Origin of the sequence: Aeromonas sp. 30P (genome assembly GCF_051919805.1) — a bacterium.
Lineage (GTDB): Bacteria > Pseudomonadota > Gammaproteobacteria > Enterobacterales > Aeromonadaceae > Aeromonas > Aeromonas veronii.
The window spans coordinates 4763638-4820875 of the sequence record NZ_JBQBEA010000001.1 but is presented as its reverse complement, the minus strand read 5'-3'; the positions used below and the strand labels follow the sequence as shown (position 1 = coordinate 4820875).

Here is a 57238-nt window from a genome sequence, read left to right as displayed (position 1 = left end):
AGCACGCCGTGTTGCAGCTGGATGAAGCGATTCGCTACCGTTCCGGCGTATTGACCGGCCTCTATGGCTCAGACAACAACACCGACTGGTTCAAGGTGCGTGGCTTCGATGCCGCCTCTTATCTGGATGGCAACCGCTTGTTTGGCACCGGCTACTACGTCTGGACGCCGGAACCGTTCGGTCTGGAGAGTGTGGAAGTGCTGAAGGGGCCAGCCTCGATCCTTTACGGTGAGGCGCCTCCGGGCGGGGTGATCAATGCCATCAGCAAGCGACCGACCGCCACGCCGCAAGGGCAGGTAGATCTGCAGCTTGGCAGCCGGGATCACCGTCAGGTCGGGGTGGATGTCTCTGATGCGCTCTCCGACAACAGCCGCTACCGCATGGTTGCTCTTTATAAAGAGCGTGATGGCGTGCTCACTGGCACCTATAACGATCGGGTTTATCTGGCGCCCAGCGTCACCTTCGATCTTTCGGATCGTACCAGCCTGACCCTGCTGGCCAGTTTCCTGCACGACGAAGGGGTCCCGACCAACGGCTTCTTCCCGGTCTATGGCACCCTGAATACGTCAGGTGGCCAGATTGATCCCTCCACCAACCTGAGCCAACCGGATTACGATCGCAACCGCAATACCCAGATCTCCACCGGTTATGAGCTGGCCCACCAGCTCAACCAGACCTGGGAGTTCAAGCAGAACGTCCGCTTCAACTACAACGATCTGCTGCTGCGCCAGACCTATATCTTCCCGACCTATGAAGGCACAACCGCCAGTCGTGGCCTGGTTTACCGTGATGGCAATACCAAGAGTGCCACCATGGATAACCAGATGGTGGGCTACTGGAACACCGACAGCACCGAGCAGACCTTGTTGCTGGGGGTTGATCTGCAGCGTCATGTCAATGAAGGGGTCGAGGCCGACAACTACGGTATGGGCACCATCAATACCATGAACCCGGATTACAGCGGCTTCCCCGGTTTTGATGAGTCGACCGCCACTCACCAGAAGAGCAGCAAGGGCCAGAGCGGCCTCTATGCCCAGCACCAGATCCGCTGGGACGATCGCTGGTTGCTGACTGCCGGTGGCCGTTTCGACTATGTGGAGACCCACAACACCAATACCAGCAAGGACGAGCGCCAGTACGATCACGAGCTCTCCCTCTCGGGCAGCCTGATGTATCTGGCTGACAACGGCCTCTCTCCCTACTTTGCCTATGCCGAGTCGTTCGAGGTGCTGCCGGGGATCGATCCTAACACCCGAAACTCCTACAAGCCGCTCAAGGGCAAGCTCTACGAGACTGGCGTGAAGTATGCGCCAGCCTTCCTCGACGGTTACATCAATCTGGCGCTGTTCGATCTGGCCCAGACCAACTCGCTGGTCTCTACCGGTTCCGGCCAGCAGACCCAGGCGGGTGAAGTGACCTCTCAGGGGATTGAGCTGGAAGGGAGCGTGCAGGTGACCGATGCGCTGCGTCTGACCGCTGCTTATACCTACACAGATGCCAAAACCAACGACACCGGCAGTGGCGATCGCCGTGCCAGCCTGATCCCGCGCCACCAGGCCTCCTTCTGGGGTAACTACAAGGTGCAGCAAGGGGTGGCTTCGGGTCTGGAGCTGGGGACCGGTGTGCGTTATATCGGTTCCAGCGTGGGTATTGGCGCCGTGAATGCGGACTACACCCCCATCTACGGCTCTGCCGAGGTGCCGGCCCATACTGTGTGGGATGCGATGATCGGGTATGACTTTGCCAAGAACTGGCGTGCCCAGCTCAACGTCAACAACCTGCTGGGTGAAACCTACGTGGCCAGTTGTGACTACTACTGCTACTACGGCGAGCCGCGCAGCGTAGTGGGCAGCATCAACTACCGCTGGTAATCGAAGTCGGGCGGGAACCGGGTTCCCGCCCTTCTTTTCACCCGCAGTTGTTCTGATCTCTCTGGAATACCGGTCCTCTATGGAACTCTTGTCTCTGGTTTATCGCCAATATCGTTGGCCTTTTATCGCCATCACCCTGCTCAGTCTGCTCAGTGCCGTCAGCGGGATTGGCGTCATTGCTTTTATCAATCACTCTCTTATCGAATCTATAGGTGATCCGCTGCCGATCCTCGGTCAGCTGGTCGGCCTCATTGTGTTGCTGCTGGTGATCACTCTCGGATCTCAGCTGGCCCTGACCACTCTCGGTCACCATTTTGTCTACCGGTTGCGCGGCCGTCTGCTCAAGCAACTGCTGGATACCGATGTCGCCCGCATTCGCCAGATAGGTCAGGGGCCGCTGCTGGCCTCCCTCTCCAGCGATATCGGCCAGATCACCATTGCCTTCGTGCGCCTGCCTGAGCTGGTGCAGGGGCTGGTACTCACGCTGGGCTCTGCCCTCTATCTTGGCTGTCTCTCTCCGGCCCTGCTCGGGGTGACCGCCCTCTGGGTCACCTTCACCATGGTGGTGGGCTGGTTGCTGGTGAACCGTGTTTATCGCCATCTCTCCCACATGCGTCAGGCCGAAGATCGGCTCTATCAGAACTATCAGGCCATCATCGCCGGCAGCAAGGAGCTGGCGCTAAACCGCGAGCGGGCTCACTTCGTTTACCACCAGCTCTATGAGCAAAATGCCCGTGACTACCGCCAGCAGATCATTCGCGCCGACACCTATCACCTGAGCGCGGTGAACTGGTCGAATATCATGATGCTGGGGGCCATCGGTCTGGTCTTCTTTCTGGCCAACGGCCTTGGCTGGGCCAACACCAATGTGGCCGCCACCTTCGCCCTGACCCTGCTGTTCCTGCGCACCCCGCTGTTGCAGGGGATTGGCGCCCTGCCGACCCTGCTTGCCGCTCAGGTGGCGTTCGACAAGATCGCCGCCCTCAATCTGGCCGAGCCGGATGCGGACTTCCCGCTGCCGCCCGCCATCCGCCCCTGGCAGCGTATCGAGCTGGAGCAGGTGAGCTTTCACTATCAGGGGGAGGGCGGTTTTACCGTTGGCCCCATCGATCTGGTCATCGAAAAGGGGGAGCAGATCTTCATCATCGGTGGCAATGGATCCGGCAAGTCGACGCTGGCCATGCTGTTGACCGGCCTCTACCAGCCGGTATCGGGCCGGATCCTGCTGGATGGTGAGCCGATCACCGATCGCAATGGCTATCTGGCGCTCTTCTCCGCCATCTTTACCGACTATCACCTGTTCCAGCACCTGCTGGGGCCGGAACCCAAGGATGAGCTGGTGGCCGAGTGGTTGGAGCGGTTGCAGATGGGCAGCAAGCTCACCATCGAGGATGGCTTTATCGCCGATATCGATCTCTCCCAAGGGCAGCGCAAGCGGGTCGCCCTGCTGCTGGCGCTGGCCGAGCAGCGCGAAGTGATGCTGTTTGACGAGTGGGCCGCGGATCAGGATCCCCAGTTCCGCCGCATCTTCTATCAGGTACTGCTGCCGCGCCTCAGGGAGATGGGCAAGACGGTGATCGCCATCAGCCACGACGATCACTACTTCCCGCTGGCCGATCGCCTGCTGGAGATGCGCCAGGGCCAGCTCACTGAGCTGACCGGGGCGCGCCGCGCCGAAGTGAGCCGCGATGCGATCGCCCATCTGGATTGCGAGGTGCCGGCTTGATACCGGCACCGATGAGACTGGCGGCAAGCCAGCACAGGAATTGCTTATGTTCGAGATGAAATCAGCCAGCTTCACGGTCAGTGACCGCACGCTGCTGCACCCCACCGACCTGCGTTTCGAGCAGGGACAGGTCTATGGCCTCATCGGCCACAATGGTTCGGGTAAATCGACCCTGCTCAAGCTGCTGGCACGCCAGCAACCCCTCAGCGACGGCGAGATCCTGTTCGATGGCAAGCCGCTGCCTGACTGGGGCAACCGGGAGTTTGCCCGTCAGGTGGCCTATCTGCCCCAGCATCTGCCGAGCGCCGAGAATCTGCTCGGGCGGGAGCTGGTGGAGATGGGCCGCTACCCCTGGCGTGGCCTGCTGGGCCGGATGGGGGCGGAGGATCACCGTCAGGTCGATCGGGCCATCGCCCTTACCCATACCGAACGCTTTGCCGATCGGCTGGTGGATACCCTCTCCGGCGGCGAGCGGGGGCGGGTCTGGCTGGCGATGCTGCTGGCCCAGGAGAGCCGCTTTATCCTGCTGGACGAGCCGCTGGCCGCGCTGGATGTGGCCCATCAGGTGGAGGTGCTGACGCTCGTCAAGCAGTTGAGCCGTCAGCTCAACCTTGGGGTCATCATCGTCATTCACGACATCAATATGGCCTCCCGCTTCTGTGATCGGCTGGTGGCGCTCCACTCCGGCCGCCTGCTCACCCACGGTGAACCTGAGGGGCTCATGACCAGCGAGACCCTGAACGCCATCTATGGCATCCCGATGGAGGTCATTCGCCACCCGGCTCATGCTCATCCCATCGCCATCGTCTGACCGGGGGCATCCTTGAACCGTTTATTGAAGAAGATGGCACCCTGCCTTATCAGCCTGCTGCTGCCACTTGCGGCGCAGGCCGAAACATCTCCGAGCGCCTCTGCGCCGCTACCCCGTATCGCCACCGTCGACTGGACCATAGCCGAGACCCTGCTGGCACTCGGGGTGACGCCGCTGGCCGTTGGGGATGCAGGCCCCTATCAGGCATGGGTCGGCGAGCCACGGCTACCTGCCGGAGTGGTGGATATCGGCCTGCGCACCCAGCCCAACCGTGAGCTGCTGGCGGAGCTCAAACCCGATCGCATCCTCATCTCGCCGCTGGCGGCCCCGCTGGCGCCAACTCTTTCCCGCATCGCGCCGGTGAGCAACATCGCCCTCTATGATGGGCAAACCGATCTGTGGCAGAGACTACACGAGGTGACCCTGACCCTCGCCCGCATGGTGGGCAAAACCGCCGAGGGCGAACGGCTGCTGGCCGGGCTGGATCGGGATCTCGCCAGAATACAGGCCAGATTGCCTGCGGATCTGCCGCCTCTGCTGGTGGTGCAGTTTATCGATGAGCGCCATGTGCGGGTGTTTGGTCGCCACAGCCTGTTCGATGCGGTGATGACGCGGCTTGGGCTGCGTAATGGTTGGCAGGAGCAGACCAATGACTGGGGTTTCTCGGTGGTCAGCATCGAGCAGTTTATGACGTTGCCAACCGCGCGGCTGGTGGTGGTCGATCCCATCCCGGTAGGGGTGAGCGAACGGCTGCAGGAGCCTGGGCTGTGGCAGCATATGCCGCTGGTACGCCAAGCCCCCGTGCTGCATCTGCCTGCGGTCTGGAGTTTTGGTGGCGTATTGGCCGCCCGCCGTTTCGCCGGTCTGCTCAGCGATGCATTGCTGCAAGATGCCGAGCGTATGGAGGCTAGCCGATGAAGCGACTGCTCACATCGCCGCTGCTGCGGCCGGTCTCGATCCTGCTGGGATTGACCCTCTTGCTCGCGTATTGGGAGCTGGCTCGCCAGCTGCCCGGTGCGCTCTGGTGGCAGAGCCTCTTCGCCCCCAATCTGAATGACGTCAGCCAAGCAGTGGTGCATTTCAGCTGGCTGCCCCGCTTGGCGGTCACCCTGCTGGCCGGGGCGGCGCTCGGGCTGGCGGGCACCCTGATGCAGCAGGTGCTGCGCAACCCGCTCGCGTCACCGACCACCTTGGGGGTGGCCTCCGGTGCCCAACTGGCGTTGATGATGGTGACCCTGTGTTTGCCCCCTCCTGGTTGCTGTTGGGGCGGGAGTGGATCGCCATGGCCGGTGGCAGCCTAGCGATGGCACTGGTGTTTGCCCTGGCCTGGCGTCGCCAGCTCAATCCGGTGGTCATCGTCTTTGCCGGGCTGGTGATCAACCTCTATCTGGCGGCCATCAGCATGGGACTCTTGCTGTTCTTTCAGGAGGAGCTGAAAGGTTTGTTGGTGTGGGGCAGTGGCTCGCTAGTGCAGAACAGCTGGAGCGGGGTGAGTTACCTGTTGCCCCGCCTGCTGGCAGCCGCTTTGCTGGCCGCAGTACTGGTGCGCCCGCTGGCGGTGCTGGAGCTGGATGATGCCAGCGCCCGCAGTCTGGGGGTCTCCCTGCAGCATCTGCGTTTTGCCGGACTGGGGCTGGCGGTGTTTGTCACCGCTTGCGTGGTGAGCGTGGTGGGGCTGATCGGCTTTATCGGGCTGGCCGCACCCGCCATGGTGCGGCTGCTCGGGATCCGCCAGCTCGGCCAGCGGCTGTTGTGGGCACCGATCCTCGGCGCCCTGCTGCTGGCGGCGACCGATCTGCTACTGCAGAGCCTGAGCCGCTTCTGGCCAGTTTTGATCCCCACCGGCGCCATGACCGCCCTGCTGGGGGCGCCGCTGCTGCTCTGGCTGATCCCGCGCCTTGGCATCAAGTCGGGTACGCCAAAGGCAAACGCCGGCCTGCTGGTGGCCCGCCATCCGGCACCGGCTCGCCTTATTGGCCTGTTGTTGGTCGGGCTGTTGCTGGCCATGGTCGCCTCCCTGCTGTTGGGTCAGGGAATGACGGGCTGGAGCTGGCCAAGCTGGCTGCGCTGGCAGGCTCAACTGGAGTGGCGGTTGCCGCGCACTCTGGCGGCGGGGGCGGCTGGTGTGTTGCTGGCGCTGGCGGGCACCCTGTTGCAGCGGGTCAGCCACAACCCGATGGCGAGCCCGGAGCTGCTGGGGGTGAGCGGCGGCACCTTTATGGGGGTGATAGCGACGGCGTTGTTGCTGCCTGCATTGCCCCTGCCGCTGATGCTGTCCGGTGGCCTGCTCGGTGCCTTCGGCTGCCTGTTGCTGCTGGTGGTGGTTAATCGCAAGCACGGCTTCCAGCCGGAGCGGATCCTGCTTTCAGGTATTGCCATCACGGCACTGTTTGAGCCGCTGCAGGCCATCGCGCTGGCCAATGGTGACCTGCGGGTGCAGCAACTGCTCTCCTGGATGTCCGGCTCCACCTACTACGTCACCCTGCCGGTGGCCTATGGGCTAGTGGGGCTGGCGCTGTTGATGCTGGCCGCCTGCCTGCTTGTCAGCCGCTGGCTCGATCTGCTGCCGATGGGTAGTGCTGTAGCGACCGCACTCGGCATTCGCCTCAACCGTGCCCAGCTTGCCATCCTGCTGCTGGTGGCCGTGCTCACCGCCAGTGCCACCCTGGTGGTGGGGCCGCTCTCCTTCGTCGGTCTGTTGGCGCCACATATGGCCAAGCTGATGGGTCTGGTGCGGGCTCGCTGGCACCTGCTTGGGGCCGCCGCTTCCGGTGCCCTGTTGATGGTGTCGGCTGACTGGGTCGGCCAGCAGATCCTCTTCCCGCAGGAGGTGCCGGTCGGTCTGGTCTCCACCCTGTTAGGGGGCGCTTACTTCATGTGGTGCCTGCGCCGCCTCTAGGTTTGCGGATAAAAAACATACAAAAAGCCCGGGATGAACCCGGGCTTTTTATTGTTTGCCGAACCGGCTTACTTGCCGATGCAGAATGTAAATAATCTATTATCTTCAATATGTTAGTGACTTTTCGGGGGCCACTTGGGGTAAAAGTAACTAAAACAGCATATTGAGAGGCCGCTCACAGGTTTCTGCTATCGTGCTGCGTTCCCACATAGTCCATTCTCGATCGTGCAGCCTTCCCATCGGTGGTTTGGCTAACCGTGCAATCACCCCACATACCGCCAATTTAATCCCAGCCTTTTATCAGCCTGGCAGAGCGGGCTTTTAGGCCCTCTAGAATGGAGCTGCTGATGGCATCGGGGAAGCCTGCCGGCAATTGCTGGGTAACGCGTTCAATAACATCATCAACGGAGTTGGCCAGTTCTGTCAGGATCTCTTCCATAGCAGAACGCTCAAATCCCACAGCTTTCGCCGTTTGGAAGAAATGGCGCGGGAATATCTGCTCAATGGCGTACTTCTTTCCCTTGCTGCTTGCTAGGCCCATAGCGAGCTTGGCGTCCCTTCGGTTGAGGCCTCGGCCGCCAAACACTGGATAGACAGATAGGATGTCGTAAAAAGGGGTCAGGCGAAAACGCCCTTCCGGTTCAATAAAGACCGAGAAGTTCTTTGCATGGCCATCGGTGGCCGCCAGCAGCCAGAACAGGACCTGAGATTTCATGAACAGGTAGCGATCCTGTTCTGGTGTCGCAGAGCCCAGCAAGGTTTTCATGATGTCAGTGATCCCCGGTCCTCCATGGCTCTCGTATTTCCGTGCTGACGGAACATTCAATACCTGACAGAAATCTTCTTGGGGAAGGCGCATGATCCAACTGCGATCTGTAGCGTAACGTCTGTCGAAGCGTTCCACCGCAAGTGCTTTGACCTGGCCAACCTGCATCATGAAGCAGTGAGGTACGGGTAGACCAAACTCCTTGGCAATCAGAGTGCAGATGTATTCGTTTTCTACGCTCTGGGAGAGGTCTATCGAGTAGGAGTGGCTTTCAATCTTGCCGATAGGGAGTTTAATAATGTGGGTTGTCGGCGTTGCGTTGAGTGGCAAGTACCAGCGGCCATCGAGATAGAGCAGCGCAGTCTTTTCTTGCGCCCCGGCGATAGAGATCCGGAACTCCTCTTGCTCCCTGACCATCCCCAAAGGGATTCCTGATTTGTAGCTGGTCAGGATCTGCTCGAGCTCGTCATCGGAAAGTGCCTTGTAGTCGATTCGCCTGACATCTGGAACATCGTGCCCTTCGGTAACCAGCTGTAATGCCCCTACGCTATCCTGGCCAATGCAACTGAGCAGATCGAAGGGCTGGGTTGATACCGCTTGATAGCGTGCTACAACCCTGTTCCTCACCTCCGTATTATCTGGCAGCAGGTTGTCGAAGAAGTTATAGGCTTCATCGCCCCGGTAGGCCTGATGGCGCAATGGCATGGAGAGTGAGATGGGACGGCTGCCCGGTTGTGCTAGCCATGACCCATGGTACTGAAACTGATGGGCGCCGCTGGTAGTTTTGGTGAATGTGCCCACCCGATAGCCGTTCATGTAGACAGCCAGATTGGCCATTACCACTCCTCCTTCCAGCCCGATGCCGGACTATCGGATGACTCATTGCGGGGTTTGATATCCACTGACAATTCGAGTGCTGCGAGGATCTTGAACAGGGTTTCCAGCTTGGTGGACTCAGGGTTGAGCTCGAAGCTGGAGACAGTGTCTTGCCTAATCCCCACTTTCTCGGCCACTTTGCCTTGAGAGAGCTTTTGAGAAAGTCTGGCATCCTTGATACAGGCGCTCAGTTGCTTGGCTTGGCGCTGGTTACTTTCATGATTCAACAACCTGGTAGCGTGCCTTCTTCCAATTTACACGCTATGGCAGGTATATCAATATTTATCTGTTATAGAGGGTAAGTATCATTTACACGCCATAGGCGGTATTTAACATTTATCCCCTATAGCGGGTAAGAGAACAGCAGACGGGGAGATTACCCAACCAGTTGAGACCTTGCTCTGCAAACGTCAATAGTTGGTTACTTTAGCTCTGAGCGATCAGGCCGCAGATTATCTTGAGTCCGATAATAAGGTCATCGTGCACTAACGCGTTGCGCAGGCCAATGAGCTTGCGCAGAGTGTCAGAGGGGATAGCCTTGCGGCCCGAGAAGGTGGACCTATTAAAAAATTGAATCGGCCTTGGAGCGTGGGGCCAAAAGAACCTAGCGTCATCACCAGTAAGGTGGCTGGGAGAGGACATAAACTAGGGCTACGCGTTGATTATTGCAGTTCAAGTCAGAACGGAAAAGGTACATATCCGAGCATATGTACTAATTTTGGGCTGAAAAATCATACATCTTACTCACTCAAACCATGGGGTAAAGAACTGCCGCGCTACGCTTGGCTGCTGGCTTGTTCGGCGAGTCGAAAAGATGACTCACCTCAAAGCCCAGCTTCTGTAGATTTCCTCCTTTGGCAGCCCATTCAGCAGATCAGGAATCGTGAGCAACGTCGCTTAAATACTCAAATACAACTCAAAAGCGACTTTGTGATGACGGATCACACTTAAAGTTTGTGCTGTCAGATCAAAAGGCTATCGAAAGGTCGTGTTTTGATCGTCATGCGGTGGTTTTAAAAAGGTATACCCCATAAAAACCACTTAATACCCTCTCGAAAATCATATTGAAACCACTTATATTGAACCAATAATTCGGAACCAGTTTAAACAGACTGATGGGAGTTTCAATGTTCATACGGGCGTATTTACGTGCATCGACTGTGGAACAGGATGCTGAGCGGGCACGAGAGCTGCTGATTGGTTTTGCTGCTGAGCATGGCCATCAGATTGCCAGTTTCTATGTAGAGAATGAGTCGGGGGCGACGCTGGACAGGCCTGAGCTTATGAGGCTGATCCGCGACGCTGCAGATCGTGACATTGTGCTGGTAGAGCAGATTGATCGTCTGGCCCGTCTCAATCAGACGGATTGGCAAACATTGAAGCAGTTGCTAGCTCAGAAACAGCTCTCCATCGTTTCTCCGGAGCTTCCGACTTCCTGGGTGGCGTTACAGGGGGACAGCCGCTCCGAGTTCACCAGCGCCATCTTGCAGGCTGTAAATGGCATGCTGCTGGATATGCTGGCAGCCGTCGCTCGCAAAGACTACGAAGATCGCCGACGCAGGCAACAGCAGGGTATTGCCAAGGCCAGGGATGAGGGGAAATATCGCGGTCGCCAGAAAGATGAAAAGAAGCGTCAGCACATCGCACAGTTGTTGAGCACCGGACACAGCTACTCGGTGATCCAGGAAATGTTGGGCTGCTCCCGCCATCTGATTTCGTGCGTGGCAAAAGAGGTTCGTTCAGCAAAATAGCGGGTCATTTATCCGAGGCATCCATGTGACTCTTCTCGATATACAGCCACGCAGCAAAGGCGCCAAACCCTATCAGGAATGAAAACAGGAGGATCAGGATGACGATGCTGTTCATGGTGATGGCCTCAGGTGTAGCGGATAAAGGATGCAATCAGGTGATCGTGTGACCAAACTCCATATCACCATGGACTCTGCTCAGGAAAAAATCAACAACGCGCTGAAAGTATTGAAGTTTGTTCGCTCGCGACAAACATGATTGCGTGGAATCACGCAGGATGTGGGGCCATGAAATGAGCCTTGTCATCCCCAGCCAATTCCCGTCCAGTTTCTTTCCACATAACTATCTATCTGGAAAAATGGTGCGAATTTTCCACATAGTGGAATGCTTGTTCAGAACCAGTTATGTGGAATCCTGATCGAAGAATTCCTATCTATCTGGAAATTTCGTGCCGTTTTTCTCTCTGGAATATTGGTCATCTTGTTTGGAGGGATGATGGACTCTGGTGTGCTGAAATATGGGGGACGGATTCCTATCTATCTGGAATCTTGGCCTGTGCATTCAGAGGGAGCCAAGCCGGCTAACTGGCTATGGGACTAACTCAAGCGATGCCCTTCAACAAGCATTCACTACGACCTAGTTATGCCATTGCCAGACGTATCCTTGACCCGAAGGCATGCCATCAAGAGCTGCACCCCATGTTGCTTTATGAGTCTGAAATCAATAAAACCCGGCTGATTTTATGAGAGAATCTTGAGCAATATTGTCCCCCGACCGGAAGAGTTCTCATGGCCGAGATCAACAAAGCAACCCTCACCGAAGCCGACATCATCTCCAAATACTTACTGCCTGCTATCAAGGCTGCTGGATGGGATGACCTGACCCAGGTCCGTCAGGAGGTGAAGCTGCGGGATGGCAAGGTGGTGGTGCGCGGCCAGTTGGCGGCCCGCAAAAAGGTCAAATCGGCCGATATCGTGCTCTATCACAAGCTGGGCTTGCCACTGGCGGTGATCGAGGCCAAAGCCAACAAGCATGAGATTGGCAAGGGGATGCAACAGGGGCTCGATTATGCCCGCCTGCTGGATGTGCCCTTCGTATTTGCCAGCAACGGAGATGGCTTCGTATTTCATGACAAGACCAATCCGGCCAAGTTGGAATCCGAGATTGCGCTGGAGGACTTCCCCAGCCCGGGCCAGCTTTGGGACAAGCTCTGCACCTGGAAGGGCTTCACCCAGGCCCAACTGCCTGTCATCAGTCAGGACTATTACTCGGATGGCAGCGGCAAATCTCCCCGCTATTACCAGCTGCAGGCCATCAACAAGACCGTAGAAGCCATATCGAAAGGTGAGGATCGGGTATTGCTGGTGATGGCCACCGGCACCGGCAAGACCTACACCGCATTTCAGATCATCTGGCGTTTGTGGAAGGCGCGCGCCAAGAAGCGCATCCTGTTTCTGGCCGATCGCAACATTCTGGTGGATCAGACCAAGATCAATGACTTTCAGCCCTTTGGCTCGGCCATGACTAAGGTCACCGGGCGCACGATCGACCCCGCCTATGAGATCCACCTTGCCCTATATCAGGCGCTCACCGGGCCGGAAGAGTCGCAGAAAGCCTTCAAGCAGGTCTCAGCCGACTTCTTCGACCTGATCGTGGTGGATGAGTGCCATCGGGGCAGCGCCGCCGAAGACAGCGCCTGGCGCGAGATCCTCGAATACTTCTCATCGGCCACCCAGATTGGTCTCACCGCCACGCCCAAAGAGACCGAAACCGTCTCCAGCACCGATTACTTCGGTGACCCTGTTTATACCTACTCCCTCAAAGAGGGGATCGAAGATGGCTTTCTTGCCCCCTACAAGGTGGTGCGGGTCGATATCGATGTCGATCTGCAGGGGTGGCGTCCCACCAAAGGGCAGATGGACAAACAGGGCAACCTGATTGAAGACCGTATCTATAACCAGAAGGATTTTGACCGCACTCTGGTGATCGACGAGCGTACCCAGCTGGTGGCCGAGACCATCACCAACTACCTCAAGAAAACCGACCCGATGGCCAAGACCATCGTGTTCTGCAACGACATCGATCATGCCGACCGGATGCGACGGGCGCTGGTCAACCTCAACCCGGAACAGATGGCCAAGGATGAGCGCTATGTGATGAAAATCACTGGCGATGATGACCTTGGCAAAGCCCAGCTCGACAACTTCATCAACCCGAAAAAGCCCTATCCGGTCATCGCTACTACCTCCGAGCTGATGACCACTGGCGTCGATGCCAAAACCTGCAAGCTGGTGGTGCTGGACCAAAACATCCAGTCCATGACCAAGTTCAAGCAGATCATCGGCCGTGGTACCCGTATCGACGACAAGTACGGCAAGCTCTGGTTTACCATTCTTGACTTCAAGAAGGCTACCGAGCTGTTTGCCGATCCCCGTTTCGACGGCGAACCGGAGCGCGTCATGGTGGTCAAGCCGGCAGACATCAACAATCCGGATGATGGCTTGGGCGATATCATCGATGGCGCCGATCCGCTGCCAACCGATGAACCCGGCGACCATGGCGATCCGTTTGCCCCCGGAGTAGATGAACAACCCGGCAGCTACACAACCGGTAGTGATGGTGGCCAGAGTGGCGCAGGGGGTCAGGGCACAGGCCCGCTGGGTGGCCCCGAGCCCGGGGTCAGCAAGTATTATGTCAACGGCGTGGCGGTCAGCGTCATCGCCGAGCGGGTGCAGTATTACGATGTCGATGGCAAGTTGGTGACCGAATCCTTCAAGGACTACACCAAGAAGACCCTGCTCAAAGAGTTTGCCACCCTGGATGCCTTCACCAAACGTTGGCAAGCCGCCGAACGCAAGCAAGCCATCATGGATGAATTGGCTCAGGCGGGCGTGCTGTGGGAGGTGTTGGAGCAGGAAGTGGGTAAGGAGCTCGACCCGTTCGACCTTATCTGCCACGTGGTATACGATCAGCCGCCACTGACCCGCCGCGAGCGGGCCAACAACGTCAAAAAGCGCAACTACTTCACCAAGTACAACGACACCGCCCAGCAGGTATTAACCCGCCTGCTCGACAAGTATGCCGATCAGGGGGTGACCGAGATTGAGACCAAGGATGCGCTAAAAGTCGCTCCCTTTACCGAGTTGGGTCGCCCGCTGGAGTTGGCCAAGAAGGGTTTTGGTGGCCCCAAACAGTTCGAGCAGGCCATCACCGAACTGGAGCAAGAAATTTACCGTGAGCAGCAGAGCGCCTGACGACCTGACTGCTTCTGAACTACCATGCGGCCATTCCAATGATGGCCGCTTGTTTTATCGATACTCCTGACGCATTCGCCCCTGTATTCGTCACCATTTTTGTAAAAAGCAGAGAATCCCATGTCATCCATCAGCTCAGTCATCAAATCCATTCAGGACATCATGCGCAAGGACGCCGGTATCGACGGCGATGCCCAGCGCCTCGGCCAGCTCTCCTGGCTGCTGTTTTTGAAAGTGTTCGACGCCCAGGAAGAGGAGCTGGAGTTTGAGCAGGATAACTACCGCTGCCCCATCCCCGAGCGCTTCCTGTGGCGCAACTGGGCGGCCGATAGTGAAGGGCTGACCGGCGATGCCCTGCTCGATTTCGTCAACAATGACCTGTTCGATAGCCTGAAAAACCAGCCTGCCAATATCGATCTCAACCCCCGTGGCTATGTGGTGAAAGAGGCGTTCTCTGATGCCTTCAACTACATGAAAAACGGCACCCTGCTTAAGCAGGTGATCAACAAGCTAAACGAGATCGACTTTACTGACAGCAGCGAGCGCCACCTGTTTGGCGACATCTACGAGCAGATCCTGCGCGACCTGCAAAGTGCCGGTAACGCGGGTGAGTTCTACACCCCCCGCGCCGTCACCCGCTTTATGGTCAACCGCATAGACCCCAAGCTTGGCGAGCGGATCATGGACCCGGCCTGCGGTACCGGCGGCTTTCTCGCCTGCGCCTTCGACCATGTCAAAGAGCACTATGTCGAGACCTCAGCCGACCACCAGACCCTCCAACAGCAGATCCTGGGGGTTGAGAAGAAGCAACTGCCACACCTCCTTTGCACCACCAATATGCTGCTGCACGGTATCGAGGTGCCGGTGCAGATCCGCCACGGCAACACCCTCGACAAGCCGCTGTCGAGCTGGGACAGCGATATCGACGTGATCCTCACCAACCCGCCCTTTGGCGGCACCGAAGAGGATGGTATCGAGCAGAACTTCCCGGCCGATCTGCGCACCCGCGAGACCGCCGACCTGTTCCTGCAGCTGATCATCGAAGTCCTGAAAAAGGGCGGTCGCGCCGCCGTGGTGCTGCCCGATGGCACCCTGTTTGGCGAAGGGGTCAAAACCAAGATCAAGCAACTGCTCACCAGCGAGTGCAACCTGCACACCATAGTGCGGCTGCCCAACGGCGTGTTTGCCCCCTATACCGGCATCAAGACCAATATCCTCTTCTTCACCAAGGGCCAGCCCACCAAGGATGTCTGGTTCTACGAGCACCCCTATCCGGCTGGGGTGAAGAGCTACAGCAAGACCAAGCCGATGAAGTTCGAGGAGTTCGAAGCCGAGATTGCCTGGTGGGGGGATGAGGCGGGCGGCTTTGCGGCTCGGGTTGAGAACGAGCAGGCCTGGAAGGTCGGCATCGACGAGATCATTGCGCGCAACTTTAACCTCGATATCAAAAACCCCCATGTCGGCGAGCAGATAAGCCACGATCCTGACGAGCTGCTGGCGCGCTATGCCACAGAACAGGCCGAGATCCAGACCCTGCGTGACCAACTTAAAACCATTCTCGGTGATGCCTTAGGCAAGGGCACGGCCAAGCAGGAGGGACAGGCATAATGGCGGCTCTGAAAATAGAAAATCTGATTACCGACCATCTGGATCTCTGGAGTGCCGCGGTGCGCCCGAAAAGCAGTGCCGGACGCGGCAGCAATAGCAAGCTGGAACTCACCGGTATCAAAAAGCTGCGCGAGCTGATCCTGGAGCTGGCCGTGCGTGGCAAACTGGTGCCGCAAGATCCTAACGATGAACCCGCCTCTGTGTTGTTGGAGCGTATTGCTGTCGAAAAGGCGCGGCTGGTGAAAGAGAAGAAGATTAAAAAAGAGAAACCGCTGTCTGCGATTAGCGAAGACGAAAAGCCGTTTGAATTGCCGAAGGGATGGGAGTGGTGCCGCTTTGAAGATATTGTTGATATTCAAAGTGGGATAACAAAAGGCCGGAAATTAACAAATAGGGTATTAACTACAGTACCTTATTTAAGTGTTGCCAACGTTCAACGTGGGTATGTTGATGTGACAGGTATTAAGTCAGTTGAGCTTCCTGTTGATGAGGTCGAAAAATATCAGGTTTTGACAGGTGATCTTCTGATTACTGAAGGAGGTGACTGGGATAAGGTTGGTCGCACAGCAATTTGGGCTGATGAGATGCCATATGTCGCACACCAGAACCATGTATTTAAGGCTAGAAAGTTTCTTCAAGAACAGGATGAGTCTTGGCTAGAAATGTTCCTGAATGGGCCTTCAGCTAGAGATTATTTTGCTGGTTCAAGCAAGCAAACGACTAATTTAGCATCGATCAATAAAACACAATTACGTGGTTGTCTAATTGCCATCCCACCCAAAAATGAAAAAAGTTGTATTGTCGCCAAAGTCGATGAGTTAATGACCCTCTGCGACCAGTTGGAGCTGCGCAGCGAGTCGCAGCTGGCGGCGCACCAGACGCTGGTGGAGACCCTGCTCGCCACGCTGACAGACTCCAGCGATGCCGACGAGTTGGCGCAAAACTGGGCGCGGCTAAGCACTCACTTCGATACCCTCTTTACCACCGAGGCCAGCATCGACGCCTTGAGATATACCATCCTGCAACTGGCGGTAATGGGCAAGCTGGTGCCGCAAGACCCTAGCGATGAACCCGCCTCCGCCCTGCTGGAGCGAATAGCCTCCGAAAAGGCACGGCTTGTCAAAAACAAAACGATTAAACAAGAAAAGTCTCTTCCTGAGATAAGTGAGGAAGAAAAATTATATCGAGTTCCTAGTTCATGGTGTTTCTGCCGATTAGGTGAAATATGTTATGGGATCACATCTGGTTCTACACCACCAAAGGACAAATTTTTAGAATCTGGTGGTGTTCCATATCTTAAAGTGTATAACATTAGAGATCAGAAGATTGACTTTGATTATCAACCGCAATTCGTTGTGAAAGATTATAATGAATCAAAGTTGAAACGGTCTATGCTATATCCAGGTGATGTAGTAATGAATATTGTAGGCCCTCCTCTTGGCAAGGTCGCAATTATCCCTAACACTTATCCAGTTTGGAATTGCAACCAAGCTATAGTGTTTTTTCGGCCGATAGACAGTCAAATTAACACTTACATATATACCTATTTAGTCACGGGGCTTTTTCTACGTTCAATCGAGCTTATCGGTACTGCAGGGCAAGATAATATATCTGTTACAAAGAGTCGTCTAATTGTATTGCCTGTACCGCCATTAGCTGAACAGCATCGCATCGTCGCCAAAGTGGATGAACTAATGGCCCTCTGCGATCAACTAAAATCCCGCCTGCAAACCAGCCAGCAGACCCAGCTTGCCCTGGCCGAGTCGTTGGTGGAAGGAGCCCTTGCCTGATGAGCCGCATATTTAATGTCTATTGCGATGAGTCCTGCCATCTGGAGAACGATGGTCAATCGGCCATGGTGCTCGGGGCTGTGTGGTGTCCGCTGGATAAGCGCCACGAGATTGTGCGTCGCTTGCGCGAGATCAAGCAAAAGCACGGGCTGGCGCCGGATTTCGAGGTGAAGTGGACCAAGGTTAGTCAGTCGAAACTCACCTTTTATCGTGATCTGCTGGATTACTTTTTCGATGATGATGACCTTCACTTTCGTGGTCTGGTTATCCCGGATAAGTCACAGCTAAATCATGAAGCGTTTGGGCAGAGTCATGACGACTGGTACTACAAAATGTATTTCGTCATGTTGAAGACGATCTTTGAACCGCAGAATGGCTATCGAGTCTATATCGATATCAAGGATACCTTGGGGCATGAGAAGATCAGTAAGTTGCATGATGTGTTGTGCAACAACACGTATGACTATTCGAAGAAAATCATTCATCGGGTGCAGCGGATCCACTCTCATGAAGCCGAGTTGCTGCAAGTTGCGGATCTTTTGATCGGAGCCCTGAGCTATCTGCATCGAGGGTTGACCAGCAGCCAAGCCAAGCTGGCGTTGATTGAAAGAATACGGCAACGAAGTGGTTACAAGCTGACGCACAATACCCTTCTGCGAGAGAGCAAGTTCAATCTGATGGTCTGGTGCAGCAGGGGTGGATGGTGATGCAACCTGTATGGCTACCTGACCTCATTCTGATGACTGCCTCTGGCGGTGATTGGGGGCGTTTTTTCTCTGCTGTTTGGGGGCACCTCAGAAACGGAAAATAAAGCACGCTAAGGCATAGCTGACCTTGCCAGGCCTGCTTCGCCCTGTAGTGACGCGATCAACGGGCAGGAAACATTCCCCTTTCGTGCATGGCAGGCGCACACGAGTTCAGACAGCACGGTTTCCATGCGCGCCAAGTCGGCCATCTTCTCGCGCACGTCCTTGAGCTTGTGTTCGGCCAGGCTGCTGGCCTCCTCGCAGTGGGTGCCATCGTCGAGCCGCAACAGCTCGGCAATCTCGTCCAGACTGAACCCCAGCCGCTGTGCCGATTTCACGAATTTCACCCGAACCACGTCCGCCTCCCCATAGCGGCGGATGCTGCCGTAAGGCTTGTCCGGTTCCCGCAACAGGCCCTTGCGCTGATAGAAGCGGATTGTCTCCACGTTGACCCCGGCCGCCTTGGCAAAAACGCCAATGGTCAGGTTTTCCAAATTATTTTCCATATCGCTTGACTCCGTACATGAGTACGGAAGTAAGGTTACGCTATCCAATCCAAATTCAAAAGGGCCAACGTATGTCTGAACCACAAAACGGGCGCGGTGCGCTCTTCGCCGGCGGGCTGGCCGCCATTCTTGCATCGACCTGCTGCCTGGGGCCGCTAGTACTGGTCGCCCTGGGCTTCTCCGGTGCTTGGATCGGCAACCTGACGGTGCTGGAACCCTATCGACCGTTGTTCATCGGCGCGGCGCTAGTGGCGCTGTTCTTCGCCTGGAAGCGGATTTACCGGCCCGTGCAGGCATGCAAGCCAGGTGAGGTCTGCGCGATTCCGCAGGTGCGCGCCACCTACAAGCTGATTTTCTGGATCGTGGCCGTGCTGGTCCTGGTCGCGCTTGGATTTCCCTATGTCGTTCCATTTTTCTATTAACCAGGAGTTCATCATGAAGAAACTGTTTGCCTCCCTTGCCCTCGCCGCCGCTGTTGCCCCGGTGTGGGCCGCTACCCAGACCGTCACGCTAGCGGTTCCCGGCATGACTTGCGCCGCCTGCCCGATCACAGTCAAGAAAGCGCTCTCCAAGGTCGAAGGCGTGAGCAAGGTCGATGTGGGCTTCGAGAAGCGCGAGGCCGTCGTCACTTTTGACGACACCAAGGCCAGCGTACAGAAGCTGACCAAGGCCACCGCAGACGCCGGCTATCCGTCCAGCGTCAAGCAGTGAGCCAGCAAGCCAACGACAACAGCGAGAGCCGCTTCATGGGACTGATGACACGCATTGCCGATAAAACCGGCGCGCTCGGCAGCGTCGTTTCCGCGATGGGCTGCGCCGCCTGCTTTCCAGCCCTCGCCAGCTTCGGCGCGGCCATCGGGCTGGGCTTCTTGAGCCAGTACGAGGGACTGTTCATCAGCCGCCTGCTGCCGCTGTTTGCCGCGCTGGCCTTCCTGGCGAACGCGCTGGGTTGGTTCAGTCATCGGCAATGGCTGCGCAGTCTGCTCGGCATGATCGGCCCGGCCATCGTGTTTGCGGCCACGGTCTGGCTGCTCGGCAACTGGTGGACGGCGAACCTGATGTACGTCGGCCTGGCCTTGATGATTGGGGTGTCGATCTGGGACTTCGTGTCGCCGGCGCATCGCCGTTGCGGACCGGACGGCTGCGAACTCCCCGCCAAGCGCTTGTGAAAGACGGCTGACCGTGCGACACGGCGGCCCACACGAATAAGGAACGATGGTATGAGCACTCTCAAAATCACCGGCATGACTTGCGACTCGTGCGCAGTGCATGTCAAGGACGCCCTGGAGAAAGTGCCCGGCGTGCAATCAGCGGATGTCTCCTACGCCAAGGGCAGCGCCAAGCTCGCCATTGAGGTCGGCACGTCACCCGACGCGCTGACGGCCGCTGTAGCTGGACTCGGTTATCGGGCCACGCTGGCCGATGCCCCCTCAGTTTCGACGCCGGGCGGATTGCTCGACAAGATGCGCGATCTGCTGGGCAGAAACGACAAGACGGGTAGCAGCGGCGCATTGCATATCGCCGTCATCGGCAGCGGCGGGGCCGCGATGGCAGCGGCGCTGAAGGCCGTCGAGCAAGGCGCACGTGTCACGCTGATCGAGCGCGGCACCATCGGCGGCACCTGCGTCAATGTCGGTTGTGTGCCGTCCAAGATCATGATCCGCGCCGCCCATATCGCCCATCTGCGCCGGGAAAGCCCGTTCGATGGCGGCATCGCCGCTACCACGCCGACCATCCAGCGCACGGCGCTGCTGGCCCAGCAGCAGGCCCGCGTCGATGAACTGCGCCACGCCAAGTACGAAGGCATCTTGGAGGGCAATCCGGCGATCACTGTGCTGCACGGCTCCGCCCGCTTTAAGGACAATCGCAACCTGATCGTGCAACTCAACGACGGCGGCGAGCGCGTGGTGGCATTCGACCGCTGCCTGATCGCCACCGGCGCGAGCCCGGCCGTGCCGCCGATTCCCGGCCTGAAAGACACTCCGTACTGGACTTCCACTGAAGCGCTGGTCAGCGAGACGATTCCTAAGCGCCTGGCCGTGATTGGCTCATCAGTGGTGGCGCTGGAGCTGGCGCAGGCGTTCGCCCGACTCGGAGCGAAGGTGACGATCCTGGCTCGCAGCACGCTGTTCTTCCGCGAAGACCCAGCTATAGGCGAAGCCGTCACGGCCGCATTCCGCATGGAGGGCATCGAGGTGAGGGAACACACCCAGGCCAGCCAGGTCGCGTATATCAATGGTGAAGGGGACGGCGAATTCGTGCTCACCACGGCGCACGGCGAACTGCGCGCCGACAAGCTGCTGGTCGCCACCGGCCGCGCGCCCAACACACGCAAGCTGGCACTGGATGCGACGGGCGTCACGCTCACCCCGCAAGGCGCTATCGTCATCGACCCCGGCATGCGTACAAGCGTGGAACACATCTACGCCGCAGGCGACTGCACCGACCAGCCGCAGTTCGTCTATGTGGCGGCAGCGGCCGGCACTCGCGCCGCGATCAACATGACCGGCGGTGACGCGGCCCTGAACCTGACCGCGATGCCGGCCGTGGTGTTCACCGACCCGCAAGTGGCGACCGTAGGCTACAGCGAGGCGGAAGCGCACCATGACGGCATCAAAACTGATAGTCGCACGCTAACGCTGGACAACGTGCCGCGCGCGCTCGCCAACTTCGACACGCGCGGCTTCATCAAACTGGTGGTTGAAGAAGGCAGCGGACGACTGATCGGCGTGCAGGCAGTGGCCCCGGAAGCGGGCGAACTGATCCAGACGGCCGCACTGGCGATTCGCAACCGGATGACGGTGCAGGAACTGGCCGACCAGTTGTTCCCCTACCTGACGATGGTCGAAGGGTTGAAGCTCGCGGCGCAGACCTTCAACAAGGATGTGAAGCAGCTTTCCTGCTGCGCCGGGTGAGGACAAGGAGGTGTGCGATGAGCGCCTACACGGTATCGCAACTGGCCCATAACGCTGGGGTGAGCGTACATATCGTGCGCGACTACCTGGTGCGCGGCTTGTTACGGCCGGTGGCCTGCACCACGGGCGGCTACGGCGTGTTCGACGATGCGGCCTTGCAACGGCTGTGCTTCGTGCGCGCGGCCTTCGAGGCGGGTATCGGCCTGGATGCCCTGGCGCGGCTGTGCCGTGCGCTCGACGCAGCGGACGGCGCACAAGCCGCAGCGCAGCTTGCCGTGCTGCGCCAGTTGGTCGAGCGGCGGCGCGCGGCGTTGGCCCATCTGGACGCGCAACTGGCCTCCATGCCAGCCGAGCGGGCGCACGAGGAGGCATTGCCGTGAACGCCCCTGACAAACTGCCGCCCGAGACGCGCCAACCCGTTTCCGGCTACCTGTGGGGTGCGCTGGCCGTGTTGACCTGCCCCTGCCATCTGCCGATTCTCGCCGCCGTGCTGGCCGGGACGACCGCCGGTGCCTTCCTTGGCGAGCATTGGGGTGTTGCCGCGCTCGCGCTGACCGGCTTGTTCGTTCTGGCCGTAACGCGGCTGCTGCGCGCCTTCCGGGGCGGATCATGACGAGTTCGCAGCCCGCCGGATGGACGGCGGCCGAGTTGGCGCAGGCGGCGGCGCGCGGACAGCTTGACCTGCATTACCAGCCGCTGGTCGATCTGCGCGATCACCGGATCGCTGGCGCGGAAGCGTTGATGCGCTGGCGGCATCCGAGGCTTGGCCTGTTGCCGCCCGGCCAGTTCCTGCCGCTGGCCGAGTCGTTCGGCCTGATGCCGGAAATAGGCGCGTGGGTGCTGGGCGAGGCCTGTCGCCAGATGCACAAGTGGCAAGGACCGGCATGGCAACCGTTCCGTCTTGCCATCAATGTGTCCGCCAGCCAGGTTGGGCCAACGTTCGACGACGAGGTAAAGCGGGTGCTGGCCGATATGGCCCTGCCCGCCGAGCTTCTGGAGATCGAACTGACCGAATCGGTCGCATTCGGCAATCCAGCCCTGTTCGCCAGTTTCGACGCCTTGCGCGCCATCGGCGTGCGCTTCGCCGCCGACGACTTCGGCACCGGCTATTCCTGCCTGCAACATCTGAAATGCTGCCCCATCACCACATTGAAAATCGACCAATCCTTTGTCGCCAGGCTCCCGGATGATGCCCGTGACCAAACTATCGTGCGGGCGGTGATCCAGCTCGCGCACGGGCTGGGCATGGATGTCATTTTCAGAAGACGACTGCACCAGTTGATTGGGCGTAATGGCTGTTGTGCAGCCAGCTCCTGACAGTTCAATATCAGAAGTGATCTGCACCAATCTCGACTATGCTCAATACTCGTGTGCACCAAAGCGAGGTGAGCATGGCGACGGACACCCCACGGATTCCAGAACAAGGCGTGGCCACTCTGCCTGATGAGGCTTGGGAGCGTGCGCGCCGTCGTGCGGAGATCATCAGTCCGTTGGCGCAGTCGGAGACGGTCGGGCACGAAGCGGCCGATATGGCGGCTCAGGCGCTGGGCTTGTCTCGGCGCCAGGTATACGTTCTGATCCGGCGTGCCCGGCAAGGCAGCGGCCTCGTGACGGATCTGGTGCCCGGCCAGTCCGGTGGAGGTAAAGGTAAGGGGCGCTTGCCGGAACCGGTCGAGCGCGTCATCCACGAGCTACTGCAAAAGCGGTTCCTGACCAAGCAGAAGCGCAGCCTAGCGGCCTTTCACCGCGAAGTCACTCAGGTGTGCAAGGCTCAAAAACTGCGAGTGCCGGCGCGCAATACCGTGGCCTTACGGATCGCTAGCCTTGACCCGCGCAAGGTCATCCGCCGGCGGGAAGGCCAGGATGCCGCTCGTGACCTACAAGGTGTGGGCGGCGAGCCTCCTGCCGTGACCGCGCCGCTGGAGCAGGTGCAGATAGACCATACGGTCATCGACCTGATCGTGGTCGATGACCGCGACCGGCAACCTATTGGCCGCCCGTACCTGACCCTCGCCATCGACGTGTTCACCCGCTGCGTGCTCGGCATGGTCGTCACGCTGGAAGCGCCGTCTGCCGTTTCGGTTGGCCTGTGCCTCGTGCATGTCGCCTGCGACAAGCGCCCTTGGCTGGAAGGACTGAACGTGGAAATGGATTGGCAGATGAGCGGCAAGCCCTTGCTGCTCTACCTAGACAACGCGGCCGAGTTCAAGAGCGAGGCCCTGCGCCGGGGTTGCGAGCAGCATGGCATCCGGCTGGACTATCGCCCGCTGGGACAGCCGCACTATGGCGGCATCGTGGAACGGATCATCGGCACGGCGATGCAGATGATTCACGACGAACTGCCGGGAACGACCTTCTCCAACCCTGACCAGCGCGGCGACTACGATTCCGAAAACAAGGCCGCCCTGACGCTGCGCGAGCTAGAGCGCTGGCTCACATTGGCGGTCGGCACCTACCACGGTTCGGTGCACAACGGCCTGCTCCAACCGCCGGCCGCGCGCTGGGCCGAGGCCGTGGCGCGTGTCGGCGTACCGGCCGTCGTCACACGCGCTACTTCGTTCCTGGTCGATTTTCTGCCGATCCTCCGGCGCACGCTGACCCGCACCGGCTTTGTCATCGACCACATCCACTACTACGCCGATGGGCACTGTTGCAAATAGTCGGTGGTGATAAACTTATCATCCCCTTTTGCTGATGGAGCTGCACATGAACCCATTCAAAGGCCGGCATTTTCAGCGTGACATCATTCTGTGGGCCGTACGCTGGTACTGCAAATACGGCATCAGTTACCGTGAGCTGCAGGAGATGCTGGCTGAACGCGGAGTGAATGTCGATCACTCCACGATTTACCGCTGGGTTCAGCGTTATGCGCCTGAAATGGAAAAACGGCTGCGCTGGTACTGGCGTAACCCTTCCGATCTTTGCCCGTGGCACATGGATGAAACCTACGTGAAGGTCAATGGCCGCTGGGCGTATCTGTACCGGGCCGTCGACAGCCGGGGCCGCACTGTCGATTTTTATATCTCCTCCCGTCGTAACAGCAAAGCTGCATACCGGTTTCTGGGTAAAATCCTCAACAACGTGAAGAAGTGGCAGATCCCGCGATTCATCAACACGGATAAAGCGCCCGCCTATGGTCGCGCGCTTGCTCTGCTCAAACGCGAAGGCCGGTGCCCGTCTGACGTTGAACACCGACAGATTAAGTACCGGAACAACGTGATTGAATGCGATCATGGCAAACTGAAACGGATAATCGGCGCCACGCTGGGATTTAAATCCATGAAGACGGCTTACGCCACCATCAAAGGTATTGAGGTGATGCGTGCACTACGCAAAGGCCAGGCCTCAGCATTTTATTATGGTGATCCCCTGGGCGAAATGCGCCTGGTAAGCAGAGTTTTTGAAATGTAAGGCCTTTGAATAAGACAAAAGGCTGCCTCATCGCTAACTTTGCAACAGTGCCGGATTGAATATAACCGACGTGACTGTTATATTTAGGTGGCTAAACCCGTCAAGCCCTCAGGAGTGAATCATGACCGTAGTCACGACCGCCGATACCTTCCAACTGTACGCACTTGCAGCCCGACATGGGCTCAAGCTCCATGGCCCGCTGACTGTCAATGAGCTTGGGCTCGACTATAGGATCGTGATCGCCACCGTCGACGATGGACGTCGGTGGGTGCTGCGCATCCCGCGCCGAGCCGAGGTAAGCGCGAAGGTCGAACCAGAGGCGCGGGTGCTGGCAATGCTCAAGAATCGCCTGCCGTTCGCGGTGCCGGACTGGCGCGTGGCCAACGCCGAGCTCGTTGCCTATCCCATGCTCGAAGACTCGACTGCGATGGTCATCCAGCCTGGTTCGTCCACGCCCGACTGGGTCGTGCCGCAGGACTCGGAGGTCTTCGCGGAGAGCTTCGCGACCGCGCTCGCCGCCCTGCATGCCGTCCCCATTTCCGCCGCCGTGGATGCGGGGATGCTCATCCGTACACCGACGCAGGCCCGTCAGAAGGTGGCCGACGACGTTGACCGCGTCCGACGCGAGTTCGTGGTGAACGACAAGCGCCTCCACCGGTGGCAGCGCTGGCTCGACGACGATTCGTCGTGGCCAGATTTCTCCGTGGTGGTGCATGGCGATCTCTACGTGGGCCATGTGCTCATCGACAACACGGAGCGCGTCAGCGGGATGATCGACTGGAGCGAGGCCCGCGTTGATGACCCTGCCATCGACATGGCCGCGCACCTTATGGTCTTTGGTGAAGAGGGGCTCGCGAAGCTCCTCCTCACGTATGAAGCGGCCGGTGGCCGGGTGTGGCCGCGGCTCGCCCACCACATCGCGGAGCGCCTTGCGTTCGGGGCGGTCACCTACGCACTCTTCGCCCTCGACTCGGGTAACGAAGAGTACCTCGCTGCGGCGAAGGCGCAGCTCGCCGCAGCGGAATGAGCGAACGTCGATATAGCCCGCTCGCGACGCTGTTCGCGGCGACCTTTCTCTTCCGGATCGGCAACGCGGTGGCGGCCCTCGCGCTTCCATGGTTCGTCCTGTCTCATACAAAGAGCGCGGCCTGGGCGGGCGCCACGGCCGCTAGCAGCGTCATCGCGACCATCATCGGCGCGTGGGTTGGTGGTGGCCTCGTCGATCGGTTCGGGCGCGCGCCCGTCGCATTGATCTCGGGTGTGGTGGGCGGCGTGGCCATGGCGAGCATCCCACTGCTCGATGCCGTTGGCGCCCTCTCGAACACTGGGCTGATCGCTTGCGTGGTGCTCGGTGCCGCGTTCGACGCACCCGGTATGGCCGCGCAGGACAGTGAGCTGCCCAAACTCGGCCACGTCGCCGGGCTCTCCGTTGAGCGCGTCTCGTCACTGAAAGCGGTGATCGGGAACGTCGCGATTCTAGGTGGCCCGGCCCTTGGGGGGGCCGCAATCGGCCTGCTTGGCGCTGCGCCAACGCTCGGGCTGACGGCGTTCTGCTCCGTCCTTGCAGGTCTGCTCGGCGCGTGGGTGCTTCCCGCGCGTGCCGCTCGGACGATGACCACGACGGCGACTCTCTCCATGCGCGCCGGCGTCGCTTTTCTCTGGAGCGAACCCCTGCTGCGCCCTCTCTTTGGTATAGTGATGATCTTCGTGGGCATCGTTGGCGCCAACGGCAGCGTCATCATGCCTGCGCTGTTTGTAGATGCAGGACGCCAAGTAGCAGAGCTCGGGCTGTTCTCCTCAATGATGGGGGCTGGTGGTCTCCTTGGCATTGCCATTCATGCGTCGGTCGGCGCCCGGATATCAGCGCAGAACTGGCTGGCGGTGGCATTTTGTGGCTCTGCGGTGGGCTCGCTTCTGCTTTCACAGTTGCCAGGCGTGCCGGTGCTGATGTTGTTGGGCGCGCTCGTGGGACTGCTGACCGGCTCAGTCTCTCCCATTCTCAACGCTGCCATCTACAACCGCACGCCGCCAGAACTTCTCGGCCGGGTACTCGGCACGGTCTCGGCGGTGATGCTGTCAGCCTCGCCCATGGTTATGCTTGCGGCCGGCGCGTTTGTCGACCTTGCTGGTCCGCTCCCTGGCCTCGTTGTATCGGCCGTGTTTGCGGGGCTCGTGGCTCTACTCTCGCTCCGTCTTCAATTTGCTACAATGGCGGCGGCAGCCACAGCCTCCGCCCCAACCCATACAGAAGGTGAACACTGATGCCCCGCCCCAAGCTCAAGTCCGATGACGAGGTACTCGAGGCCGCCACCGTAGTGCTGAAGCGTTGCGGTCCCATAGAGTTCACGCTCAGCGGAGTAGCAAAGGAGGTGGGGCTCTCCCGCGCAGCGTTAATCCAGCGCTTCACCAACCGCGATACGCTGCTGGTGAGGATGATGGAGCGCGGCGTCGAGCAGGTGCGGCATTACCTGAATGCGATACCGATAGGCGCAGGGCCGCAAGGGCTCTGGGAATTTTTGCAGGTGCTCGTTCGGAGCATGAACACTCGCAACGACTTCTCGGTGAACTATCTCATCTCCTGGTACGAGCTCCAGGTGCCGGAGCTACGCACGCTTGCGATCCAGCGGAACCGCGCGGTGGTGGAGGGGATCCGCAAGCGACTGCCCCCAGGTGCTCCTGCGGCAGCTGAGTTGCTCCTGCACTCGGTCATCGCTGGCGCGACGATGCAGTGGGCCGTCGATCCGGATGGTGAGCTAGCTGATCATGTGCTGGCTCAGATCGCTGCCATCCTGTGTTTAATGTTTCCCGAACACGACGATTTCCAACTCCTCCAGGCACATGCGTAAACGGAGGTGTGCAGAGTCCCTGCGGCAGGCGACGAACACGACCGTCGTCGATTAGTACCGGTACGGTCGGTGGTATCGAAGTCTTGATCACCACTCAGGTCTACGGCTTACAAATGGTGACCATCCCGATACTTGCGTCAGAGCACCGGGCCGATTCTTTGACAGTGAATCACTCCCGTAAGGTTGTGCCGGTGTGGGTGTCCCGGGTCGAGACGATACTCCGCCAATGCGCCCAGCAAACAACCTGGCCATCGCAGGTGGTGGGGAGCGGTGTGGCGGATGAGTTGGACAAGTTGGTGTAGCAGCACGAGCACGGCGAGATAACATCGCAGGAGTTCGACATGCTCAAGAGACAGCTGATTGCGAATCGCGATGCAGATTCATAACCCGATTGCGGGTTGGCTTCACTCCACCATCACCGAGCAGACTAGCACGGCGGGCTCTGTTGCAAAGATTGGCGGCAGTCAGAGGTAGGCTGTCGCTCTGCGCCGATCAGGCGGCTGCTGCGAAATGGTGGTTGAGCATGCCCATGGCCTCCGTCAGCGCCGAGGGCCCAATGCCAAAAGCTCTCTCCACAAGGCGCACCTCGCCCCTGATGCCGGGCTGCAGGCACCAGGGGCGAGCCTGTCCTTTGCGCAGGGCTCGCATGACTTCGAATCCCTTGATCGTGGCATAGGCCGTGGGGATCGATTTGAAACCGCGCACCGGCTTGATCAGTATCTTGAGCTTTCCGTGATCGGCCTCGATCACGTTATTGAGATACTTCACCTGCCGGTGGGCCGTCTCCCGGTCCAGCTTTCCTTCGCGCTTCAATTCGGTGATCGCTGCACCATAGCTCGGCGCTTTGTCGGTATTGAGCGTGGCAGGCTTTTCCCAGTGCTTCAGGCCTCGCAGGGCCTTGCCCAGGAACCGCTTCGCTGCCTTGGCGCTGCGGGTCGGCGACAGGTAGAAATCGATCGTGTCGCCCCGCTTGTCGACTGCCCGGTACAGGTAGGTCCACTTGCCCCGCACCTTGACGTAGGTTTCATCCAGGCGCCAGCTCGGATCAAAGCCACGCCGCCAGAACCAGCGCAGCCGCTTCTCCATCTCCGGGGCGTAGCACTGGACCCAGCGATAGATCGTCGTATGGTCGACCGAAATGCCGCGTTCCGCCAGCATTTCCTCAAGGTCGCGATAGCTGATCGGATAGCGACAATACCAGCGCACCGCCCACAGGATCACATCACCCTGGAAATGGCGCCACTTGAAATCCGTCATCGTTCCGTCCGTCCAATCTCCGCCAAGCATGCTCAAGCTTCACGATTTTTGCAACAGAGCCCACACGAGTATTGAGCATAGTCGAGATTGGTGCAGATCACTTCTGATATTGAACTGTCAGGAGCTGGCTGCACAACAGCCATTACGCCCAATCAACTGGTGCAGTCGTCTTCTGAAAATGACAATCCAGTTAGGGTATAGCTCAACCTGACATAGAAGCAAAAACTCAACCACCTTCTACCAACTCTCCGAACAGCTCCTTGACCTTTGTTTTCGCATCAGCAAGTGCAGTTCTGCCTTGTTCAGTGATGTCATAAACACGCCGTTCACGTCGCCCGGTGCGTTCGTGGCGTGAGGTCAGATAGCCTTTTTTTTCCAGGCCGTGCAGCATCGGGTACACGGTGCCAGCGCTCATCTCGTAGCCGTGTCGGCGTAGCTCTTCGATGATCCCCAGCCCAAAGACAGGTTCCTCGGCTGCATGGTGAAGGATGTGCAGGCGGATCAAACCGCCGTAGAGGTCTTTGTCAGTCATTTTTTGTGCCTCACAGAGCGACGCTCAACAGCCACCCAGCTGCACCGCTACCGAGGACAACCAGCCACGGCGGGAGCTTCCAGAACATAAGTGCGACAAGGGCAACTAATGCCAAGCCGAAGTCTTGCGGCTGAAAGATGGCGCTAGTCCATACAGGCTGATACAGCGCGGCCAGCAGCAAGCCGACTACAGCGGCATTGATCCCGGCCAGCGCAGCTTGGATGCCTGTATTGCGGCGCAAACGCTCCCAAAATGGCATTGATCCGACGACCAGCAAGAACGAGGGCGCGAAGATAGCCAGCAGACACACAATGCCGCCGATCCAGCCCGACGGGGCGGTGTTCATCGAGGCACCAAGAAACGCGGCGAACGTGAACAAAGGGCCGGGCACCGCTTGAGCTGCCCCGTACCCCGCGAGAAAGGATTCATTGTTGACCCAGCCGGAGGGCACCACTTCGGCTTGCAGTAATGGCAGCACAACGTGACCACCGCCGAACACCAGTGATCCGACACGATAGAAGGAATCCACCATTGCCATGGTTTGACTTGGCATCAGTTCGGCCAACACCGGCAGGCCAATCAGCAAGACAAAGAACAGCGAGAGCCAAAGCACGCCGGCCCGGTGACTGACCGTGATAGGTAGGGGGTCATGCTCAACAACTTTCGCTGGCTTGAACAATAACCGGCCTGCGATGCCTGCGATAGCAATCACGCCAACCTGTCCCCACGCGGACGGCACAAGTAAAACGACGCAGGTAGCAATTGCCATGATGGTGACTCGCAGCCCATCCGTGCATAGGTTACGCGCCATGCCCCATACTGCTTGAGCGACCACGGCCACAGCCACCACTTTTAAGCCATGCAACGCGCCCTGCGAGACGTAATCGCCATAGCTGGAGATGCCGAGCGCAAAAAGGATCAAGGCTATGGCAGACGGCAGCGTGAAGCCAGCCCAAGCAGCCAGCGCCCCGCTGTATCCAGCCCGAGACAGTCCTACCGCTATGCCGACCTGGCTGCTTGCAGGCCCTGGCAAGAACTGACAAAGCGCGACCAAGTCAGCATAGCTCCGTTCGGAGAGCCAGCGCCGCCGTGTGACAAATTCGGCGCGGAAGTAGCCCAAGTGCGCAATGGGGCCGCCAAAAGATGTCAATCCAAGCCGCAGAAAAATAAGAAAGACCGACCATGGTCTGCTGTCATCGGTAGGGTTATTCGTCATACTTTCGCCTTCATGATCTGCAACGAGTTGATCAATAATAAGCGAAATTCGATAACGAAATTCGATATAAATCTAGAAAAAAATACCTCTATGTGTACTACGCAGTTTTAGCTGTGGCTTTCACAGGAGCACGCTTACTTACGGCTTAGCGTGCTTTATTTTCCGTTTTCTGAGGCGATCCCTAGGAGCTCGGATCTCAGGACGAAGGTCTCCGCGAATGTCCGGTCGATCCGCGCGACGTCCCAGGCGGGCGTTCCCTTGGCGGACATCCACGCCGCAGCGTCGTGCATCAGCCGCACAACCTCGTCGATATCACCCGAGCAGGCGACCCGAACGTTCGGAGGCTCCTCGCTGTCCATTCGCTCCCCTGGCGCGGTATGAACCGCCGCCTCATAGTGCAGTTTGATCCTGACGAGCCCAGCATGTCTGCGCCCACCTTCGCGGAACCTGACCAGGGTCCGCTAGCGGGCGGCCGGAAGGTGAATGCTAGGCATGATCTAACCCTCGGTCTCTGGCGTCGCGACTGCGAAATTTCGCGAGGGTTTCCGAGAAGGTGATTGCGCTTCGCAGATCTCCAGGCGCGTGGGTGCGGACGTAGTCAGCGCCATTGCCGATCGCGTGAAGTTCCGCCGCAAGGCTCGCTGGACCCAGATCCTTTACAGGAAGGCCAACGGTGGCGCCCAAGAAGGATTTCCGCGACACCGAGACCAATAGCGGAAGCCCCAACGCCGACTTCAGCTTTTGAAGGTTCGACAGCACGTGCAGCGATGTTTCCGGTGCGGGGCTCAAGAAAAATCCCATCCCCGGATCGAGGATGAGCCGGTCGGCAGCGACCCCGCTCCGTCGCAAGGCGGAAACCCGCGCCTCGAAGAACCGCACAATCTCGTCGAGCGCGTCTTCGGGTCGAAGGTGACCGGTGCGGGTGGCGATGCCATCCCGCTGCGCTGAGTGCATAACCACCAGCCTGCAGTCCGCCTCAGCAATATCGGGATAGAGCGCAGGGTCAGGAAATCCTTGGATATCGTTCAGGTAGCCCACGCCGCGCTTGAGCGCATAGCGCTGGGTTTCCGGTTGGAAGCTGTCGATTGAAACACGGTGCATCTGATCGGACAGGGCGTCTAAGAGCGGCGCAATACGTCTGATCTCATCGGCCGGCGATACAGGCCTCGCGTCCGGATGGCTGGCGGCCGGTCCGACATCCACGACGTCTGATCCGACTCGCAGCATTTCGATCGCCGCGGTGACAGCGCCGGCGGGGTCTAGCCGCCGGCTCTCATCGAAGAAGGAGTCCTCGGTGAGATTCAGAATGCCGAACACCGTCACCATGGCGTCGGCCTCCGCAGCGACTTCCACGATGGGGATCGGGCGAGCAAAAAGGCAGCAATTATGAGCCCCATACCTACAAAGCCCCACGCATCAAGCTTTTGCCCATGAAGCAACCAGGCAATGGCTGTAATTATGACGACGCCGAGTCCCGACCAGACTGCATAAGCAACACCGACAGGGATGGATTTCAGAACCAGAGAAAGAAAATAAAATGCGATGCCATAACCGATTATGACAACGGCGGAAGGGGCAAGCTTAGTAAAGCCCTCGCTAGATTTTAATGCGGATGTTGCGATTACTTCGCCAACTATTGCGATAACAAGAAAAAGCCAGCCTTTCATGATATATCTCCCAATTTGTGTAGGGCTTATTATGCACGCTTAAAAATAATAAAAGCAGACTTGACCTGATAGTTTGGCTGTGAGCAATTATGTGCTTAGTGCATCTAACGTTTGACGTGAGGGGCCGCCGTAGCGGCGAAGCCGCGAAGGGAACCCGCAAGCGCAGCTTGTGGGCGGTCCCTCTCGACGGAATGGTTAGATGCGACCGTTTTAGTGAACACTTGCCTTAGATAGCAAGTTGAGCACAGCAACGCCGCTGATAATGAAGCCGACACCAACAAATCCCCACATATCTAGTTTTTGACCATGCAAAACCCATGCAATCGCAGTGACCAAGACGATCCCGAGGCCCGACCAAACTGCGTAGGCGATTGCAACAGGAATCGATTTGAGTGTCAGCGACAGGAAATAAAAAGCAGCAGCGTATCCCGCTACGACGATAAAAGACGGTACTAACCTAGTAAAGCCCTCACTAGACTTGAGCGCAGAGGTTGCAATGACCTCAGAAATAATGGCCGTAGCCAGAAATAACCAATTTTTCAAAATATTTCTCCATGGAGTTCCGCGAAGAAATTTTAGGTTCGATTTAAGAAAAAAAACAGTCTTGTTGCTGGCCGAAATTTGTGCGCACAGCAAAGCATCTAACTTTGTTTTAGGGCGACTGCCCTGCTGCGTAACATCGTTGCTGCTCCATAACATCAAACATCGACCCACGGCGTAACGCGCTTGCTGCTTGGATGCCCGAGGCATAGACTGTACAAAAAAACAGTCATAACAAGCCATGAAAACCGCCACTGCGCCGTTACCACCGCTGCGTTCGGTCAAGGTTCTGGACCAGTTGCGTGAGCGCATACGCTACTTGCATTACAGCTTACGAACCGAACAGGCTTATGTCCACTGGGTTCGTGCCTTCATCCGTTTCCACGGTGTGCGTCACCCGGCAACCTTGGGCAGCAGCGAAGTCGAGGCATTTCTGTCCTGGCTGGCGAACGAGCGCAAGGTTTCGGTCTCCACGCATCGTCAGGCATTGGCGGCCTTGCTGTTCTTCTACGGCAAGGTGCTGTGCACGGATCTGCCCTGGCTTCAGGAGATCGGAAGACCTCGGCCGTCGCGGCGCTTGCCGGTGGTGCTGACCCCGGATGAAGTGGTTCGCATCCTCGGTTTTCTGGAAGGCGAGCATCGTTTGTTCGCCCAGCTTCTGTATGGAACGGGCATGCGGATCAGTGAGGGTTTGCAACTGCGGGTCAAGGATCTGGATTTCGATCACGGCACGATCATCGTGCGGGAGGGCAAGGGCTCCAAGGATCGGGCCTTGATGTTACCCGAGAGCTTGGCACCCAGCCTGCGCGAGCAGCTGTCGCGTGCACGGGCATGGTGGCTGAAGGACCAGGCCGAGGGCCGCAGCGGCGTTGCGCTTCCCGACGCCCTTGAGCGGAAGTATCCGCGCGCCGGGCATTCCTGGCCGTGGTTCTGGGTTTTTGCGCAGCACACGCATTCGACCGATCCACGGAGCGGTGTCGTGCGTCGCCATCACATGTATGACCAGACCTTTCAGCGCGCCTTCAAACGTGCCGTAGAACAAGCAGGCATCACGAAGCCCGCCACACCGCACACCCTCCGCCACTCGTTCGCGACGGCCTTGCTCCGCAGCGGTTACGACATTCGAACCGTGCAGGATCTGCTCGGCCATTCCGACGTCTCTACGACGATGATTTACACGCATGTGCTGAAAGTTGGCGGTGCCGGAGTGCGCTCACCGCTTGATGCGCTGCCGCCCCTCACTAGTGAGAGGTAGGGCAGCGCAAGTCAATCCTGGCGGATTCACTACCCCTGCGCGAAGGCCATCGGTGCCGCATCGAACGGCCGGTTGCGGAAAGTCCTCCCTGCGTCCGCTGATGGCCGGCAGCAGCCCGTCGTTGCCTGATGGATCCAACCCCTCCGCTGCTATAGTGCAGTCGGCTTCTGACGTTCAGTGCAGCCGTCTTCTGAAAACGACAATGGAGGTGGTAGCCGAGGGTGTGGAAACACCCGACTGCCTTGCGTGGTTGCGGCAGGCGGGTTGCGACACGGTGCAGGGTTTCCTGTTCGCCAGGCCGATGCCGGCGGCGGCCTTCGTCGGCTTCGTCAACCAATGGAGGAACACCACCATGAACGCCAATGAACCGAGCACCAGTTGCTGCGTGTGCTGCAAGGAAATCCCGCGATGCCGCCTTCACGCCGGAAGGGGCCGAGTACGTGGAGCATTTCTGCGGGCTGGAGTGCTATCAGCGCTTCCAGGCGCGGGCCAGCACTGCGACCGAAACCAGCGTCAAACCGGACGCTTGTGATTCGCCGCCGTCAGGTTGAGGCATACCCTAACCTGATGTCAGATGCCATGTGTAAATTGCGTCAGGATAGGATTGAATTTTGAATTTATTGACATATCTCGTTGAAGGTCATAGAGTCTTCCCTGACATTTTGCAGGGAATTCCATGACTGGACAGCGCATTGGGTATATCAGGGTCAGCACCTTCGACCAGAACCCGGAACGGCAACTGGAAGGCGTCAAGGTTGATCGCGCTTTTAGCGACAAGGCATCCGGCAAGGATGTCAAGCGTCCGCAACTGGAAGCGCTGATAAGCTTCGCCCGCACCGGCGACACCGTGGTGGTGCATAGCATGGATCGCCTGGCGCGCAATCTCGATGATTTGCGCCGGATCGTGCAAACGCTGACACAACGCGGCGTGCATATCGAATTCGTCAAGGAACACCTCAGTTTTACTGGCGAAGACTCTCCGATGGCGAACCTGATGCTCTCGGTGATGGGCGCGTTCGCCGAGTTCGAGCGCGCCCTGATCCGCGAGCGTCAGCGCGAGGGTATTGCGCTCGCCAAGCAACGCGGGGCTTACCGTGGCAGGAAGAAATCCCTGTCGTCTGAGCGTATTGCCGAACTGCGCCAACGTGTCGAGGCTGGCGAGCAAAAGACCAAGCTTGCTCGTGAATTCGGAATCAGTCGCGAAACCCTGTATCAATACTTGAGAACGGATCAGTAAATATGCCACGTCGTTCCATCCTGTCCGCCGCCGAGCGGGAAAGCCTGCTGGCGTTGCCGGACTCCAAGGACGACCTGATCCGACATTACACATTCAACGATACCGACCTCTCGATCATCCGACAGCGGCGCGGGCCAGCCAATCGGCTGGGCTTCGCGGTGCAGCTCTGTTACCTGCGCTTTCCCGGCGTCATCCTGGGCGTCGATGAACTACCGTTCCCGCCCTTGTTGAAGCTGGTCGCCGACCAGCTCAAGGTCGGCGTCGAAAGCTGGAACGAGTACGGCCAGCGGGAGCAGACCCGGCGCGAGCACCTGAGCGAGCTGCAAACCGTGTTCGGTTTCCGGCCCTTCACCATGAGCCATTACCGGCAGGCCGTCCAGATGCTGACCGAGCTGGCGATGCAAACCGACAAAGGCATCGTGCTGGCCAGCGCCTTGATCGGGCACCTGCGGCGGCAGTCGGTCATTCTGCCCGCCCTCAACGCCGTCGAGCGGGCGAGTGCCGAGGCGATCACCCGTGCTAACCGGCGCATCTACGACGCCTTGGCCGAACCACTGGCGGACGCGCATCGCCGCCGCCTCGACGATCTGCTCAAGCGCCGGGACAACGGCAAGACGACCTGGTTGGCTTGGTTGCGCCAGTCTCCGGCCAAGCCAAATTCGCGGCATATGCTGGAACACATCGAACGCCTCAAGGCATGGCAGGCACTCGATCTGCCTACCGGCATCGAGCGGCTGGTTCACCAGAACCGCCTGCTCAAGATTGCCCGCGAGGGCGGCCAGATGACACCCGCCGACCTGGCCAAATTCGAGCCGCAACGGCGCTACGCCACTCTCGTGGCGCTGGCCACCGAGGGCATGGCCACCGTCACCGACGAAATCATCGACCTGCACGACCGCATCCTGGGTAAGCTGTTTAACGCTGCCAAGAATAAGCATCAGCAGCAGTTCCAGGCGTCAGGCAAGGCCATCAACGCCAAGGTACGTCTGTACGGGCGCATCGGTCAGGCGCTGATCGACGCCAAGCAATCAGGCCGCGATGCGTTTGCCGCCATCGAGGCCGTCATGTCCTGGGATTCCTTTGCCGAGAGCGTCACCGAGGCGCAGAAGCTCGCGCAACCCGATGACTTCGATTTCCTGCATCGCATCGGCGAGAGCTACGCCACCCTGCGCCGCTATGCACCGGAATTCCTTGCCGTGCTCAAGCTGCGGGCCGCGCCCGCCGCCAAAAACGTGCTTGATGCCATTGAGGTGCTGCGCGGCATGAACACCGACAACGCCCGCAAGCTGCCAGCCGATGCACCGACCGGCTTCATCAAGCCGCGCTGGCAGAAACTGGTGATGACCGACGCCGGCATCGACCGGCGCTACTACGAACTGTGCGCGCTGTCCGAGTTGAAGAACTCCCTGCGCTCGGGCGACATCTGGGTGCAGGGTTCACGCCAGTTCAAGGACTTCGAGGACTACCTGGTACCGCCCGAGAAGTTCACCAGCCTCAAGCAGTCCAGCGAATTGCCGCTGGCCGTGGCCACCGACTGCGAACAATATCTGCATGAGCGGCTGACGCTGCTGGAAGCACAACTTGCCACCGTCAACCGCATGGCGGCAGCCAACGACCTGCCGGATGCCATCATCACCGAGTCGGGCTTGAAGATCACGCCGCTGGATGCGGCGGTGCCCGACACCGCGCAGGCGCTGATAGACCAGACAGCCATGGTCCTGCCGCACGTCAAGATCACCGAACTGCTGCTCGAAGTCGATGAGTGGACGGGCTTCACCCGGCACTTCACGCACTTGAAATCGGGCGATCTGGCCAAGGACAAGAACCTGTTGTTGACCACGATCCTGGCCGACGCGATCAACCTGGGCCTGACCAAGATGGCCGAGTCCTGCCCCGGCACGACCTACGCGAAGCTCGCTTGGCTGCAAGCCTGGCATACCCGCGACGAAACGTACTCGACAGCGTTGGCTGAACTGGTCAACGCTCAGTTTCGGCATCCCTTTGCCGGGCACTGGGGCGATGGCACCACATCATCATCGGACGGACAGAATTTCCGAACCGCTAGCAAGGCAAAGAGCACGGGGCACATCAACCCAAAATATGGCAGCAGCCCAGGACGGACTTTCTACACCCACATCTCCGACCAATACGCGCCATTCCACACCAAGGTGGTCAATGTCGGCCTGCGCGACTCAACCTACGTGCTCGACGGCCTGCTGTACCACGAATCCGACCTGCGGATCGAGGAGCACTACACCGACACGGCGGGCTTCACCGATCACGTCTTCGCCCTGATGCACCTCTTGGGCTTCCGCTTCGCGCCGCGCATCCGCGACCTGGGCGACACCAAGCTCTACATCCCGAAGGGCGATGCCGCCTATGACGCGCTCAAGCCGATGATCGGCGGCACGCTCAACATCAAGCACGTCCGCGCCCATTGGGACGAAATCCTGCGGCTGGCCACCTCGATCAAGCAGGGCACGGTGACGGCCTCGCTGATGCTCAGGAAACTCGGCAGCTACCCGCGCCAGAACGGCTTGGCCGTCGCGCTGCGCGAGTTGGGCCGCATCGAGCGCACGCTGTTCATCCTCGACTGGCTGCAAAGCGTCGAGCTACGCCGCCGCGTGCATGCCGGGCTGAACAAGGGCGAGGCGCGCAATGCGCTGGCCCGTGCCGTGTTCTTCAACCGCCTTGGTGAAATCCGTGACCGCAGTTTCGAGCAGCAGCGCTACCGGGCCAGCGGCCTCAACCTGGTGACGGCGGCCATCGTGCTGTGGAACACGGTCTACCTGGAGCGTGCGGCGCATGCGTTGCGCGGCAATGGTCATGCCGTCGATGACTCGCTATTGCAGTACCTGTCGCCACTCGGCTGGGAGCACATCAACCTGACCGGTGATTACCTATGGCGCAGCAGCGCCAAGATCGGCGCGGGGAAGTTCAGGCCGCTACGGCCTCTGCAACCGGCTTAGCGTGCTTTATTTTCCGTTTTCTGAGACGACCCCTGTTTATGCGGCCTTCGAACAAGACTTTGTACTCAACAAACCCGAGTTCAGAGGCAAGCGTCTTGGTCTGAAACGTCATCCTGAATATGCCGGGAAATCAGCGACCTTCTGGCACATGATTTCAACTGGAGAAGTTGAAGCAGAGCGAGAACCCGATTTACGTCGATGCGAACGCATCCGCTGGCCCAAACCCATCATCGAGAATGATAGCGATCCTGAGCTCAAGGTGTGGGCTGAGCCTCGTGGCAAGCTGCAACGCATCCATATCTGGTTTGAAGCGGAAGGCTACCTTGTCGTGCTGGATGATCGCGGAGAATATATCCTGCCGTGGACGGCATTTTTCATCGAACATGAACACGAACGGCGCAAGTACAACAAGCGCTGGAAACGGTATGGGAGTTATTGACTGCTAGGGGAGGGAATTAAGCTGGCCGCGCCCTCCGAAGAGGACGGGGCCGTAACTCCTTCTACGCTGACGCCAAAGGCTGGTAGATGAGATGCGCAAAGTGTAACGGTTACCCCGATGATTAGCAACCGACCGGCTGTATGGCGAAGTAATAAGGCGTGTATGCCGACACAAAGACAGATTCAAAAAAACAACCCCGGCGTAAGTTGCAAAGCAACCAAGAGGCCGGGGTCATGTTGCGGGCAACCTTAAAGAGACGCCCTCTTTCAGTCAAACATTCTTACCCCATTTTGTGACGGATCTGGTGGAGCCTGATGACTTTACTGGCAGCAGTTTCTCACCAAAATTTCACATGTGAAAATTTTCCTGAAAACGCTGTAAGTGCCCATTTTGGGCACTTACAGCGCTCTGTATTTCGTTAGGTCCCCGGTACGCTTTGCATGTTGATGTTTGTTACAGGGAGATCATCTGCATGCGTGAGCAAAATCCGTCAGTTTACAGCGATCCAAACGGGATAATTCTGAAAGAGCTGTATGAGCTGAAACGGTTGGTGATCCAGCAAGGGCAGGGGCAGAAGGAGGTGATTTCTGCCGAGGAGTGTGCCGAGTTGCTGGGGGTTTCTGTCAGCTATGTGTACCGGCTGACCAGTGAAAAGCGTCTGCCGCATTACAAGCCACAAGGCAAAAAGATCTACTTTAAGCGCGTTGAGCTGCTGGACTGGCTGCTCTCCCACCGCATTTCACCGGACGCCGAACTCACTGAGCATGTAACCAAGCGTGTGCGGCAAGCTAGTCATGGGCGGTTGTGAGGCTGTTATGGAACGAGATCTCATCGCATCTCACTGGCCTCAGGATCTCCGGTCGGCTTTTGTTGAACCTCCGAAACCCCTCGATTTTGTCCTCCCGGGGCTGCCGGTGGGCTGCGTTGGTGCTTTGGTGTCACCGGGAGGTGTGGGCAAATCGATGTTGGCATTACAACTGGCAATGCAGATCGCCGGTGGGCCGGATTGGATTGAACTTGGCAAGCTGGGCAGGGGGGCTGTGCTCTACCTGCCTGCCGAGGACCCTTGGCCTGTTCTGCACCAGCGCTTGTTTGCCTTGGGCGGAGGCCTTGATGCTGAACTTCGTGCCAACGTTGAACGAGGCCTTCGTTTGATATCGCTTCAGGGTGCCAGCCCGAATGTGCTGGATAGCCATTGGTGGGAAGCGATTGCTATTTGGGCTAAAGGGGTGAGGTTGATTGTCATCGATACTTTGAGGCGCTTCCACGATGCCGACGAGAATGCGGCCTGTGCCATGACGCAGGTACTAGGTCAGTTGGAACGGCTGGCCATGGGGCTGGGATGCGCTGTGCTGTTTGTACACCACACCAGTAAATCTGCGGCATTCCAAGAAGCTGGCGATCTGCAGCAGGCAAGCCGTGGTTCGTCGGTACTGGTGGACAACGTTCGCTGGCAGGCCTATCTCGCCACTATGACCAAGAAAGAGGCGCAGAAGCTGGGCGTATCGGTAGAGAAGAGCCAGCTTTACGTGCGGTTTGGGGTAAGCAAAAGCAATTATGGGCCGCCACTACCAGAGCGCTGGTTGGTGCGGGGGGAAGGTGGTGTGCTGCACCCCGCTGGTTTGGACGTAATACGCCGGGCTGGAGGTAAACGTGTCTTGCTTTGAATTGACTCATGCCCGGCACGACCATATGCATTGCCTTGCTCCCGGGTTGTTTAGGGCGATCTCGCATGGCCAACGCCGCCGTGACAAGCTGGAGGTGATTTACTGTTTCGGTGGTGGCAATCAGATCGAGTTCTCCGGGCCTGAGCCGTTGGGTGCAGATGACCTCCGTGTGCTTCAGGGGTTGGTTGCCATGGCTGGACTTGAGTCACAAAGTAACGAGATTGAGCCAGTTGCAGTGAGCGAAACTGGGACGATATTGCGAGATCTTCTGGATCTTCGTTGGGCTGCCAACCAGCAAAGGGTATTGGTGGTCAGAAGCAGCCTGCGCAAACTGGCCAAGGAGATTGGATACGCCAATCCTCGGGATACCAATACTGTACGTTGCTGTATCGAGCGATTGTGGAAGGTGTCGGTGATCGCAAAGGTGGCTGGCCAGCGTAGCGGATTTCGCTTATTGGCGAACTATGTCAGTGACACTCAGACTGATGGACTTTTTGTGGCGCTTAATCCCTTGCTGACCTACGCCATTATGGGTAATGGTCGCCATGTTCGTATCGACATGACAGAAGTTCGGCACTTGAATGGCAGCATCGCTCGGTTATTGCATCAGCGGCTATGTGCCTGGGTGGATTGTGGTCAGAAAAGGGCTGTGCAGTTAGACACCTTGGTCGCTTATGCCTTTCCCGATGAGGTCAGCACGGCCACCCATCGCAAGCGGCAATCACGAGTTCGCAAGGCATTGGATGAGCTGACTGCTTTGGGCTGGTCTATCTGCGAACATGCCAAGGGGCGGTTTACCATCGGCCGGCCTGCACTATCACGATAACGGTCACAAACTATCACGAAAGTGGTCACAAAGTTCACGATAACGGTCACAAGCCAATTCAGTGAAACCCAGTTACCGCTTGGGCTGCAGGGCGATCCTGAAATCTGATCTATATTATCTAAGATAATCTAGGCCAGCGTATGGTTGCGCTGGCCTATTTGTTGGCTCTTTCTGGCCATGGTCTCGTCGAGGGGGCTTCTATCACGCCAATACGTTGGGAAAATCGAGCATGGCATCTCTACGCCGTGATTCAAGGATGTCTGCATAGATCTCTGTGGTTCTCAGCTCACTGTGTCCCAGCAAGCGGGAGAGGGCATAGATATCGACGCCGCGGTTAAGCTGGATCACGGCGAAGGTATGACGTGCGCTGTGGAAGGTTACCTTCTTGGTTATACCCGCCAGCAACGCCCACCGGGTGAGCTCCATGTTGTGCCAAGCCGAGTACTTGAGGCCCTTGAAGATCCGCTCTGTTGCCTTGCCTGGGCGCCCCATCAGCTGCATCGCCATGTCATTCAAATCCAGGTATTGCAGGCCGCTGGTCTTTTTCTGGGTGAAGACGATACGGTAATGGCCATAGAAGGGCTCCAGCTCGGCCCAGGTCAGCTTGTGAATGTCGGACCAGCGCAAGCCAGTGCAACAAGAGAACAGAAAGGCGCGCTTAAGAACGTCGTAGCGGCACTCGGCTTGGGCCAGGGCTCGTACCTCGTCTTCGGTCAGGTAAACCCGTTTGTTCTTTTCCCCCTGGATAGCTTTGACACGTCGTACCGGATTATCCGGTAGCAGCCGTTCCTGCTCAGCTTGGTTCAGGGCTGCCCTTAACTTGTTGAAATAGGCACTCTGGGTGTTGCGGCTCAGTGGTGTGCCGCTTTTGGTGCGGGCCTTGTGCATCAGGTAATGCCGAAACCCCTCCAGGAACAGCTGATCTACTTCCTCGAAAGTCAGCTCCGGCAGCTTATGGTACTGGCGTAAATGCTTGAGGGCTGATATCCAGATGGAATGGTTGCTCTTGCTGCCTGCCGCTTTTTGGTCTGTAACCTCTTGGAAGTACTCGAAGAAGCTGGCCTTGTAGGCGTTCGAGAAATCCAGATGGTGTTTACCAGTCTCGTACTCGAAGAGTCGCTTGGCGCGGATAGCTTCGGCTGCTCGCTGGGTTTCTTTGTTGTGGAGCCGCTGTGCTGGGGTACGCGGCTTGTCGTACAGGAAGAGATCCAGGGTCTCTCTGCTGCGTTTGTGCTTGCGGATGCCCGTGGTTGGGTCAAAGTAGGAGCCGGCGTAGTAGGTTAAGCGCAGAGCGCGCTTGCCTTCGGCGTCCGGTGCGCGGTATTCGATGCTGATCTTCATAAGTGTCCCCCAAAAGTACCCCAAGAGGTTACTGTGGGGTACTCTCGGGGTAAATTCTCACGAAACAAGATCAGGCAAGAACAGCCAGTAAAAAACAAAGTCCAATATTTACAATATCTTATGTTCTCACTGGCTGCTTTTTATTGCTGATTTTTCACCACATTACTTGCCGATGCAGAAGCTGGAGAAGATGCGGCCCAGCAGATCGTCGGAGCTGAATTCACCGGTGATCTCGGAGAGGGATTCTTGCGCCAGGCGTAGCTCTTCGGCCACCAGCTCGCCAGCCACGAACACTTCCAGCTGCTCCTTGGCCACCAGCAGCCGCTCGGCGGCGCGCTCCAGCGCATCCAGATGGCGGCGACGGGCCATAAAGCCCCCTTCGGTGTTGCCCTGGAAGCCCATGCAGGCTTTCAGGTGCTCGCGTAGGGCAGGCAGCCCCAGCTCGGTCTTGGCGGAGATGCGGTAGACGGCGTGGCCCTGCTCCTGGCTCGGTGCCAGATCCTCGCCGGTCAGGTCGGCCTTGTTGCGAATGACGGTGAGGCCGATGTTTTTTGGCAACCGATCAACAAATTCCGGCCAAATTTCCCGCGGGTCGACCGCGTCTGTGGTGGTGCCATCCACCATAAACAGCACCCGATCGGCCTGTTCGATCTCTGCCCAGGCGCGTTCGATACCGATTTGTTCCACCTTATCCTGGGTGTCGCGCAGACCGGCGGTATCGATGATGTGCAGCGGCATGCCATCGAGATGGATATGCTCGCGCAGCACATCGCGGGTGGTACCGGCAATCTCGGTGACGATGGCTGACTCGCGCCCTGCCAGGGCGTTGAGCAGGCTCGATTTGCCGGCGTTGGGACGACCGGCGATCACCACCTTCATCCCTTCCCGCAGCAGAGCGCCCTGCTTGGCTTCACCGCGCACGTCGTCCAGCTCGGACATTATGCTGTAGAGGTCGCCCGCCACCTTGCCGTCGGAGAGGAAGTCGATCTCCTCGTCCGGGAAGTCGATGGCCGCTTCCACATAGATGCGCAGCCGGATCAGGCTCTCCACCAGTTGCTGGATTTTGCTGGAGAATTGCCCCTGCAGGGAGTGCATGGCGCTGCGGGCGGCCTGTTCGCTGGAGGCTTCGATAAGGTCAGCGATGGCTTCGGCCTGGGCCAGATCCAGCTTGTCGTTGATGAAGGCGCGCTCGCTGAACTCGCCGGGGCGGGCAGGACGAATGCCGTCGATTTTCAGAATGCGGCGGATCAGCATGTCCATGATGACGGGGCCGCCGTGGCCCTGCAGCTCCAGCACATCCTCACCGGTGAAGCTGTTGGGAGCTTTGAACAGCAGGGCGATGCCCTGATCCAGTACCTGGCCTTGCTCATCCTTGAACGGCAGATATTCGGCGTAGCGCACCCGCGGGAGCTTGCCTAGCACTATCCCGGCGACCTGTTCGGCGGCGGGGCCGGAGACCCGGACTATGCCGACGCCACCACGGCCTGGCGCGGTGGCCTGGGCCACGATCGTATCTGTTGTCATCTTGCTTGGCTCGTTTGTTCGCTGATAGGAAAACGTAGTGGGAGACATTGTAATAAAAAAGGCGGCCCGAAGGCCGCCTCTTTTGTCATCACGGGAAGATTAGCTGCGTGAATGCAGTCCTTTCTTCTCCAGCTGACGATAGATGATGGTCTGCTGGATGATGGAGATGACGTTGCTCACCAGCCAGTAGAGAGTCAGGCCAGCCGGGAACCAGAGGAACATGAAAGTGAAGATGATCGGCATGAACTGCATCACTTTCTGCTGCATCGGGTCGGTTACGGTGGTCGGGCTCATCTTCTGCAGATACCACATGGAGGCACCCATGAGGATTGGCAGCACGAAGAAGGGGTCCTTCACTGACAGGTCAGTGATCCACAGGGCAAACGGCGCGTGACGCAGTTCAACGGACTCCATCAGGGCCCAGTAAAGGGCGATGAAGATCGGCATCTGAACCAGGATCGGCAGGCAGCCACCCAGCGGGTTGACCTTCTCCTTCTTGTACAGCTCCATCATGCCCTGAGACATCTTCTGGCGGTCATCGCCGAAGCGCTCGCGCAGGGCCGCAATCTTGGGTTGCAGCATGCGCATCTTGGCCATGGAGGTGTACTGGGCCTTGGTCAGCGGGAACATGATGCCGCGTACCAGCAGGGTCAGCATGATGATGGCCAGACCCCAGTTCTGGACGAAACCGTGGAACACGGTCAGCAGCCAGTGCAGCGGTTGGGCGATGAACCACAGCCAGCCGTAGTCGACGGTCAGGTCGAGGTGGTTAGCCACCTTGGCCATCTGGTCTTGCAGCTTGGGACCGACCCACAGCTTGCTGGTCACTTCGGCCTGTTGGCCGGCGGCCACGTCTACCAGCGGCGCCTTGTAACCGATGATGGCCTGGCCTTTACCAGGGATCACGCGGCTGTAGAAGCTGTTGGTATCGTCGGCATTCGGTGCCCAGGCTGAGACGAAGTAGTGTTGCAGCATGGCGACCCAACCACCCTTGGTGGTCTTGTTCAGGTCGGCATCCTTCATCTCGTCGAAGGTGTACTTCTTGTAGCGAGTCTCTTCGCTGGAGAAAGCACCACCACGGTAAGCGCTGGCTACCATGGCATGACCTTCCTGATCCTTCGGCGTTGCGACGGTCTGCTTCAGCTGACCATAGAACTGCACCTGAACCGGCTCGGCAGATTTGTTGTCGATCTTGTAATCAACGCCAACGGCATAGTCGCCACGCTTGAGGATGAACTCCTTGGTGAAGACCACACCTTTGCTGTCGGTCCAGGTCATCGGAACGACGACTTGATCCTGACCATCGGCCAGCTGATAGCTGGTCTGGGCGGCTTCATAGGTAGGACGACCTTCGGCCTGACTGTCCGGACCGTTGCGACCCACCAGACCGCTCTGGGCGATATAGAGGTGCTCAGGCTGGCTGGTCAGCAGCACGAACGGTTGGTCCTTGCCCTCTTCCAGCTTGTGAGACAGCAGTTCGGCAGACACGACGTCACCACCCTGGGTATCCAGGGTCAGCTTGAGCACGTCAGAGGAGACGGTGATCAGCTTGCGTGCGGCAGTCGCATTGGCTTGCTCGGAAACCTGAGGAATATCACCGGTCTGACCGGCTTCAGGTACGAAATGTTCGGTTTGGGCCACGGTAGTCGGGGCCGGCTTCGGAGCCTTGTCGGACTCCCACTGTTGCCAGAGCAGAAAGCTCACGAACAGCAAACCGATCAGGAGTAGATTGCGTTGTGATTCCATAGTTTTCAGTTTCTTCGCTTTGGTTGCGGAACCGGGTCATAACCACCCTCGGATAAGGGATGGCATTTTAATAGACGTTTGCTGGCTAACCAAACGCCTTTTATGAAACCGTGAAGTCGGATGGCTTCTATCGCAAATTGGGAACAAGTTGGGGTAAACGGCAGCGCGGCCCGAGCAGAGGGCTAATGATTAGCTGATACAGGCGTATCAGTTTGATAGCTACCCATTGCAACGGCGTGACAGGGTGCGCCATAGCTTTTCCAGTAACTTGAACAGTTCCTCGTTATCCATCTCTTTCACACCGGCCTTGGCGATCACCACGATGTCGATAGCGGGCAGCTGATGTTGTTTGAGGCGGAAACTTTCCCGAACCACCCGTTTGACACGATTACGCCAAACGGCACGCTTGAGTGCTTTTTTGGGCACAGCGAGACCAAGACGAGGGTGTTCGAGCGAATTGGGAGAAGCGAGAAGGGTAATCTGCGGAGAGGCGGCCCGGACAGGCTCGGCGAAAACGCGTTTGAAGTGTTCGGGAGTTAACAGACGTAACTCCCGAGAGAAGGTGTGCTGGGTAGGCATTAGACTACCAGGCGGGCACGACCCTTGGCACGACGAGCGGCCAGAACTTTACGACCGTTGGCAGTTGCCATGCGGGCGCGGAAACCGTGAGAGCGCTTGCGCTTCAGGTTGGACGGTTGAAAAGTACGTTTCATGATTCGATTCCGTATTTCTGTACAGTTTTGATTGTCACACTTAGCCGACGCGCCAGCTATAGCGTGTGACGACTAGCAAAAGAGGCCGAATTCTAAACAGAGTTCGGCTTTTAGTCAATCCGCCGTTCCCTCTCATCCTGCCATGGCCTTGAAAAGGCCACTGCCGAGCGTGAGGATCCAGAGGATCAAGGGCTCCGGATTATACTGGCAACCCGGTGTTAAACAAGGGATCCCTCAATAAAAAAGGCGGCCAGGCCGCCAAAGAGAGAGCTATTTAAGGACTTTCCGCAAGAACTCCCGGGTACGGGGATCCTTGGGATCGACCAATATCTGATCCGGCGGGGCCTGCTCGACGATCCGCCCCCCTTCCATGAAGATCACCCGATCGGCAACATCACGAGCAAATTCAATCTCATGAGTCACCACCACCATGGTCTGGTGCTGGCGGGCCAACTCTTTCATCAGCCCCAAAACCTCGTCGACCCACTCGGGATCGAGGGCCGAGGTGGGCTCGTCAAACAGGATCACCTTGGAGTGGGCCGCCATGGCGCGGCCAATGCCGACCCGTTGTTGCTGGCCGCCCGAGAGCGACGCCGGATAGGCATCCTGCTTGTCGGCAAGACCAATGTCCTTGAGGATGCCGAGCGCTGTGGCGCGGGCCTCCGCTTTTGGCTGCTTCCAGACGGTGATCAGCCCTTCGGCGATGTTGTCGAGCGCCGTCTTGTTGGCAAACAGGGCGTAGTTCTGGAACACGAAGGAGGCCCGTTTGCGCAGCTCGATCGCCTGCTGTTCGCTGGCCTTGGCCAGATTCAGCTCAAGATCGTCGATGGCAAGGGTGCCCGCATCCGGGGTCTCCAGCAGGTTCAGGCAGCGCAACAGGGTCGACTTGCCGGTGCCGGAGGGGCCGATGATGACGACAATTTCCCCCTTTTTGACCTCCAGATCGATGCCGTTGAGCACCTGATTGCCGTGATATGCCTTGGAGAGGCCGGTTAGCTTGATCATGAGAGCCCTCCTTTAATAGGCACGGTTGAGACGAATTTCCAGCAGATGCTGCAAGCGGGTAAAGAAGATCACTACTACCCAGTAGATCAGCGCCACCGCCATAAAGCTCTCGAAGAACTTGAAGGAGGAGGAGGCTTCCATCTGCGCCTTGCCCATTATCTCGGCCACTCCCAGGGTGAAGGCCAGCGAGGTGCTCTTGATCATGTCGATGAAGTAGTTCATCAGCGACGGGGTGGCGATACGGGCCGCCTGCGGCAGGATGATCCGCTGCATCGCCTGATAACGGCTCATGCCGATACTGAGCGCCGCTTCCATCTGGCTTTTGTGAATGCCGAGGATGGCTGCGCGGATCGACTCGGCCATGTAGGCGGCAAAGTGCAGGGTCAGACCGACGATGGCGGCGGTAAAGGCATCCATTCCCACGAAGATCGGGAACAGTTGCGGCAATCCGTAGTAGAGCAGGAACAGCTGAACGAGTAGCGGTGTACCCCGAAAGAACGAGATATAGAGCATCGCCAGCCAGTGGATCACGGGGACGCGAAACACCCGTACTATCGCCAGGGCCAGCGAGAGTACGAGTGCCAGCACGAATCCCCACAGGGCCATCTCCATCGTGGTGCCCAGATATTTGAGCAGGATGGGAAACAGCCCCAGCGTGTATTCGAGGTCAAATTCCATCATTTATTTGTCGGTGATGTCGGAAGCGAACCATTTCTCGGAGATCTGACGCAGGGAGCCATCCTTGCGCATCGCGGTCAGAGCCTCGTCGACCTTCTTCAGCAGCGCCTGTTTCTCCGGGGTCTTCAGGAAGGGCAGGGCGTTCTCGATAGTCTCGAACGGTGCGCCAGCCTGTTGCAGCGGCAGCTTGGACTCCTTGATCAGCTGGGCGGTGGAGACGCGGTCCATCACGAAGGCATCGATGCGACCCAGGGCGACATCCTGCTCGAAGGCGGAGTCATAGGTGCGGATGTCGATCTTCTTGTTTGGGTCGTTCTTGCGCAGCAGCTCTTCGAAGTTGGAACCCAGGTTCACGGCCACCTTCTTGCCTTCCAGATCCTTGATGCCATGAATGGTGCTGTTGCCCTTGCGTACTACGATCTGGGCGCCGTCATAGACGTAAGGCTGGGAGAAGTCGTACTTCGCCTTGCGCTCGTCGGTGATGGTGATCTGGTTGGAGATGGTGTCGATGCGGCCGGTTTCCAGCATGCCGAACAGGCCGGAGAAGCTGGCAGTCACGAATTCGACCTTGTAGCCGGTACGCTCGCCGATCTGGTTCCACATATCCACTTCAAACCCTTGCAGCTTGTCCTGCTTGACGAAGGTGAACGGGAAATATTTGCCAGACATGCCGACCTTGATGGTCTCCTGGGCTATGGCCTGACCGGACAGGGTGGCGAGCAGGATGGCTGAGCCGGAAATCAGTTTGATGGATGTTTTCATGGTGTTTCTCTCTCTCAATGTCTTGTATTTGTAGTTGTAATAACTGGTTTGGCCCTGATGTTATTGGAATAAAATTTAAAAAATAAATGACATTTGGTTATATGAAATAACAGGAGAGAAGCACGGGATCGACCAATCAGGACGGTGGATCAAGCTGTGGGTAACTTTGGGGATGAAATCCGATCCAAAGGCGCTGGATCCTTGAAAGTCAAGGATCTTATTTGCTGGATCCACCGGGCGATGGCTGGAGATCCGGCGGCTAAAAACGTAGAATAGCCGGTCTTTAGTTAATCAATCGACAGGAGTTTAGAGTGACTGCTTCGCTATGGCAGCAGTGCCTTAACCGGCTGCAAGATGAGTTGCCCTCGGCAGAATTCAGCATGTGGATCCGGCCGCTTCAAGCGGAGTTGAGTGACAATACTCTGACCCTGTATGCACCGAATCGCTTTGTTCTGGACTGGGTACGAGACAAGTATCTCATCCGGGTTAACGGCATCATCAACGAACTCTGCGGGGTCGACGGCCCCGCCCTGCGTTTTGATATAGGCAATCGTCCCCATCCTGTTGCTGTCGCCAGAGCGCCGGTACAGGGTACCGCGCCTGTGAATAACTTGCAGAAGAGCTGGGAAAGCAAGGCTGAAGCCAAGCCCGAGCCGAACCACAAGAGCAATACCAACGTGAACTATACCTTCGAGAATTTCGTCGAGGGTAAGTCCAACCAGTTGGCGCGTGCGGCTGCCCGTCAGGTAGCGGACAATCCGGGTGGTGCTTACAACCCGCTGTTCCTCTATGGCGGCACCGGCCTGGGTAAAACCCACCTGTTGCACGCCGTTGGCAATGCCATCAAGGAGAGTAAAAAAGATGCCAAAGTCATCTATATGCACTCCGAGCGGTTTGTTCAGGACATGGTGAAAGCGCTGCAAAACAACGCCATTGAAGAGTTCAAGCGTTACTACCGCAGTGTCGATGCCCTGCTCATCGATGACATCCAGTTCTTCGCCAACAAGGAGCGCTCCCAGGAGGAGTTCTTCCATACCTTCAATGCCTTGCTGGAAGGTAACCAGCAGATCATCCTCACCTCGGATCGCTATCCGAAGGAGATCAACGGTGTCGAGGATCGCCTCAAGTCCCGCTTCGGCTGGGGCCTGACCGTGGCGATCGAACCGCCGGAGCTGGAGACCCGCGTCGCGATCCTGATGCGCAAGGCAGACGAGAACCAGATCCATCTGCCGGACGAAGTGGCCTTCTTCATTGCCAAACGTCTGCGATCCAACGTCCGTGAACTGGAAGGCGCCCTCAACCGGGTGATCGCCAACGCCAACTTTACCGGCCGTGCCATCAATATTGATTTCGTGCGCGAAGCGCTGCGCGACCTGTTGGCACTGCAAGAGAAGCTGGTCACCATCGACAATATCCAGAAGACGGTGGCGGAGTACTACAAGATCAAGCTGGCGGATCTGCTCTCCAAGCGTCGTTCCCGCTCCGTTGCCCGTCCGCGCCAACTGGCGATGGCACTGGCCAAGGAGCTGACCAACCACAGTTTGCCGGAGATAGGTGATGCCTTTGGTGGTCGTGACCACACTACCGTTCTTCATGCCTGCCGCAAGATCGAGCAGCTGAAGGAGGAGAGTCACGACATCAAGGAGGACTATTCCAACCTGATCCGTACCCTTTCTTCCTGATAACGGAATCGAGTGGACAGATGCAGCGCGAATATTCCAACCTGATCCGAATCTTTTCCTCCTAATCACAACGGAGAGCACAGATGCAGCTCGAAATTAGCCGTGAGGCCCTGTTACGTCCTCTGCAACTGGTGTCCGGCGCCCTCGGCGGCCGACCGACCCTGCCGATCCTCGGCAACGTGCTGCTTGATGTCAGCAACGGTCTGCTGTCACTGACCGGTACCGATCTCGAAGTAGAGATGATCGGTCAGGTCTATCTGAACGGGGCCAGCGAAGATGGCCGCACCACAGTACCGGCGCGCAAGCTGCTGGATATCTGCCGTGGTCTGCCGGAAGGCGCCGAGATCCGTCTCAATACCGAAGGCGAGCGCCTGATCATCCGGTCCGGTCGCTCCCGCTTCAACCTATCGACCCTGCCGGCGACCGAGTATCCGAACATCGAGGATTGGGAATCCGTGCTCGAGTTCGATATCAGCCAGCTGGAGCTGAAGAAGCTGATCGATGCGACCCAGTTCTCCATGGCCAGCCAGGACGTGCGTTACTACCTGAACGGCATGCTGTTCGAGAGTGAAGGTCACGGTCTGCGCACCGTGGCGACCGACGGTCACCGTCTGGCCACCTGCCGCCGCGAGGTCGTAGGGGAATCGCTGCCCGATCATCAGGTTATCCTGCCGCGCAAAGGGGTACTGGAGCTGGTGCGTCTGCTGGAGGCGGAAGACAAGCCGGTGCGGCTGCAGATCGGTCGCAGCAACCTGCGTGCTGCGCTGGACGGCTTCATCTTCACCTCCAAGCTGGTGGATGGCCGCTTTCCGGACTGGCGCCGCGTCATTCCGCGCAACAGCGACAAGGCCCTGATCGCCGGTCGTGAGGATCTGCGTCAGGCGTTTGCCCGCGCCGCCATCCTCTCCAACGAGAAATTCCGTGGGGTGCGTCTCAATCTGCAGGAAAACCTGCTGCGTATCACCGCCAACAACCCGGAACAGGAAGAAGCCGAAGAGCTGCTTGACGTACAATATGCCGCTGGCGAGATGGAGATCGGCTTTAACGTCTCTTATGTGCTCGACGTGCTGAATACGTTAAAATGTGACCAAATTCGGATTAGCCTGAGCGATTCCATCAGCAGTGCCATTATTGAGGATTTTGAACATCAGGATGCTCAGTACGTGGTGATGCCGATGCGGATCTAGTCGTGTCCCTGGTCAAACTCCAGCTCAGCGACTTTCGCAATATCCAGCAAGCCAGTCTCAAGCTGTCGCCCGGCCTCAACATTCTGGTCGGGTGCAATGGCAGCGGCAAGACCAGCGTGCTGGAAGCCATTCACTACCTTGGTCTGGGGCGCTCCTTTCGCACTCATTTGACCGGGCGGGTCATCCGCCAGGGGGAGAGGGCATTTACCCTGTTTGCCCAGTACGAGCTGGAGGGACGTCAGGTACCGATCGGTCTTGCCAAAGACAAGAGTGGCGAGACCCAGCTCAAGATTGCCGGGGCGCAGGCCCAGCGGCTGGCCGATTTGGCGGAGTTGTTGCCGGTGCAGTTGATCCATCCCGATGGCTTCAACCTGCTGACGGGCGGGCCTCAGGCTCGCCGCGCCTGGCTCGATTGGGGTGTTTTCCATCAGGAGCCGACCTTCTTTGCCCTCTGGGGGCGAGTGCGGCGGCTGCTGAAACAGCGCAATGCGCTACTGCGCCAGAGCACCCAGTACCGCCAGCTGGCGTTCTGGGATCAGGAGCTGGTGCGGCTGGGTGGTGAGCTGGCCGAGTTTCGCGCCAGTTATTGTCAGGCCATTACGCCCCTGATCAAGGAGATGACGGCGGATTTTCTGCCGGAATTCGATATCAGTCTCGGCTTTTACCGGGGCTGGGAGAAAGACACTCCCCTCGGCGATCTGCTGGAGGCGGGGTTTGAGCGGGATCGGGCGCTGGGCTATACCGGTGTCGGTCCACAGAAAGCCGATGTGCGCCTCAAGGCGAACGGGGTACCCGCTCAGGATATTTTGTCCCGGGGTCAGCTGAAGTTGCTGGTCTGCGCCATGCGACTGGCCCAAGGGCTCTATTTGAATCAACATAGCAGCCGTGGCTGTATTTTTTTAATTGACGATTTTGCCTCTGAACTGGATGTCGACAAGCGCCGCTTGCTGGCCGCAAGGCTGAAGCAGTGTGCGTCCCAGGTGTTTATCACCGCCATCGACACCGGTCAGCTCGCAGACATGATGGATGTGAATGACTGCAAGTTGTTCCACGTGGAACAGGGTAAAATCTCCGAAACGTTAGAGAAGGCAGAGAGTAAGCTATGAGTGAAAATACTTACGACTCCTCGAATATCAAGGTGCTGAAGGGCCTGGATGCGGTCCGCAAGCGCCCGGGGATGTATATCGGCGATACGGATGATGGCTCGGGTCTGCACCACATGGTGTTCGAGGTCGTCGATAACTCCATTGACGAGGCGCTCGCTGGCTACTGCTCCGATATTCTGGTCAAGATCCATTCCGACGGTTCTGTCTCTGTGCGTGACAATGGCCGGGGTATCCCGGTAGACATGCACGAGGAGGAGGGCCGCTCCGCCGCAGAGGTCATCATGACCGTGCTGCACGCAGGCGGTAAGTTTGATGACAACTCCTACAAGGTATCCGGCGGCCTGCACGGTGTGGGTGTCTCCGTCGTTAACGCCCTCTCTGACAAGCTGTTGCTGACTATTCGTCGTAACGGCCACGTCTACGAGCAGACCTATCATCTGGGTGAGCCACAGGCGCCGCTCAAGCAGATTGGCGACAGCACCGGCACCGGTACCGAAGTTCGCTTCTGGCCGAGCCCTGCCATTTTCAGCGATACCCTGTTCCACTACGAGATCCTGGCCAAGCGCCTGCGCGAGCTCTCCTTCCTCAACTCCGGTGTCTCCATCCGTCTGCAAGACGAGCGTGATGGCCGCGAGGCGCATTTCTGCTACGAGGGTGGCATCAAGGCGTTCGTTGAATACCTGAACCAGAACAAGACCCCGATCCACCCGAAGGTGTTCCATTTCACCACCGAGCAGGATGGTATCGGCGTTGAAGTGGCGATGCAGTGGAACGACGCCTATCAGGAAGGGGTCTACTGCTTCACCAACAACATCCCGCAGCGGGATGGTGGTACTCACCTCGTTGGTTTCCGTACCGCGCTGACCCGTACTCTGAACTCCTATATGGACAAAGAGGACTACAGCAAGAAGGCCAAGTCTGCCGCCAGTGGCGACGACGTGCGTGAAGGTCTGATTGCCGTTATCTCCGTCAAGGTGCCGGATCCCAAGTTCTCATCTCAGACCAAAGACAAGCTGGTCTCTTCCGAAGTGAAGACCGCCGTTGAACAGGCGATGGGTGAGAAGCTGGCTGACTTCCTGCTGGAAAACCCGGGCGATGCCAAGATCGTGGTCAACAAGATCATCGATGCGGCCCGTGCCCGTGAAGCGGCCCGCAAGGCTCGCGAACTGACTCGCCGCAAAGGCGCGCTGGATATCGCCGGTCTGCCCGGCAAGCTGGCTGACTGTCAGGAAAAAGACCCGGCTCTCTCCGAACTCTACATAGTGGAAGGGGACTCTGCTGGCGGTTCCGCCAAGCAGGGTCGCAACCGTAAAAACCAGGCCATCCTGCCGCTCAAGGGTAAAATCCTGAACGTAGAGAAGGCCCGTTTCGACAAGATGATCTCCTCGCAAGAGGTGGGCACCCTGATCACCGCACTGGGTTGTGGTATCGGTCGCGACGAGTACAACCCGGACAAGCTGCGTTATCACAACATCATCATCATGACCGATGCGGACGTCGATGGTGCGCACATCCGAACCCTGCTGCTGACCTTCTTCTATCGTCAGATGCCGGAAATCATCGAACGTGGCTACGTCTACATCGCCCAGCCGCCGCTCTACAAGGTGAAGAAGGGCAAGCAGGAGCAGTACCTGAAAGACGAAGACGCGCTGCTGCAGTACCAGACCGCCATGGCGCTGGATGGTGCCACTCTGCACGTTAACGAGTCTGCTCCGGCCATCGGTGGCGAGGCGCTGGAGCGTCTGGTCAACCAGCACCGCTCGGTGACTCACCTGATCACCCGCATGTCTCGTCGTGCGCCGGAAGCGGTACTGACCCAGCTGATCTATCAGCCGGAGCTGAACGAAGCGCTGCTGAACAGCGAGAGCGATCTGCTGGCCTGGTGTCAGGGTATGGAAGCCGTGCTCAACGAGAGCAACCACGGTATCCAGTACCAGATCCAGGTTCGTCGTGATGAAGAGCGCAGCCTGTACGTTCCGCACGCCGTAGTTCGTCAGCACGGTGTTGACCGCGAATATCCGCTCAGCTACGACTTCCTGCAGTCCGGTGAGTACCGTCAGCTGGTTTCGCTGGGCAAGGAGATCGCCAACCTGATCGAGGAAGGTGGTTTCATCAAGCGTGGTGAGAAGGTCAAGCCGGTTGCCAACTTTGTGGAAGCCGTCGAGTGGTTGATGGGCGAAGGCAAACGCGGCATCTACATCCAGCGCTATAAAGGGCTGGGTGAGATGAACCCGGACCAGCTGTGGGAAACCACCATGGATCCGGAAGCCCGTCGCATGCTGCGCGTCACCATTGACGACGCCGTTGGTGCTGACCAGCTCTTCTCCACCCTGATGGGTGATGCCGTTGAGCCCCGTCGTGACTTTATCGAGACCAACGCCCTGCGCGTAGCCAACCTCGACGTCTAATCGGCGCAGTCAGACAGCAAAAAGCCGCTCCCTGTGAGCGGCTTTTTGTTTTTCTGGCCACGTTCCACGTGAAACATGAAACCGCTTGGTGTTGATGGTTCTAACTCAGCCCAGTTCTGGTGCCAGGCAGTAGAGTCGCAGACGATGGCCATCGGGATCAACAGCCATGCCGGTATAGCCAAACTCCATCCGGGTTGGTTGCTGGATGATTGTCAGGCCACGAGCTTGCCACTCTGACAAGCCAGAATCGACACTGGTTTCATCAGGCAGCGAGAAGGCCAGTTCCATGGCGCCAGCACTTTGGGTAACGGCTGGCTCGACGGTGGTACTGGACCAGAGCGCCAGTCTGGCGCCTGACTCGAATACGAACATGGCAAAGGTAGGTGACTCCTCCACCGGTTCATGCCCGAACAACTCGCGGTAGAAGAGCGCGCTGCGGGTCGGATTGGTAACGTAGAGGATGGTGAACTGGGGGACTAACATGGTGATGCTCCTTGCTGATGATATGGCGCATCGGCGCCGACCTCGTCAGCATGGCGCTACCTGCTGTCAGTTTCTGTCAGCAATGAATTTCGGCTGCGGGATCTGCTGGGTGGCGCGCCACTCCTTCAGCAGGCTCTCTCTGCTTTTTGGATAGCGGCAATCTTGCGGCTGCATCCGGGTGATGCGATCGACCCGAAAGTGGCGAAAGCCCTGACGCAGTTCGCACCAGGCCACCAGTACCCGCACCTGTTCGAAGTAGCCGAGGGCAAATGGCCAGACGGTGCGCTCAGAGGCCTCATCCTTGAGATCGCGATAGCCCAGGGTCACCTTGCGTTGTTGGCGGATGGCGCTGCGCAGCGGAGCTTCATCGGTGAGGCTCTCGCTGCGGGAGGTGCCGATCAGCAGGGCATTGCTCTGGAGCTGCTGGCGATAGTCGGCGGGTAGCACGGCTTCTATCTTGGCCAGCGCACTGCTGGCCGATGCACTCAAGGCTCCGTCACCGTGGGCGACGACCCAACGCGATCCCAGCACCAGCGCATCCAGCTCCTCTTCACTGAACATCAATGGCGGCAGCATGAAGCCGGGACGCAGCACATAGCCGATCCCGGGTTCACCCTCGATATGGGCACCTTGTGCCTGCAGGGTTGCGATATCCCGGTAGAGGGTGCGCAGGCTGATGCCAAGCTGGCTGGCCAGCTCCGCGCCTGTGATGGCGTAGCGGTGGCCGCGCAGCAGCTGGAGCAGGGCCAGCAGGCGTTCGGAACGGGACATGGTATGACTCCTCGGGGTCTCTGGTTAGCCTGCCATAGCGGAGTGAGCAGGTACAGCGGGCATCATCAGGAGTTATGGCCACGAAAAGAGCGTCGCCACTCGCTGGGGGAGATGGCAAAGCGGGCGCGGAAGTGATTGCGCAGGGAGGTGGCACTCTTGAAGCCGACCAGCTCGGCGATGCGATCGATGGAATGGCCGCTCACCTCCAGCAGCTCCTGACTGCGCCTGAGCCGCTCCGCCAGCAGCCATTCACCCACTGAAAGGCCGGTTGCCTGATGAAAACGGCGGGTAAAGGTGCGTCGACTCATCAGGGTGTGATCTGCCAGAGAGTCCAGGGTGTGAGGCTCGGCCAGATGGGCACGCAGGTGGTCGAGCAACTGGTTCATCCGGACATCGCGGGTGGAGGCGGGCACCGGCTGCTCGATAAACTGGGCCTGACCCCCTTCCCGGTGG

54 protein-coding genes and 3 pseudogenes (2 of these 57 running past the window's edge) are annotated in these 57238 nt (G+C 58.3%); 35 read left to right on the top strand and 22 right to left on the bottom strand.

The features are described from left to right. The 5 genes and pseudogenes from ACTG2B_RS22975 to fhuB form a co-directional block, all read left to right on the top strand. Positions 1–1871, top strand: the 3' portion of a protein-coding gene (locus ACTG2B_RS22975) for a TonB-dependent siderophore receptor (RefSeq protein ID WP_139444453.1). It extends 226 nt beyond the left edge of the window; only the last 1871 of its 2097 coding nucleotides appear in the window; its start codon lies beyond the left edge, outside the window; the stop codon is at positions 1869–1871. A 79-nt stretch (positions 1872–1950) separates the two neighbouring features. Next, positions 1951–3597: a multidrug ABC transporter permease/ATP-binding protein gene (locus tag ACTG2B_RS22970; protein ID WP_439996893.1), complete on the top strand. Its 1647-nt coding sequence runs from the start codon at positions 1951–1953 to the stop codon at positions 3595–3597. 46 nt (positions 3598–3643) lie between these two features. Next, a complete protein-coding gene (locus ACTG2B_RS22965) occupies positions 3644–4408 on the top strand; it encodes an ATP-binding cassette domain-containing protein (protein WP_439996892.1) in 765 nt (254 codons plus the stop codon). A gap of 33 nt (positions 4409–4441) precedes the next feature. Beyond that, complete coding sequence (locus tag ACTG2B_RS22960; RefSeq protein ID WP_439996975.1) at positions 4442–5326, top strand: ABC transporter substrate-binding protein; 885 nt, start codon at positions 4442–4444, stop codon at positions 5324–5326. Next, positions 5323–7307, top strand: a pseudogene (gene fhuB, locus ACTG2B_RS22955) (Fe(3+)-hydroxamate ABC transporter permease FhuB). The gene ACTG2B_RS22960 and the pseudogene fhuB overlap by 4 nt, the downstream one beginning before the upstream one ends. Positions 7308–7590: 283 nt before the next feature. On the opposite strand, the gene ACTG2B_RS22950 reads toward fhuB, so the two are convergent. Together ACTG2B_RS22950 and ACTG2B_RS22945 are read right to left on the bottom strand one after the other, a co-directional pair. Continuing rightward, a complete protein-coding gene (locus tag ACTG2B_RS22950) occupies positions 7591–8910 on the bottom strand; it encodes a type II toxin-antitoxin system HipA family toxin (RefSeq protein WP_439996891.1) in 1320 nt (439 codons plus the stop codon). Continuing rightward, positions 8910–9176, bottom strand: a complete 267-nt coding sequence (locus ACTG2B_RS22945) for a helix-turn-helix domain-containing protein (protein ID WP_439996890.1) — start codon at positions 9174–9176, stop codon at positions 8910–8912. The genes ACTG2B_RS22950 and ACTG2B_RS22945 overlap by 1 nt, the downstream gene beginning before the upstream one ends. A gap of 888 nt (positions 9177–10064) precedes the next feature. Here ACTG2B_RS22945 and ACTG2B_RS22940 point away from each other — a divergent pair. The 5 genes from ACTG2B_RS22940 to ACTG2B_RS22920 all read left to right on the top strand — a co-directional run bounded on the left by ACTG2B_RS22940 (position 10065) and on the right by ACTG2B_RS22920 (position 18057). After that, positions 10065–10700, top strand: coding sequence for a recombinase family protein (locus ACTG2B_RS22940; protein WP_429221829.1), 636 nt, complete (start codon positions 10065–10067; stop codon positions 10698–10700). 786 nt (positions 10701–11486) lie between these two features. Beyond that, complete coding sequence (gene hsdR / locus ACTG2B_RS22935; RefSeq protein ID WP_042878561.1) at positions 11487–13952, top strand: EcoAI/FtnUII family type I restriction enzme subunit R; 2466 nt, start codon at positions 11487–11489, stop codon at positions 13950–13952. A 120-nt stretch (positions 13953–14072) separates the two neighbouring features. Beyond that, complete coding sequence (locus ACTG2B_RS22930) at positions 14073–15560, top strand: N-6 DNA methylase (protein WP_042878560.1); 1488 nt, start codon at positions 14073–14075, stop codon at positions 15558–15560. Continuing rightward, entirely contained in the window at positions 15560–17350 is a 1791-nt protein-coding gene (locus tag ACTG2B_RS22925; protein ID WP_234898162.1) for a restriction endonuclease subunit S, read from the top strand. The genes ACTG2B_RS22930 and ACTG2B_RS22925 overlap by 1 nt, the downstream gene beginning before the upstream one ends. Continuing rightward, entirely contained in the window at positions 17350–18057 is a 708-nt protein-coding gene (locus ACTG2B_RS22920; RefSeq protein ID WP_081999411.1) for a DUF3800 domain-containing protein, read from the top strand. The genes ACTG2B_RS22925 and ACTG2B_RS22920 overlap by 1 nt, the downstream gene beginning before the upstream one ends. Before the next feature lie 110 nt (positions 18058–18167). Here ACTG2B_RS22920 and merR read toward each other — a convergent pair whose 3' ends face one another. Next, the gene (merR, locus tag ACTG2B_RS22915; protein ID WP_000429836.1) at positions 18168–18602 is read right to left on the bottom strand and encodes an Hg(II)-responsive transcriptional regulator; all 435 of its coding nucleotides are present in this window, start codon (positions 18600–18602) and stop codon (positions 18168–18170) included. A 71-nt stretch (positions 18603–18673) separates the two neighbouring features. On the opposite strand from merR, the gene ACTG2B_RS22910 reads away from it, so the two are divergent. The 12 genes from ACTG2B_RS22910 to mphR(A) all read left to right on the top strand — a co-directional run bounded on the left by ACTG2B_RS22910 (position 18674) and on the right by mphR(A) (position 27774). Beyond that, entirely contained in the window at positions 18674–19024 is a 351-nt protein-coding gene (locus ACTG2B_RS22910; protein WP_001294663.1) for a mercuric transport protein MerT, read from the top strand. A 13-nt stretch (positions 19025–19037) separates the two neighbouring features. Next, positions 19038–19313 carry a mercury resistance system periplasmic binding protein MerP gene (gene merP / locus ACTG2B_RS22905; protein WP_000732292.1) on the top strand — a complete coding sequence of 92 codons (276 nt, stop codon included), beginning with the start codon at positions 19038–19040 and terminating at the stop codon, positions 19311–19313. Beyond that, complete coding sequence (merC, locus tag ACTG2B_RS22900) at positions 19310–19771, top strand: organomercurial transporter MerC (RefSeq protein WP_000082530.1); 462 nt, start codon at positions 19310–19312, stop codon at positions 19769–19771. The genes merP and merC overlap by 4 nt, the downstream gene beginning before the upstream one ends. 51 nt (positions 19772–19822) lie before the next feature. Further along, positions 19823–21517: a mercury(II) reductase gene (merA, locus tag ACTG2B_RS22895; RefSeq protein ID WP_000105636.1), complete on the top strand. Its 1695-nt coding sequence runs from the start codon at positions 19823–19825 to the stop codon at positions 21515–21517. A gap of 17 nt (positions 21518–21534) precedes the next feature. Then, positions 21535–21897 (top strand): mercury resistance co-regulator MerD, encoded by a 363-nt coding sequence (merD, locus tag ACTG2B_RS22890; protein ID WP_001277456.1) that lies wholly within the window; start codon positions 21535–21537, stop codon positions 21895–21897. Continuing rightward, complete coding sequence (merE, locus tag ACTG2B_RS22885; RefSeq protein ID WP_000993386.1) at positions 21894–22130, top strand: broad-spectrum mercury transporter MerE; 237 nt, start codon at positions 21894–21896, stop codon at positions 22128–22130. Before merD ends, merE begins: the two co-directional genes overlap by 4 nt. Beyond that, complete coding sequence (locus tag ACTG2B_RS22880; protein WP_000204520.1) at positions 22127–22834, top strand: EAL domain-containing protein; 708 nt, start codon at positions 22127–22129, stop codon at positions 22832–22834. The genes merE and ACTG2B_RS22880 overlap by 4 nt, the downstream gene beginning before the upstream one ends. A 74-nt stretch (positions 22835–22908) precedes the next feature. Next, complete coding sequence (locus ACTG2B_RS22875) at positions 22909–24177, top strand: DNA-binding domain-containing protein (RefSeq protein WP_000179845.1); 1269 nt, start codon at positions 22909–22911, stop codon at positions 24175–24177. A 46-nt stretch (positions 24178–24223) separates the two neighbouring features. Further along, entirely contained in the window at positions 24224–24928 is a 705-nt protein-coding gene (locus ACTG2B_RS22870) for an IS6-like element IS26 family transposase (RefSeq protein ID WP_001067834.1), read from the top strand. A 121-nt stretch (positions 24929–25049) separates the two neighbouring features. Beyond that, positions 25050–25955 (top strand): Mph(A) family macrolide 2'-phosphotransferase, encoded by a 906-nt coding sequence (locus ACTG2B_RS22865; protein ID WP_000219387.1) that lies wholly within the window; start codon positions 25050–25052, stop codon positions 25953–25955. Then, on the top strand, positions 25952–27190 hold the full coding sequence (mrx(A), locus tag ACTG2B_RS22860; protein ID WP_000004159.1) for a macrolide resistance MFS transporter Mrx(A): 1239 nt from the start codon (positions 25952–25954) through the stop codon (positions 27188–27190). Before ACTG2B_RS22865 ends, mrx(A) begins: the two co-directional genes overlap by 4 nt. Next, a complete protein-coding gene (gene mphR(A) / locus ACTG2B_RS22855; protein ID WP_001137892.1) occupies positions 27190–27774 on the top strand; it encodes a macrolide-binding transcriptional repressor MphR(A) in 585 nt (194 codons plus the stop codon). Before mrx(A) ends, mphR(A) begins: the two co-directional genes overlap by 1 nt. 492 nt (positions 27775–28266) lie before the next feature. Here the strand turns inward: mphR(A) and ACTG2B_RS22850 are convergent, their stop codons facing one another. The 7 genes from ACTG2B_RS22850 to qacG2 all read right to left on the bottom strand — a co-directional run bounded on the left by ACTG2B_RS22850 (position 28267) and on the right by qacG2 (position 32989). Continuing rightward, positions 28267–29031, bottom strand: coding sequence for an IS6-like element IS6100 family transposase (locus ACTG2B_RS22850; RefSeq protein ID WP_001389365.1), 765 nt, complete (start codon positions 29029–29031; stop codon positions 28267–28269). A gap of 226 nt (positions 29032–29257) precedes the next feature. Then, entirely contained in the window at positions 29258–29563 is a 306-nt protein-coding gene (locus ACTG2B_RS22845; RefSeq protein WP_000130000.1) for a PadR family transcriptional regulator, read from the bottom strand. 10 nt (positions 29564–29573) lie between these two features. Further along, on the bottom strand, positions 29574–30779 hold the full coding sequence (gene chrA / locus ACTG2B_RS22840; RefSeq protein WP_000184001.1) for a chromate efflux transporter: 1206 nt from the start codon (positions 30777–30779) through the stop codon (positions 29574–29576). Positions 30780–30934: 155 nt separating this feature from the next. Beyond that, on the bottom strand, positions 30935–31138 hold the full coding sequence (locus ACTG2B_RS22835; protein ID WP_000376616.1) for a hypothetical protein: 204 nt from the start codon (positions 31136–31138) through the stop codon (positions 30935–30937). A 127-nt stretch (positions 31139–31265) separates the two neighbouring features. Continuing rightward, complete coding sequence (sul1, locus tag ACTG2B_RS22830) at positions 31266–32105, bottom strand: sulfonamide-resistant dihydropteroate synthase Sul1 (protein WP_000259031.1); 840 nt, start codon at positions 32103–32105, stop codon at positions 31266–31268. After that, the gene (locus tag ACTG2B_RS22825; protein WP_000679427.1) at positions 32099–32446 is read right to left on the bottom strand and encodes a quaternary ammonium compound efflux SMR transporter QacE delta 1; all 348 of its coding nucleotides are present in this window, start codon (positions 32444–32446) and stop codon (positions 32099–32101) included. Before ACTG2B_RS22825 ends, sul1 begins: the two co-directional genes overlap by 7 nt. 210 nt (positions 32447–32656) lie before the next feature. Continuing rightward, positions 32657–32989, bottom strand: a complete 333-nt coding sequence (qacG2, locus tag ACTG2B_RS22820; protein WP_071846226.1) for a quaternary ammonium compound efflux SMR transporter QacG2 — start codon at positions 32987–32989, stop codon at positions 32657–32659. Between the two features lie 238 nt (positions 32990–33227). On the opposite strand from qacG2, the gene intI1 reads away from it, so the two are divergent. The 9 genes and pseudogenes from intI1 to repC all read left to right on the top strand — a co-directional run bounded on the left by intI1 (position 33228) and on the right by repC (position 41379). Next, positions 33228–34241, top strand: a complete 1014-nt coding sequence (intI1, locus tag ACTG2B_RS22815) for a class 1 integron integrase IntI1 (protein WP_000845048.1) — start codon at positions 33228–33230, stop codon at positions 34239–34241. Continuing rightward, positions 34210–34530 (top strand): annotated as a pseudogene (locus ACTG2B_RS22810) (EAL domain-containing protein); the annotation flags it as partial. The gene intI1 and the pseudogene ACTG2B_RS22810, both read left to right, overlap by 32 nt. A 73-nt stretch (positions 34531–34603) precedes the next feature. Further along, positions 34604–34792 (top strand): DUF3330 domain-containing protein, encoded by a 189-nt coding sequence (locus tag ACTG2B_RS22805; protein WP_439996889.1) that lies wholly within the window; start codon positions 34604–34606, stop codon positions 34790–34792. Between the two features lie 125 nt (positions 34793–34917). Then, the gene (locus tag ACTG2B_RS22800; RefSeq protein ID WP_000147567.1) at positions 34918–35478 is read left to right on the top strand and encodes a recombinase family protein; all 561 of its coding nucleotides are present in this window, start codon (positions 34918–34920) and stop codon (positions 35476–35478) included. A gap of 2 nt (positions 35479–35480) precedes the next feature. Continuing rightward, positions 35481–38447 carry a Tn3-like element TnAs3 family transposase gene (locus ACTG2B_RS22795; protein ID WP_001138064.1) on the top strand — a complete coding sequence of 989 codons (2967 nt, stop codon included), beginning with the start codon at positions 35481–35483 and terminating at the stop codon, positions 38445–38447. Beyond that, positions 38371–38886: a hypothetical protein gene (locus tag ACTG2B_RS22790; protein WP_429110924.1), complete on the top strand. Its 516-nt coding sequence runs from the start codon at positions 38371–38373 to the stop codon at positions 38884–38886. Before ACTG2B_RS22795 ends, ACTG2B_RS22790 begins: the two co-directional genes overlap by 77 nt. Before the next feature lie 472 nt (positions 38887–39358). Further along, a complete protein-coding gene (locus ACTG2B_RS22785) occupies positions 39359–39694 on the top strand; it encodes a helix-turn-helix domain-containing protein (protein WP_042878469.1) in 336 nt (111 codons plus the stop codon). Further along, positions 39681–40553 carry a helicase RepA family protein gene (locus tag ACTG2B_RS22780; protein WP_320658458.1) on the top strand — a complete coding sequence of 291 codons (873 nt, stop codon included), beginning with the start codon at positions 39681–39683 and terminating at the stop codon, positions 40551–40553. Before ACTG2B_RS22785 ends, ACTG2B_RS22780 begins: the two co-directional genes overlap by 14 nt. Beyond that, complete coding sequence (gene repC, locus ACTG2B_RS22775) at positions 40540–41379, top strand: replication protein C, IncQ-type (protein WP_042878466.1); 840 nt, start codon at positions 40540–40542, stop codon at positions 41377–41379. The genes ACTG2B_RS22780 and repC overlap by 14 nt, the downstream gene beginning before the upstream one ends. A gap of 201 nt (positions 41380–41580) precedes the next feature. Here the strand turns inward: repC and ACTG2B_RS22770 are convergent, their stop codons facing one another. The 9 genes and pseudogenes from ACTG2B_RS22770 to ACTG2B_RS22730 all read right to left on the bottom strand — a co-directional run bounded on the left by ACTG2B_RS22770 (position 41581) and on the right by ACTG2B_RS22730 (position 49148). After that, positions 41581–42720, bottom strand: coding sequence for a site-specific integrase (locus tag ACTG2B_RS22770; protein WP_042878465.1), 1140 nt, complete (start codon positions 42718–42720; stop codon positions 41581–41583). Between the two features lie 162 nt (positions 42721–42882). Continuing rightward, complete coding sequence (mnmE, locus tag ACTG2B_RS22765) at positions 42883–44244, bottom strand: tRNA uridine-5-carboxymethylaminomethyl(34) synthesis GTPase MnmE (RefSeq protein ID WP_106844446.1); 1362 nt, start codon at positions 44242–44244, stop codon at positions 42883–42885. Positions 44245–44343: 99 nt separating this feature from the next. After that, entirely contained in the window at positions 44344–45990 is a 1647-nt protein-coding gene (yidC, locus tag ACTG2B_RS22760; protein ID WP_439996888.1) for a membrane protein insertase YidC, read from the bottom strand. Positions 45991–45995: 5 nt separating this feature from the next. Further along, positions 45996–46243: pseudogene (gene yidD / locus ACTG2B_RS22755) on the bottom strand (membrane protein insertion efficiency factor YidD). Further along, on the bottom strand, positions 46210–46569 hold the full coding sequence (gene rnpA, locus ACTG2B_RS22750) for a ribonuclease P protein component (RefSeq protein ID WP_005342318.1): 360 nt from the start codon (positions 46567–46569) through the stop codon (positions 46210–46212). Before rnpA ends, yidD begins: the two are co-directional and overlap by 34 nt. Continuing rightward, positions 46569–46703, bottom strand: a complete 135-nt coding sequence (gene rpmH / locus ACTG2B_RS22745; RefSeq protein WP_005307156.1) for a 50S ribosomal protein L34 — start codon at positions 46701–46703, stop codon at positions 46569–46571. Before rpmH ends, rnpA begins: the two co-directional genes overlap by 1 nt. 270 nt (positions 46704–46973) lie before the next feature. Further along, positions 46974–47708: an amino acid ABC transporter ATP-binding protein gene (locus tag ACTG2B_RS22740; protein ID WP_439996887.1), complete on the bottom strand. Its 735-nt coding sequence runs from the start codon at positions 47706–47708 to the stop codon at positions 46974–46976. Positions 47709–47720: 12 nt separating this feature from the next. Next, complete coding sequence (locus ACTG2B_RS22735) at positions 47721–48389, bottom strand: amino acid ABC transporter permease (RefSeq protein WP_245133366.1); 669 nt, start codon at positions 48387–48389, stop codon at positions 47721–47723. Beyond that, positions 48390–49148 carry an amino acid ABC transporter substrate-binding protein gene (locus tag ACTG2B_RS22730; RefSeq protein ID WP_439996886.1) on the bottom strand — a complete coding sequence of 253 codons (759 nt, stop codon included), beginning with the start codon at positions 49146–49148 and terminating at the stop codon, positions 48390–48392. It abuts the gene before it with no gap. 311 nt (positions 49149–49459) lie between these two features. Here ACTG2B_RS22730 and dnaA point away from each other — a divergent pair, with 311 nt between their 5' ends. The 4 genes from dnaA (at position 49460) to gyrB (ending at position 55531) form a co-directional block, all read left to right on the top strand. Beyond that, complete coding sequence (gene dnaA, locus ACTG2B_RS22725) at positions 49460–50830, top strand: chromosomal replication initiator protein DnaA (RefSeq protein WP_043820694.1); 1371 nt, start codon at positions 49460–49462, stop codon at positions 50828–50830. An 83-nt stretch (positions 50831–50913) separates the two neighbouring features. Continuing rightward, positions 50914–52017, top strand: a complete 1104-nt coding sequence (gene dnaN, locus ACTG2B_RS22720; RefSeq protein WP_005339306.1) for a DNA polymerase III subunit beta — start codon at positions 50914–50916, stop codon at positions 52015–52017. 2 nt (positions 52018–52019) lie between these two features. Beyond that, the gene (gene recF, locus ACTG2B_RS22715; RefSeq protein WP_439996885.1) at positions 52020–53123 is read left to right on the top strand and encodes a DNA replication/repair protein RecF; all 1104 of its coding nucleotides are present in this window, start codon (positions 52020–52022) and stop codon (positions 53121–53123) included. Further along, positions 53120–55531 (top strand): DNA topoisomerase (ATP-hydrolyzing) subunit B, encoded by a 2412-nt coding sequence (gyrB, locus tag ACTG2B_RS22710; protein WP_005357188.1) that lies wholly within the window; start codon positions 53120–53122, stop codon positions 55529–55531. The genes recF and gyrB overlap by 4 nt, the downstream gene beginning before the upstream one ends. A gap of 105 nt (positions 55532–55636) precedes the next feature. Here gyrB and ACTG2B_RS22705 read toward each other — a convergent pair whose 3' ends face one another. From ACTG2B_RS22705 to ACTG2B_RS22695, 3 genes are all read right to left on the bottom strand, one after another. Beyond that, a complete protein-coding gene (locus tag ACTG2B_RS22705) occupies positions 55637–56014 on the bottom strand; it encodes a VOC family protein (RefSeq protein ID WP_421308875.1) in 378 nt (125 codons plus the stop codon). 66 nt (positions 56015–56080) lie between these two features. Next, complete coding sequence (locus ACTG2B_RS22700) at positions 56081–56785, bottom strand: helix-turn-helix transcriptional regulator (protein ID WP_439996884.1); 705 nt, start codon at positions 56783–56785, stop codon at positions 56081–56083. Between the two features lie 65 nt (positions 56786–56850). Then, positions 56851–57238 carry the 3' portion of a helix-turn-helix domain-containing protein gene (locus tag ACTG2B_RS22695; protein ID WP_439996883.1) on the bottom strand. Its footprint extends 572 nt past the window's final position, so only the last 388 of its 960 coding nucleotides appear in the window; its start codon lies beyond the right edge, outside the window; it ends in the stop codon at positions 56851–56853.

Excerpts from the sequence above, each read along its gene's own strand:
- ACTG2B_RS22970 (WP_439996893.1), top strand. The coding sequence starts at position 1,951 with ATGGAACTCTTGTCTCTGGTTTATCGCCAATATCGTTGGCCTTTTATC.
- ACTG2B_RS22965 (WP_439996892.1), top strand. The coding sequence starts at position 3,644 with ATGTTCGAGATGAAATCAGCCAGCTTCACGGTCAGTGACCGCACGCTG.
- ACTG2B_RS22960 (WP_439996975.1), top strand. The coding sequence starts at position 4,442 with ATGGCACCCTGCCTTATCAGCCTGCTGCTGCCACTTGCGGCGCAGGCC.
- ACTG2B_RS22950 (WP_439996891.1), bottom strand. The coding sequence starts at position 8,910 with ATGGCCAATCTGGCTGTCTACATGAACGGCTATCGGGTGGGCACATTC.
- ACTG2B_RS22940 (WP_429221829.1), top strand. The coding sequence starts at position 10,065 with ATGGGAGTTTCAATGTTCATACGGGCGTATTTACGTGCATCGACTGTG.
- hsdR (WP_042878561.1), top strand. The coding sequence starts at position 11,487 with ATGGCCGAGATCAACAAAGCAACCCTCACCGAAGCCGACATCATCTCC.
- ACTG2B_RS22930 (WP_042878560.1), top strand. The coding sequence starts at position 14,073 with ATGTCATCCATCAGCTCAGTCATCAAATCCATTCAGGACATCATGCGC.
- ACTG2B_RS22925 (WP_234898162.1), top strand. The coding sequence starts at position 15,560 with ATGGCGGCTCTGAAAATAGAAAATCTGATTACCGACCATCTGGATCTC.
- ACTG2B_RS22920 (WP_081999411.1), top strand. The coding sequence starts at position 17,350 with ATGAGCCGCATATTTAATGTCTATTGCGATGAGTCCTGCCATCTGGAG.
- merR (WP_000429836.1), bottom strand. The coding sequence starts at position 18,602 with ATGGAAAATAATTTGGAAAACCTGACCATTGGCGTTTTTGCCAAGGCG.
- ACTG2B_RS22910 (WP_001294663.1), top strand. The coding sequence starts at position 18,674 with ATGTCTGAACCACAAAACGGGCGCGGTGCGCTCTTCGCCGGCGGGCTG.
- merP (WP_000732292.1), top strand. The coding sequence starts at position 19,038 with ATGAAGAAACTGTTTGCCTCCCTTGCCCTCGCCGCCGCTGTTGCCCCG.
- merA (WP_000105636.1), top strand. The coding sequence starts at position 19,823 with ATGAGCACTCTCAAAATCACCGGCATGACTTGCGACTCGTGCGCAGTG.
- merD (WP_001277456.1), top strand. The coding sequence starts at position 21,535 with ATGAGCGCCTACACGGTATCGCAACTGGCCCATAACGCTGGGGTGAGC.
- ACTG2B_RS22880 (WP_000204520.1), top strand. The coding sequence starts at position 22,127 with ATGACGAGTTCGCAGCCCGCCGGATGGACGGCGGCCGAGTTGGCGCAG.
- ACTG2B_RS22875 (WP_000179845.1), top strand. The coding sequence starts at position 22,909 with ATGGCGACGGACACCCCACGGATTCCAGAACAAGGCGTGGCCACTCTG.
- ACTG2B_RS22870 (WP_001067834.1), top strand. The coding sequence starts at position 24,224 with ATGAACCCATTCAAAGGCCGGCATTTTCAGCGTGACATCATTCTGTGG.
- ACTG2B_RS22865 (WP_000219387.1), top strand. The coding sequence starts at position 25,050 with ATGACCGTAGTCACGACCGCCGATACCTTCCAACTGTACGCACTTGCA.
- ACTG2B_RS22850 (WP_001389365.1), bottom strand. The coding sequence starts at position 29,031 with ATGACGGATTTCAAGTGGCGCCATTTCCAGGGTGATGTGATCCTGTGG.
- ACTG2B_RS22845 (WP_000130000.1), bottom strand. The coding sequence starts at position 29,563 with ATGACTGACAAAGACCTCTACGGCGGTTTGATCCGCCTGCACATCCTT.
- chrA (WP_000184001.1), bottom strand. The coding sequence starts at position 30,779 with ATGACGAATAACCCTACCGATGACAGCAGACCATGGTCGGTCTTTCTT.
- ACTG2B_RS22835 (WP_000376616.1), bottom strand. The coding sequence starts at position 31,138 with ATGGACAGCGAGGAGCCTCCGAACGTTCGGGTCGCCTGCTCGGGTGAT.
- sul1 (WP_000259031.1), bottom strand. The coding sequence starts at position 32,105 with ATGGTGACGGTGTTCGGCATTCTGAATCTCACCGAGGACTCCTTCTTC.
- ACTG2B_RS22825 (WP_000679427.1), bottom strand. The coding sequence starts at position 32,446 with ATGAAAGGCTGGCTTTTTCTTGTTATCGCAATAGTTGGCGAAGTAATC.
- intI1 (WP_000845048.1), top strand. The coding sequence starts at position 33,228 with ATGAAAACCGCCACTGCGCCGTTACCACCGCTGCGTTCGGTCAAGGTT.
- ACTG2B_RS22805 (WP_439996889.1), top strand. The coding sequence starts at position 34,604 with ATGAACCGAGCACCAGTTGCTGCGTGTGCTGCAAGGAAATCCCGCGAT.
- ACTG2B_RS22800 (WP_000147567.1), top strand. The coding sequence starts at position 34,918 with ATGACTGGACAGCGCATTGGGTATATCAGGGTCAGCACCTTCGACCAG.
- ACTG2B_RS22795 (WP_001138064.1), top strand. The coding sequence starts at position 35,481 with ATGCCACGTCGTTCCATCCTGTCCGCCGCCGAGCGGGAAAGCCTGCTG.
- ACTG2B_RS22785 (WP_042878469.1), top strand. The coding sequence starts at position 39,359 with ATGCGTGAGCAAAATCCGTCAGTTTACAGCGATCCAAACGGGATAATT.
- ACTG2B_RS22780 (WP_320658458.1), top strand. The coding sequence starts at position 39,681 with ATGGGCGGTTGTGAGGCTGTTATGGAACGAGATCTCATCGCATCTCAC.
- ACTG2B_RS22770 (WP_042878465.1), bottom strand. The coding sequence starts at position 42,720 with ATGAAGATCAGCATCGAATACCGCGCACCGGACGCCGAAGGCAAGCGC.
- mnmE (WP_106844446.1), bottom strand. The coding sequence starts at position 44,244 with ATGACAACAGATACGATCGTGGCCCAGGCCACCGCGCCAGGCCGTGGT.
- yidC (WP_439996888.1), bottom strand. The coding sequence starts at position 45,990 with ATGGAATCACAACGCAATCTACTCCTGATCGGTTTGCTGTTCGTGAGC.
- rnpA (WP_005342318.1), bottom strand. The coding sequence starts at position 46,569 with ATGCCTACCCAGCACACCTTCTCTCGGGAGTTACGTCTGTTAACTCCC.
- rpmH (WP_005307156.1), bottom strand. The coding sequence starts at position 46,703 with ATGAAACGTACTTTTCAACCGTCCAACCTGAAGCGCAAGCGCTCTCAC.
- ACTG2B_RS22740 (WP_439996887.1), bottom strand. The coding sequence starts at position 47,708 with ATGATCAAGCTAACCGGCCTCTCCAAGGCATATCACGGCAATCAGGTG.
- ACTG2B_RS22735 (WP_245133366.1), bottom strand. The coding sequence starts at position 48,389 with ATGATGGAATTTGACCTCGAATACACGCTGGGGCTGTTTCCCATCCTG.
- ACTG2B_RS22730 (WP_439996886.1), bottom strand. The coding sequence starts at position 49,148 with ATGAAAACATCCATCAAACTGATTTCCGGCTCAGCCATCCTGCTCGCC.
- dnaN (WP_005339306.1), top strand. The coding sequence starts at position 50,914 with ATGCAGCTCGAAATTAGCCGTGAGGCCCTGTTACGTCCTCTGCAACTG.
- gyrB (WP_005357188.1), top strand. The coding sequence starts at position 53,120 with ATGAGTGAAAATACTTACGACTCCTCGAATATCAAGGTGCTGAAGGGC.
- ACTG2B_RS22705 (WP_421308875.1), bottom strand. The coding sequence starts at position 56,014 with ATGTTAGTCCCCCAGTTCACCATCCTCTACGTTACCAATCCGACCCGC.
- ACTG2B_RS22700 (WP_439996884.1), bottom strand. The coding sequence starts at position 56,785 with ATGTCCCGTTCCGAACGCCTGCTGGCCCTGCTCCAGCTGCTGCGCGGC.